The organism is Micromonospora echinofusca, from assembly GCF_900091445.1.
Taxonomy (GTDB): Bacteria; Actinomycetota; Actinomycetes; order Mycobacteriales; family Micromonosporaceae; genus Micromonospora; species Micromonospora echinofusca.
In genome coordinates, this window is record NZ_LT607733.1 from 391,940 (window position 1) to 449,610 (window position 57,671).

At 72.9% G+C, this 57,671-nt stretch carries 48 protein-coding genes and 3 pseudogenes (2 of these 51 running past the window's edge); 30 read left to right on the forward strand and 21 right to left on the reverse strand.

What is annotated here, in order from left to right; translation table 11 throughout:
- Positions 1-1,129, reverse strand: the 5' portion of a protein-coding gene (locus GA0070610_RS01930; RefSeq protein WP_088998426.1) for a class I SAM-dependent methyltransferase. The gene continues 122 nt to the left of window position 1, outside the view; only the first 1,129 of its 1,251 coding nucleotides appear in the window; it begins with the start codon at positions 1,127-1,129; the stop codon falls past the left edge of the window.
- A 249-nt stretch (positions 1,130-1,378) separates the two neighbouring features.
- Between GA0070610_RS01930 and groES the strand changes: the two genes are divergently transcribed.
- The 4 genes and pseudogenes from groES to GA0070610_RS31865 form a co-directional block, all read left to right on the forward strand.
- Positions 1,379-1,693, forward strand: coding sequence for a co-chaperone GroES (gene groES, locus GA0070610_RS01935; RefSeq protein WP_088998427.1), 315 nt, complete (start codon positions 1,379-1,381; stop codon positions 1,691-1,693).
- Between the two features lie 70 nt (positions 1,694-1,763).
- Complete coding sequence (gene groL / locus GA0070610_RS01940) at positions 1,764-3,410, forward strand: chaperonin GroEL (protein WP_088998428.1); 1,647 nt, start codon at positions 1,764-1,766, stop codon at positions 3,408-3,410.
- 112 nt (positions 3,411-3,522) lie between these two features.
- A pseudogene (locus GA0070610_RS31860) lies at positions 3,523-3,993 on the forward strand (molybdopterin-binding oxidoreductase); the annotation flags it as partial.
- Between the two features lie 105 nt (positions 3,994-4,098).
- Positions 4,099-5,166: pseudogene (locus GA0070610_RS31865) on the forward strand (molybdopterin-dependent oxidoreductase); the annotation flags it as partial.
- A 106-nt stretch (positions 5,167-5,272) separates the two neighbouring features.
- Here the strand turns inward: GA0070610_RS31865 and GA0070610_RS01950 are convergent.
- Positions 5,273-5,656 (reverse strand): WhiB family transcriptional regulator, encoded by a 384-nt coding sequence (locus GA0070610_RS01950; RefSeq protein WP_089003203.1) that lies wholly within the window; start codon positions 5,654-5,656, stop codon positions 5,273-5,275.
- 253 nt (positions 5,657-5,909) lie between these two features.
- On the opposite strand from GA0070610_RS01950, the gene GA0070610_RS01955 reads away from it, so the two are divergent.
- Complete coding sequence (locus GA0070610_RS01955) at positions 5,910-6,734, forward strand: helix-turn-helix transcriptional regulator (protein ID WP_088998429.1); 825 nt, start codon at positions 5,910-5,912, stop codon at positions 6,732-6,734.
- A gap of 146 nt (positions 6,735-6,880) precedes the next feature.
- On the opposite strand, the gene GA0070610_RS01960 is transcribed toward GA0070610_RS01955, so the two are convergent.
- Complete coding sequence (locus GA0070610_RS01960; RefSeq protein WP_089003204.1) at positions 6,881-7,291, reverse strand: DUF5319 domain-containing protein; 411 nt, start codon at positions 7,289-7,291, stop codon at positions 6,881-6,883.
- Positions 7,292-7,476: 185 nt separating this feature from the next.
- Here GA0070610_RS01960 and guaB point away from each other — a divergent pair, with 185 nt between their 5' ends.
- From guaB to GA0070610_RS01980, 4 genes are all read left to right on the forward strand, one after another.
- Complete coding sequence (gene guaB, locus GA0070610_RS01965; protein ID WP_088998430.1) at positions 7,477-9,039, forward strand: IMP dehydrogenase; 1,563 nt, start codon at positions 7,477-7,479, stop codon at positions 9,037-9,039.
- A gap of 29 nt (positions 9,040-9,068) precedes the next feature.
- Positions 9,069-10,187: a GuaB3 family IMP dehydrogenase-related protein gene (locus GA0070610_RS01970; protein WP_088998431.1), complete on the forward strand. Its 1,119-nt coding sequence runs from the start codon at positions 9,069-9,071 to the stop codon at positions 10,185-10,187.
- A 49-nt stretch (positions 10,188-10,236) separates the two neighbouring features.
- Positions 10,237-11,649 (forward strand): M1 family metallopeptidase, encoded by a 1,413-nt coding sequence (locus GA0070610_RS01975; protein ID WP_088998432.1) that lies wholly within the window; start codon positions 10,237-10,239, stop codon positions 11,647-11,649.
- A gap of 185 nt (positions 11,650-11,834) precedes the next feature.
- On the forward strand, positions 11,835-13,298 hold the full coding sequence (locus tag GA0070610_RS01980) for a M1 family metallopeptidase (RefSeq protein WP_088998433.1): 1,464 nt from the start codon (positions 11,835-11,837) through the stop codon (positions 13,296-13,298).
- 35 nt (positions 13,299-13,333) lie between these two features.
- On the opposite strand, the gene GA0070610_RS01985 is transcribed toward GA0070610_RS01980, so the two are convergent.
- The gene (locus GA0070610_RS01985; RefSeq protein ID WP_088998434.1) at positions 13,334-14,458 is read right to left on the reverse strand and encodes an LCP family protein; all 1,125 of its coding nucleotides are present in this window, start codon (positions 14,456-14,458) and stop codon (positions 13,334-13,336) included.
- A 135-nt stretch (positions 14,459-14,593) separates the two neighbouring features.
- Here GA0070610_RS01985 and GA0070610_RS01990 point away from each other — a divergent pair, with 135 nt between their 5' ends.
- On the forward strand, positions 14,594-16,291 hold the full coding sequence (locus GA0070610_RS01990; protein ID WP_088998435.1) for an FAD-dependent oxidoreductase: 1,698 nt from the start codon (positions 14,594-14,596) through the stop codon (positions 16,289-16,291).
- Positions 16,292-16,309: 18 nt separating this feature from the next.
- Here the strand turns inward: GA0070610_RS01990 and GA0070610_RS01995 are convergent, their stop codons facing one another.
- Positions 16,310-17,419 carry a Brp/Blh family beta-carotene 15,15'-dioxygenase gene (locus GA0070610_RS01995; RefSeq protein WP_157747019.1) on the reverse strand — a complete coding sequence of 370 codons (1,110 nt, stop codon included), beginning with the start codon at positions 17,417-17,419 and terminating at the stop codon, positions 16,310-16,312.
- A complete protein-coding gene (locus tag GA0070610_RS02000; protein WP_088998437.1) occupies positions 17,397-18,095 on the reverse strand; it encodes a bacteriorhodopsin in 699 nt (232 codons plus the stop codon). The genes GA0070610_RS01995 and GA0070610_RS02000 overlap by 23 nt, the downstream gene beginning before the upstream one ends.
- A gap of 210 nt (positions 18,096-18,305) precedes the next feature.
- Between GA0070610_RS02000 and GA0070610_RS02005 the strand changes: the two genes are divergently transcribed.
- Positions 18,306-19,130, forward strand: coding sequence for a bacteriorhodopsin (locus GA0070610_RS02005; protein ID WP_088998438.1), 825 nt, complete (start codon positions 18,306-18,308; stop codon positions 19,128-19,130).
- Between the two features lie 46 nt (positions 19,131-19,176).
- Complete coding sequence (guaA, locus tag GA0070610_RS02010) at positions 19,177-20,730, forward strand: glutamine-hydrolyzing GMP synthase (RefSeq protein WP_088998439.1); 1,554 nt, start codon at positions 19,177-19,179, stop codon at positions 20,728-20,730.
- Between the two features lie 7 nt (positions 20,731-20,737).
- Here the strand turns inward: guaA and GA0070610_RS02015 are convergent, their stop codons facing one another.
- On the reverse strand, positions 20,738-21,055 hold the full coding sequence (locus GA0070610_RS02015; protein WP_089003205.1) for a PspC domain-containing protein: 318 nt from the start codon (positions 21,053-21,055) through the stop codon (positions 20,738-20,740).
- A gap of 144 nt (positions 21,056-21,199) precedes the next feature.
- Here GA0070610_RS02015 and GA0070610_RS02020 point away from each other — a divergent pair, with 144 nt between their 5' ends.
- The 3 genes from GA0070610_RS02020 to GA0070610_RS02030 all read left to right on the forward strand — a co-directional run bounded on the left by GA0070610_RS02020 (position 21,200) and on the right by GA0070610_RS02030 (position 24,487).
- Entirely contained in the window at positions 21,200-22,147 is a 948-nt protein-coding gene (locus tag GA0070610_RS02020) for an NUDIX hydrolase (protein WP_088998440.1), read from the forward strand.
- Between the two features lie 130 nt (positions 22,148-22,277).
- Positions 22,278-23,204, forward strand: coding sequence for an NUDIX hydrolase (locus GA0070610_RS02025; RefSeq protein WP_088998441.1), 927 nt, complete (start codon positions 22,278-22,280; stop codon positions 23,202-23,204).
- 362 nt (positions 23,205-23,566) lie between these two features.
- Positions 23,567-24,487 carry a CDP-alcohol phosphatidyltransferase family protein gene (locus tag GA0070610_RS02030; RefSeq protein ID WP_088998442.1) on the forward strand — a complete coding sequence of 307 codons (921 nt, stop codon included), beginning with the start codon at positions 23,567-23,569 and terminating at the stop codon, positions 24,485-24,487.
- A gap of 66 nt (positions 24,488-24,553) precedes the next feature.
- On the opposite strand, the gene GA0070610_RS02035 is transcribed toward GA0070610_RS02030, so the two are convergent.
- The 3 genes and pseudogenes from GA0070610_RS02035 to GA0070610_RS02045 form a co-directional block, all read right to left on the reverse strand.
- Positions 24,554-25,807, reverse strand: coding sequence for a phosphatidylserine decarboxylase (locus GA0070610_RS02035; protein WP_088998443.1), 1,254 nt, complete (start codon positions 25,805-25,807; stop codon positions 24,554-24,556).
- A 732-nt stretch (positions 25,808-26,539) separates the two neighbouring features.
- A pseudogene (locus GA0070610_RS02040) lies at positions 26,540-26,723 on the reverse strand (hypothetical protein); the annotation flags it as partial.
- The gene (locus GA0070610_RS02045) at positions 26,720-28,390 is read right to left on the reverse strand and encodes a PspC domain-containing protein (RefSeq protein ID WP_231925878.1); all 1,671 of its coding nucleotides are present in this window, start codon (positions 28,388-28,390) and stop codon (positions 26,720-26,722) included. The pseudogene GA0070610_RS02040 and the gene GA0070610_RS02045, both read right to left, overlap by 4 nt.
- 171 nt (positions 28,391-28,561) lie before the next feature.
- On the opposite strand from GA0070610_RS02045, the gene GA0070610_RS02050 reads away from it, so the two are divergent.
- From GA0070610_RS02050 to GA0070610_RS02085, 8 genes are all read left to right on the forward strand, one after another.
- Positions 28,562-29,830 carry an ATP-binding protein gene (locus GA0070610_RS02050; protein ID WP_089003206.1) on the forward strand — a complete coding sequence of 423 codons (1,269 nt, stop codon included), beginning with the start codon at positions 28,562-28,564 and terminating at the stop codon, positions 29,828-29,830.
- Positions 29,827-30,513, forward strand: coding sequence for a response regulator (locus GA0070610_RS02055; RefSeq protein WP_088998445.1), 687 nt, complete (start codon positions 29,827-29,829; stop codon positions 30,511-30,513). The genes GA0070610_RS02050 and GA0070610_RS02055 overlap by 4 nt, the downstream gene beginning before the upstream one ends.
- A gap of 190 nt (positions 30,514-30,703) precedes the next feature.
- Positions 30,704-31,864 carry a thioester domain-containing protein gene (locus tag GA0070610_RS02060; RefSeq protein WP_172896350.1) on the forward strand — a complete coding sequence of 387 codons (1,161 nt, stop codon included), beginning with the start codon at positions 30,704-30,706 and terminating at the stop codon, positions 31,862-31,864.
- An 867-nt stretch (positions 31,865-32,731) separates the two neighbouring features.
- A complete protein-coding gene (locus GA0070610_RS02065; RefSeq protein ID WP_088998446.1) occupies positions 32,732-34,375 on the forward strand; it encodes a peptide ABC transporter substrate-binding protein in 1,644 nt (547 codons plus the stop codon).
- Positions 34,376-34,523: 148 nt separating this feature from the next.
- The gene (locus GA0070610_RS02070) at positions 34,524-35,450 is read left to right on the forward strand and encodes an ABC transporter permease (protein ID WP_088998447.1); all 927 of its coding nucleotides are present in this window, start codon (positions 34,524-34,526) and stop codon (positions 35,448-35,450) included.
- 72 nt (positions 35,451-35,522) lie between these two features.
- Positions 35,523-36,500, forward strand: a complete 978-nt coding sequence (locus GA0070610_RS02075; protein ID WP_088998448.1) for an ABC transporter permease — start codon at positions 35,523-35,525, stop codon at positions 36,498-36,500.
- Positions 36,501-36,526: 26 nt separating this feature from the next.
- Positions 36,527-37,549, forward strand: a complete 1,023-nt coding sequence (locus GA0070610_RS02080) for an ABC transporter ATP-binding protein (RefSeq protein ID WP_088998449.1) — start codon at positions 36,527-36,529, stop codon at positions 37,547-37,549.
- On the forward strand, positions 37,542-38,555 hold the full coding sequence (locus GA0070610_RS02085; protein ID WP_088998450.1) for an ABC transporter ATP-binding protein: 1,014 nt from the start codon (positions 37,542-37,544) through the stop codon (positions 38,553-38,555). The genes GA0070610_RS02080 and GA0070610_RS02085 overlap by 8 nt, the downstream gene beginning before the upstream one ends.
- Before the next feature lie 122 nt (positions 38,556-38,677).
- Here GA0070610_RS02085 and GA0070610_RS02090 read toward each other — a convergent pair whose 3' ends face one another.
- Positions 38,678-39,070 (reverse strand): chorismate mutase, encoded by a 393-nt coding sequence (locus GA0070610_RS02090; protein WP_088998451.1) that lies wholly within the window; start codon positions 39,068-39,070, stop codon positions 38,678-38,680.
- 269 nt (positions 39,071-39,339) lie between these two features.
- Positions 39,340-41,190, reverse strand: coding sequence for a bifunctional metallophosphatase/5'-nucleotidase (locus GA0070610_RS02095; RefSeq protein ID WP_088998452.1), 1,851 nt, complete (start codon positions 41,188-41,190; stop codon positions 39,340-39,342).
- A gap of 265 nt (positions 41,191-41,455) precedes the next feature.
- Here GA0070610_RS02095 and pcrA point away from each other — a divergent pair, with 265 nt between their 5' ends.
- Positions 41,456-43,897 carry a DNA helicase PcrA gene (pcrA, locus tag GA0070610_RS02100; protein WP_088998453.1) on the forward strand — a complete coding sequence of 814 codons (2,442 nt, stop codon included), beginning with the start codon at positions 41,456-41,458 and terminating at the stop codon, positions 43,895-43,897.
- 58 nt (positions 43,898-43,955) lie between these two features.
- Here the strand turns inward: pcrA and GA0070610_RS02105 are convergent, their stop codons facing one another.
- Entirely contained in the window at positions 43,956-44,714 is a 759-nt protein-coding gene (locus tag GA0070610_RS02105; protein ID WP_088998454.1) for a M23 family metallopeptidase, read from the reverse strand.
- 274 nt (positions 44,715-44,988) lie between these two features.
- A complete protein-coding gene (locus GA0070610_RS02110; protein WP_088998455.1) occupies positions 44,989-45,705 on the reverse strand; it encodes a M23 family metallopeptidase in 717 nt (238 codons plus the stop codon).
- 430 nt (positions 45,706-46,135) lie between these two features.
- On the opposite strand from GA0070610_RS02110, the gene GA0070610_RS02115 reads away from it, so the two are divergent.
- The 3 genes from GA0070610_RS02115 to sucD all read left to right on the forward strand — a co-directional run bounded on the left by GA0070610_RS02115 (position 46,136) and on the right by sucD (position 49,082).
- Entirely contained in the window at positions 46,136-46,540 is a 405-nt protein-coding gene (locus GA0070610_RS02115; protein ID WP_088998456.1) for a cobalamin B12-binding domain-containing protein, read from the forward strand.
- Between the two features lie 473 nt (positions 46,541-47,013).
- Positions 47,014-48,192, forward strand: coding sequence for an ADP-forming succinate--CoA ligase subunit beta (sucC, locus tag GA0070610_RS02120; protein ID WP_088998457.1), 1,179 nt, complete (start codon positions 47,014-47,016; stop codon positions 48,190-48,192).
- A 2-nt stretch (positions 48,193-48,194) separates the two neighbouring features.
- The gene (gene sucD / locus GA0070610_RS02125; protein ID WP_088998458.1) at positions 48,195-49,082 is read left to right on the forward strand and encodes a succinate--CoA ligase subunit alpha; all 888 of its coding nucleotides are present in this window, start codon (positions 48,195-48,197) and stop codon (positions 49,080-49,082) included.
- 71 nt (positions 49,083-49,153) lie between these two features.
- Here sucD and GA0070610_RS02130 read toward each other — a convergent pair whose 3' ends face one another.
- A complete protein-coding gene (locus GA0070610_RS02130) occupies positions 49,154-49,420 on the reverse strand; it encodes a hypothetical protein (RefSeq protein ID WP_088998459.1) in 267 nt (88 codons plus the stop codon).
- Between the two features lie 158 nt (positions 49,421-49,578).
- Here GA0070610_RS02130 and GA0070610_RS02135 point away from each other — a divergent pair, with 158 nt between their 5' ends.
- Positions 49,579-50,853 (forward strand): cell division protein PerM, encoded by a 1,275-nt coding sequence (locus GA0070610_RS02135; protein ID WP_088998460.1) that lies wholly within the window; start codon positions 49,579-49,581, stop codon positions 50,851-50,853.
- Positions 50,854-50,930: 77 nt separating this feature from the next.
- Here GA0070610_RS02135 and GA0070610_RS02140 read toward each other — a convergent pair whose 3' ends face one another.
- Positions 50,931-51,587: a DUF4190 domain-containing protein gene (locus GA0070610_RS02140; RefSeq protein ID WP_088998461.1), complete on the reverse strand. Its 657-nt coding sequence runs from the start codon at positions 51,585-51,587 to the stop codon at positions 50,931-50,933.
- A 20-nt stretch (positions 51,588-51,607) separates the two neighbouring features.
- Positions 51,608-51,907 (reverse strand): CD225/dispanin family protein, encoded by a 300-nt coding sequence (locus GA0070610_RS02145; protein WP_088998462.1) that lies wholly within the window; start codon positions 51,905-51,907, stop codon positions 51,608-51,610.
- A gap of 181 nt (positions 51,908-52,088) precedes the next feature.
- On the opposite strand from GA0070610_RS02145, the gene purN reads away from it, so the two are divergent.
- A complete protein-coding gene (gene purN, locus GA0070610_RS02150) occupies positions 52,089-52,709 on the forward strand; it encodes a phosphoribosylglycinamide formyltransferase (RefSeq protein ID WP_088998463.1) in 621 nt (206 codons plus the stop codon).
- Positions 52,706-54,277 (forward strand): bifunctional phosphoribosylaminoimidazolecarboxamide formyltransferase/IMP cyclohydrolase, encoded by a 1,572-nt coding sequence (gene purH, locus GA0070610_RS02155; protein WP_088998464.1) that lies wholly within the window; start codon positions 52,706-52,708, stop codon positions 54,275-54,277. The genes purN and purH overlap by 4 nt, the downstream gene beginning before the upstream one ends.
- Positions 54,278-54,386: 109 nt before the next feature.
- On the opposite strand, the gene GA0070610_RS02160 is transcribed toward purH, so the two are convergent.
- The 4 genes in view from GA0070610_RS02160 to GA0070610_RS02175 are tightly spaced (at most 37 nt apart) and all read right to left on the reverse strand, a layout consistent with a single transcriptional unit that may run on beyond the window.
- Positions 54,387-55,415, reverse strand: coding sequence for an ABC transporter ATP-binding protein (locus tag GA0070610_RS02160; protein WP_088998465.1), 1,029 nt, complete (start codon positions 55,413-55,415; stop codon positions 54,387-54,389).
- The gene (locus tag GA0070610_RS02165; protein ID WP_088998466.1) at positions 55,399-56,436 is read right to left on the reverse strand and encodes an ABC transporter ATP-binding protein; all 1,038 of its coding nucleotides are present in this window, start codon (positions 56,434-56,436) and stop codon (positions 55,399-55,401) included. Before GA0070610_RS02165 ends, GA0070610_RS02160 begins: the two co-directional genes overlap by 17 nt.
- Positions 56,437-56,473: 37 nt before the next feature.
- Positions 56,474-57,430 (reverse strand): ABC transporter permease, encoded by a 957-nt coding sequence (locus tag GA0070610_RS02170; RefSeq protein ID WP_088998467.1) that lies wholly within the window; start codon positions 57,428-57,430, stop codon positions 56,474-56,476.
- A gap of 20 nt (positions 57,431-57,450) precedes the next feature.
- A protein-coding gene (locus tag GA0070610_RS02175) for an ABC transporter permease (RefSeq protein WP_088998468.1) crosses the window boundary here: on the reverse strand, positions 57,451-57,671 show its 3' end. Its footprint extends 718 nt past the window's final position; 221 of the gene's 939 nt are visible here — the last part of the coding sequence; the start codon falls outside the window, past its right edge; it ends in the stop codon at positions 57,451-57,453.

Consider the following 57,671-nt stretch of genomic DNA (forward strand, 5'->3'; position numbering starts at 1 on the left):
ACCCGCGCTTGAGGATCTCCACCCGCCCGACCTGACGCTCCCGCAGCAGCGACCGCAGCCGCTTGAGCGAGAACGGCAGCACGTCGGTGACCTCCAGGCAGCGGGCGAACGGCGTCGGCGTCGGGGCGTCCGCGTAGAGGTAGGCGATGCTCGGGTCGGCCAGCGTCGCGCCCAGGACGTCCGCCAGTTCCGCGACCAGGTGCGCGCGGACGACCGCCGGGTCCGGGTCGTACAGGAAGCGGCGCGGCGGGCCGACGGCGGCCTCGGTGACGCCGGAGCCGGTCAGCTGGTGGCAGCCGTCGGGGCCGGTCGGTCGACCGGAGGCCTCCGCCGCCACGCCGGGGGCGTCGGCCGGAAGCCCTGCCCTGCCGCGCAGCACGGTGGCCCGGCGGGGGACCCGCGCCAGCTCGCCGCACCACAGGGCCGCCTCGACCAGGTCGCCGTCGACGCTCACCCACTCGGCCTCGGCGCCCGCCGGGACGAGCGCGTGGTCGATGCCGGGGGCCACCTTCACGACCGTGTACGGCACCCGCTCGGCCAGCCCGACCACGAAGTCCCAGGGCGGGGAGTAGGCGTTGGGGTCGAAGATCCGCCGTCCGGTGCCCGCCCTGCGGCGCGCCGGGTCGCAGAACACCCCGTCGACCCGGCCGACGTCGAACGCGGTGGCGTCGCCGCACTCCACGGTGAACAGCTCGGCCAGCCCGGTTGCCTCGGCGTTCGCGGCGGCCATCGCGGCGGTCACCGGGTCGGCCTCCACGCCGTACACCCGGATGCCGGCGCGGGCGGCGGCGAGCGCGTCCGTGCCGAGGCCGCAGCCGAGGTCGGCGAGGGTGCGCACCCCGGCGGCCCGCAACCGGTCGGCCCGCCGCGCCGCGACGACCCCCCGGGTCGCCTGCTCCAGCCCGGGCCGGGTGAGGAACATGCGCGCGGCGGCTGGCCCGAACTTGCCGACCGCCCGGCGCCGCAGCTCGGCCTGGGTGAGCGCGGCCGACGCCAGCCCGGCCGGCAGCCCGGCCGAGCGGAGCGCGGCCGCCGCGGTCAACGGGTCGCCGCCGGCCACCCGCGCGGCGGCGTCGAGCGCGGCCGACCCCTCGGGCGTACGCAGGGCGGCGAGCTGGTCGAGATCCACCCGGTCATTGTGGTCGTCGGACCCGACGCGCCGGTCGGCGGGTTGGCACTCTCCTTGACGGAGTGCTAGCCGAGGAATAACCTGCGATTAGCACTCTCGCCCTGAGGGTGCCAGCTTCCGGGCCTCGTGGCCCGGGCGCTGAACGCCAGGCGGACCGGCACCCGCGACGACGGCCCCGCCCGGTGGCATGTGGCAGATTGACGCCGGTCGGCTCGCCGACCGGTAACGAAACCAGTACCCCAGGAGGGTATGCCCGTGACTACCGCGACCAAGGTTGCGATCAAGCCGCTCGAGGACCGCATCGTGGTCCAGGCGAACGAGGCCGAGACCACCACCGCCTCCGGCATCGTGATCCCCGACACCGCCAAGGAGAAGCCGCAGGAGGGCACCGTCCTCGCTGTCGGCCCGGGCCGGATCGACGACAAGGGCAACCGCGTGCCGGTCGACGTGAAGGTCGGCGACACCGTCCTCTACTCGAAGTACGGCGGCACCGAGGTCAAGTACGCCGGCGAGGAGTACCTGGTGCTCTCCGCCCGCGACGTCCTCGCGGTCATCGAGAAGTAAGCAACCGATCAGTGTCGTCGCCCCGGTCCGGCTCGCCGGGCCGGGGCGACGTCGCTTCGAAGGGACATTCATGGCGAAGATCCTGAGCTTCTCGGACGACGCCCGGCACCTGCTCGAGCACGGTGTCAACGCCCTCGCGGACGCGGTCAAGGTCACCCTCGGCCCGCGCGGGCGCAACGTCGTCCTGGACAAGAAGTTCGGTGTGCCCACGATCACCAACGACGGCGTGACCATCGCCAAGGAGATCGAGCTCACCAACCCCTACGAGAACCTCGGTGCGCAGCTGGTCAAGGAGGTGGCGACCAAGACCAACGACGTCGCCGGCGACGGGACCACCACCGCCACCGTGCTGGCCCAGGCGATGGTCCGCGAGGGCCTGCGCAACGTCACGGCCGGCGCCAACCCGGCCGGCCTCAAGCGGGGCATCGACGCGGCGGCCGCCAAGGTCTCCGAGGCGCTGCTCGGCCGCGCGGTCGACGTCGCCGACAAGGAGTCGATCGCGCACGTCGCGACGATCTCCGCGCAGGACGCCACGATCGGCGAGCTGATCGCCGAGGCGATGGAGAAGGTCGGCCGCGACGGTGTCATCACCGTCGAGGAGGGCTCCGCCCTGCACACCGAGCTGGACGTGACCGAGGGTCTCCAGTTCGACAAGGGCTTCATCTCGCCGAACTTCGTCACCGACATGGAGTCGCAGGAGTCGGTCCTGGAGGACCCGTACATCCTGATCACGACCCAGAAGATCTCGGCGATCGAGGAGCTGCTGCCGCTGCTGGAGAAGGTCCTCCAGAACAGCAAGCCGCTGCTGATCGTCGCCGAGGACGTCGACGGCCAGGCGCTGTCGACGCTGGTGGTCAACTCGATCCGCAAGACCCTCAAGGTCTGCGCGGTCAAGGCCCCCGGCTTCGGTGACCGGCGCAAGGCGATGCTCCAGGACATGGCGATCCTCACCGGCGCCGAGCTGGTCGCGCCCGAGCTGGGCTACAAGCTCGACCAGGTGGGCCTGGAGGTGCTCGGCACCGCCCGGCGCGTCGTGGTCGACAAGGAGAACACGACGGTCGTCGACGGTGGCGGCAAGTCCAGCGAGGTCGCCGACCGGGTCGCGCAGATCCGCAAGGAGATCGAGGCCTCGGACTCCGACTGGGACCGCGAGAAGCTCGCCGAGCGGCTGGCCAAGCTCTCCGGCGGCATCGCGGTCATCAAGGTCGGCGCCGCGACCGAGGTCGAGATGAAGGAGCGCAAGCACCGCATCGAGGACGCGATCGCCGCCACCAAGGCCGCGGTCGAGGAGGGCACCGTCCCGGGCGGCGGCGCCGCCCTGGTGCAGATCCTGCCGGCGCTCGACGACGACCTCGGCTTCACCGGTGACGAGAAGGTCGGCGTCTCGATCGTGCGCAAGGCGCTGGTCGAGCCGCTGCGCTGGATCGCCCAGAACGCCGGCCACGACGGCTACGTCGTCGTGAACAAGGTCGCCGGCAAGGAGTGGGGCCACGGCCTCGACGCCGCCACCGGCGAGTACGTCGACCTGGCGAAGGCCGGCATCCTCGACCCGGTGAAGGTGACCCGCAACGCGGTCACCAACGCCGCGTCGATCGCCGGCCTGCTGCTCACCACGGAGAGCCTCGTGGTGGAGAAGCCGGAGAAGGCCGAGCCGGCCGCCGCCGGTGGGCACGGCCACGGCCACGGTCACGGCCACCAGCACGGCCCGGGCTTCTGACCCTCGCCGTACGCCTCGTCGGGGCGCACCGTCCACGTGACGGTGCGCCCCGACGCCTTTGCGGGCGTCGACGCGACTACCGGCCGGCCGGTGCATCGGAAACACTGGCCCGATGAGCAGCACGACGCGCGGCTACGCCGCCCTGGCCGGGGTCACCGCCGCCGCGGTGGCGATCGGCTCCGCCGAACTGGTGGCGGTGCTGACCGGCCCCCGTTCGGCGCCACTGGTCGCCGTCGGAGGGCTCGTGGTCGACACGGTGCCCGAGCCGCTCAAGCAGCTCGGCATCGCCCTCTTCGGCACGTACGACAAGATCGCCCTGCTGGTCGGGACGGGCCTGCTGCTCGCCGCCTTCGCCGCGCTGCTCGGCGTGCTGTCCCGGCGCCGGCTGGCGATCGGCCTCGCCGGCGTCGCCGCCTTCGCGGCCCTCGGCGTGGCCGCCGCCGTGACCCGGGCGGGCGTCGGCCCCGCCGACGCGCTGCCCTCGCTGCTCGGCGCGGGGCTCGGCGCGGCGGTGCTCTGGGCCTTCGTCGCCGGCCCGCTCGAACTCGACCCGTGGCCCTGGTCCCCGCCGACGCCGCCGGCCGCCGAGGACCCGCCGCCGTCCACCGCGCCGCCCACGAGCCCGTCCGTCGGGGCACCGCCGCCGACCTCCGCCGGGGCGTCCCCGCCGCCGTCGGAGCCCGGCGACCCGGCGTCGCGGCGGCGGTTCCTGACCGGGGCCGGGGCGCTGGTCGGCGCGGCCGGGGTGGCCGGTCTGGGCGGTCGCTGGCTCGCCGGCCGGCGGGGCGTGTCGGCGGCCCGGGAGGCCGTCGTGCTGCCGGCCCCGGTGGCGCCCGCCCCGGCGCTGCCGGCGGGGGCGGACCTGTCACTGACCCAGCTCGCGCCCTACGTCACGCCGAACCTCGGCTTCTACCGGATCGACACCGCGCTGGTGGTGCCGCAGGTGGACCCGGAGACGTGGCGGCTGCGCATCCACGGCCGGGTACGCAACGAGATCGAGCTGAGCTTCGCCGACCTGCTCGCCCGCCCGATGGTCGAGCGGTACGTCACCCTCGCCTGCGTCTCCAACGAGGTGGGTGGGGACCTCGTGGGCAACGCGCGCTGGCTGGGCGTGCCGATCCGGGAACTGCTCGACGAGGCGGAGCCGCAGGAGGGCGCCGACCAGGTCGTCGGCCGCTCGGTGGACGGCTGGACCTGCGGCACGCCGACCGCCGTGCTCCGGGACGGGCGCGACGCGCTGCTGGCGGTGGGGATGAACGGCGAGCCGCTGCCGGTGGAGCACGGCTTCCCGGCGCGGATGGTGGTGCCCGGCCTGTACGGGTACGTGTCGGCCTGCAAGTGGATCACCGAGCTGGAGCTGACCAGCTTCGCGGACTTCGACGCGTACTGGGTGCCGCGCGGCTGGTCGGCGCAGGGGCCCGTGAAGACCCAGTCGCGCATCGACACGCCCCGCCCGCGCAACCGGCTCACCGCCGGTGCCGTCACCGTGGCCGGGGTGGCCTGGGCGCAGCACCGTGGCATCAGCCGCGTCGAGGTACGCGTCGACGACGGGCCGTGGCGCTAGGCGGAGCTGGCACCCGTGGTCTCGGTGGACACCTGGGTCCAGTGGTCGTGGCGGTGGGACGCGACACCGGGGGAGCACACCCTCACCGTCCGGGCGACCGACGTCACCGGCGAGACGCAGACCGGGCGGCGGCAGGCGGTCGCCCCGGACGGCGCCACCGGCTGGCACACCGTCACCGTCACGGTGCGCTGAGCGCCCCGGAGGCCTGACGGGGCGGTGCCGGCCCGGCCGGGAACGCCGCGACGCCGCGCCCCCGGGTGGGGACGCGGCGTCGGTGTGGTCTTCGGAGGCCGGCGGCTCAGGCGATCTTGCGTTGGGCGGGGACGGTCGACCGGTGCGGCTGGCCCAGGCGGGCCTCCAGCCGGGCCACGTCCACCCTGCTCTGCCGGCGGTCGGCCAGGTCCTCCCAGCCCACGGCGAGCAGGCGCAGCCGCTCCGACTCGCTGAACCCGCCCCACACGCCGTACGGCTCGCGGACGGCGAGGGCGTGGGCGGCGCACTCGGCCCGTACGGGGCAGGCGCGGCAGACGGCCTTGGCGCCGGACTCCCGGCGCAGGCGGGACGAGCCGCGCTCCCCGTCCGGGTGGAAGAACTGCGCGCTGTCCCGGCCCCGGCAGGCACCGAGCCGCTGCCAGTCCCAGAGGTCGACGATGGGTCCGGGCAGTCTGCGTACGTTCGACATCAGCACCCCTCCTCCCGCGCGGCACCGCGCAGATCCTGGTGAATCGGCGTCCGGGCGACGGTCCGCGCAGGCGCGCCGTTTCCGGCCTGGAGCCTGGAGTACCCGGGCGGTCGCCGGCTCACACACCTGTGATCGAAAACTTCCGGCAACTGGTGGCATATGCCCCACTTGTCGGAAAAGTTCGGAGGATTGCCGGAACCCCCTCGCGACCCGACCCGGTCATGGTCTGCTCTTGGGCGGAGAGGAGACCACTGTGCGTACGGTTCTCGTGTGCGTTCGGACCCCGCTCGCGGCGCAGCATCTCGCGTCCGCGGCGGCACGGCTCGGTTTGTCCGCCGTGGTGCGGACGGCCGTCTCCGATCCCGAGGTGATGTTGCGGCTGGCCGAGCGCCCGGCCGACGTGGTGCTCGCGGACACCGCCCTCACCCGGCCGGACAGCGCGGGCTTCGTCCGGCGGGTGCTCGCCCGCGCGCCGCAGGCCTCCGTGCTGCTGCTCGGCACGGAGGAGTCCGAGGCGGCCGCGGCCACGATCAGCGCGGGCGCCCGGGGCCTGATCCAGGGCGTCGACCACGACCTGACCAGCGCGGTCGCCAAGGCCCTGCTGCTGCTCTCCGCACCCGGACGGCCGGCCCGGCGCGCGGTCACCGACCCGGCCCGGGACACCGCCGCGGTCGGCGGTCCCGCCCGGACCGCGACGGCCAAGCGCGCGCCGGCCGAGCCCGGCCCCACCTGGTCGGCGACGTCCCCCGACGGCTCCGGCGGCGCGCCGACCGTGGTGCCGGCGCAGCGCGGCGACGACCCCGCCGAGGCCGCCGACGAGCCGGCCGAGGCCGCGCCCGCGGGACGGCGGGGCGGGCCCGGTCAGCGCGGCGGCCGGTCCCAGGTCGGGCTGACCGAACGCGAGCTCCAGGTGCTGCTGGGCATGGCGGAGGGCAAGAGCAACGCCGAGATCGGCCGCGAGCTGTTCGTCTCGGAGGACACCGTGAAGACCCACGCCCGGCGGCTGTTCCGCAAGCTCGGCGCCCGCGACCGCGCCCACGCCGTGGCGGCCGGCTTCCGCGCCGGCCTGGTGGCCTGAGCCGTACGGCCCGCCGCAAGGCCCCCGGCGCGCGAAACGGGGCGAGTGGCCCGAGCCGTACCGCCGGAAGGCCCCGGCGCGCGGAGCCGGGCGGCGGGCTGAGCCGGGCGGCGGGCTGAGCCCACCCGACGCGGCCCCGGCCCGCCTCAGCGTTCGGCGTCGGGCTCCTCGTCGGTGCCCTCGGTCAGCGTGTCGTGCACCCCGTCGGCGTAGCCGCGCGCGTAGTCCCAGGTGACGTAGTGGTCCGGGTCGGGGTCGTAGGCCGGCTCGTGCACCCGGGGACGCCCCGAGCTGAGCAGGTGGCGCAGGTTGCCCCGCAGCAGGTCCCAGTCGAAGTAGTGCGGCTCCCGGCAGTCCTCGCACTCGATGACCAGCCCGCGCACCCCGATCGGCGCCAACAGCGCCTGGTAGATCTCCAGGTCGGCGAGATCCTCCAGCACGTCCTGTCGCTCGACGTCGGTCAGCGGGTCGAGTGGGGCGTCGTCGCCCGGATCGTGCAGGCCGGCTGCCGGATCGGCCGGGTCGCCGTTGAAGGGGTCGATGGGCTCGTCGTGCACCCCCTCACCGTAGACCCAACGCCGGGGCCGCGTCCGCCCCCGGCTACCGGTGACCTGGGCCGCCACCGGCCGGGGACGGCCCGGGCCGGTGGGTACGATGGGACGACGCGCCGTCACCCGGCGTGTGCCGGTGCCCGCCCGCGCCACCTCGCTGAAGCCCGTCCGAGCAGCTCAGGGGAGCAATCGTGGAATTTTCGCCCAGCACCGATCTTCCGGCCGGCGCCGACAACGGCGAGCTGGGCGGCCACCTGCCGGAGCTGCCCGCCGGCTCCGCCCGGGTGGTTCCGCTCGGGTTGACCTTCGACGACGTGCTGCTCCAGCCGGGCGAGTCGGACGTGGTGCCCAGCCGGGTCAACACCGTGACGAAGCTGACCCGCAACATCGACCTGTCGATCCCGCTGCTCTCCAGCGCGATGGACACGGTGACCGAGGCCCGGATGGCGATCGCCATGGCCCGCCAGGGCGGCATCGGCGTGCTGCACCGCAACCTCTCCCTGGAGGACCAGGCGCTCCAGGTCGACCTGGTGAAGCGCTCCGAGTCCGGCATGATCACCAACCCGGTGACCGCCAGCCCCGACGACACGCTGCGCGACGTCGACTCCCTCTGCGGGCGTTACCGCATCTCCGGCGTGCCCGTCGTGGACGGCGAGGGTCAGCTGGTCGGCATCGTCACCAACCGCGACATGCGGTTCGTCTCCGACCCGGCCACCCCGGTCCACCAGATCATGACCCACACCCCGCTGGTCACCGCCCCGGTCGGGGTGAGCAAGGACGACGCCCTCGACCTGCTGCGCCGCCACAAGGTCGAGAAGCTGCCGATCGTCGACGACTCGGGCCGGCTGCGCGGGCTGATCACGGTCAAGGACTTCACCAAGAGCGAGCAGTACCCGAACGCCACCAAGGACGACGCCGGCCGGCTGCGGGTCGCCGCCGCCGTGGGGGTGGGCGACGACGCGTACAAGCGGGCCCGGGCGCTGGTCGACGCGGGCGTCGACGTGCTGATCGTGGACACCGCCCACGGCCACCAGCGGGCCGTGCTGGACATGGTGCGCCAGCTCAAGAAGGACGTGACGATCGACATCGTCGGCGGCAACGTCGCCACCTACGCCGGCGCGAAGGCGCTGGTCGAGGCGGGCGCCGACGGCGTGAAGGTCGGCGTCGGCCCGGGCGCGATCTGCACCACGCGGATCGTCGCCGGGGTGGGCGTACCGCAGATCACCGCGATCATGGAGGCCGCGCGGGCCGCGCGGCCGGCCGGCGTCCCGGTGATCGGCGACGGCGGCATCCAGTACTCGGGCGACATCGCCAAGGCGCTCGTCGCGGGTGCCGACACGGTGATGCTGGGCAGCCTGCTGGCCGGCTGCGAGGAGAGCCCCGGCGAGCTGATCTTCATCAACGGCAAGCAGTACAAGGCCTACCGGGGCATGGGCTCGCTCGGCGCGATGCAGTCCCGGGGCCAGGGCAAGTCCTACTCCAAGGACCGCTACTTCCAGCAGGACGTGCTGGCCGAGGACAAGCTGGTCCCCGAGGGCGTGGAGGGCCAGGTGCCCTACCGGGGCCCGCTGTCCGCGGTCGCCCACCAGCTCACCGGCGGGCTGCGCGCGGCGATGGGCTACGTCGGCGCGGAGAGCATCCCCGAGCTGCACCGCCGCGGTCAGCTCATCCGGATCACGGCGGCCGGGCTCAAGGAGAGCCACCCGCACGACATCCAGATGACGGTCGAGGCGCCCAACTACCACTCCCGCTGACCATCCCCCTGCGACAACTGGAGTCCCCCATGCGTGACGTGGTCGAGATCGGGCTGGGCAAGACCGCGCAGCGCGGTTACCACCTGGACGACATCGCCATCGTGCCGAGCCGCCGGACCCGGGACGTCGACGACGTCTCCACCGCCTGGCAGCTCGACGCGTACCAGTTCGGCATCCCCTGCGTCGGGCACCCCTCGGACGCGACGATGAGCCCGGCCTCCGCCGTCCGGCTCGGCCAGCTCGGCGGTCTCGGCGTGCTCAACGTCGAGGGCCTGTGGACCCGCTACGAGAACCCGACCAAGGTCCTGGAGGAGCTGTCCGGGCTCGACGAGGACGCCCGCACCACCAAGCGGCTCCAGGAGGTGTACGCGGAGCCGATCCGCCCCGACCTGATCGCCGAGCGGGTGCGCGAGCTGCGCGCCGGCGGCGGCACGGTGGCGGTGCGGGTCTCCCCGCAGCACACCCTGGCGCTGGCCCCGGTGATCCTCGACGCCGGCGTGGACATCCTGGTCATCCAGGGCACCATCGTCTCCGCCGAGCACGTCTCGACCACCGACGAGCCGCTCAACCTGAAGGAGTTCATCGCCGACCTGGACCTCCCGGTCGTCGTGGGCGGCTGCACCGACTACAAGACCGCCCTGCACCTGATGCGTACGGGCGCGGCCGGCGTGATCGTCGGCATCGGCGGCGACGAGTGGTCCACCACCGAGTCGGTGCTGGGCATCCGGGTGCCGATGGCGACCGCCATCGCCGACGCGGCGGCCGCCCGCCGGGACTACCTCGACGAGACCGGTGGCCGGTACGTGCACCTGATCGCCGACGGCGACATCCAGACCTCGGGCGACATCGCCAAGGCCCTCGGCTGCGGCGCCGACGCGGTGATGCTCGGCGAGCCGCTGTCGCTCTGTGCCGAGGCGCCGGCCGGTGGCGCCTGGTGGCACTCCGCCGCCAGCCACCCGTCGCTGCCCCGGGGCGCGTTCGAGACCGCCGGCGACCCGCTCGGCTCGATGGAGCAGCTGCTCTTCGGCCCGGCCGACGAGCCGGACGGCCAGCTCAACCTCTTCGGCGGCCTGCGCCGCGCGATGGCCAAGTGCGGCTACCGCGACCTCAAGGAGTTCCAGAAGGTCGGCCTGGTCCTCGACCGCTGACCTGCGCAAGCAGCACCACCCGCACCGGCCGCGCCGATAGGCTCGGCCGGTGCGTCGTACCCGCCGTCGGATCCGTCCCGCGCTCGCCGTCGCCGTCGTCGCGGCGCTGGTGTTCGCGGCCTGCACCGACGGCGGCGACGAGCGGGGCGACTTCCGGCCGGGAGCGGCCGACCTCGCCGACCCGTACGTGCCGGGGGCCGGCAACGGCGGCTACGACGTCGCGGGCTACCGCCTCGCCGTGCGCTACGACCCGGCGACCGACCGGCTCTCCGGGCGGGCCACGCTCACGGCCACCGCGACCGCGGCGCTGTCCCGGTTCAACCTGGACCTCGCCGGGCTGGACGTGTCGCGGGTGGCCGTCGACGGCCGGCCGGCCGGGTCCGCCCGCGACGGCGACGAGCTGGTGGTCACCCCGCGCGACGGGCTCTCCCGGGGCGCCCGGTTCACCGTCGAGGTGGACTACTCCGGCGTGCCGGCGGCGAAGACCGACGGGCAGCTCGGCAGCGGCGGCTTCCTGCACTCCGCCGACGGGGCGATCGCGCTCGGCCAGCCCTGGTCGGCGGCCACCTGGTTCCCGGTCAACGACCACCCGTCCGACAAGGCCACGTACGACATCGAGGTGACCGTCCCGGAGGGGCTGGCCGCGCTGAGCAACGGGGTGCCGGGGCAACGGACGAGCGCCGACGGCTGGACGACCTGGCGCTGGGCCGAGCGGGCGCCGATGGCCAGCTACCTGACGACCCTGGTGATCGGCGACTACCGGGTGCAGAGCGGCACGCACGCCGGCAGGCCGATGGTCACGGCGGTGCCGGCGAGCCTGCCGGCGACCGGGCCGGAGGCCGCCTCGCTGGCCCGCACCGGCGAGATCGCCGACTTCCTGGCCACCCGGTTCGGGCCGTACCCGTTCGACTCCTACGGCGGCGTGGTGGTCACCGACGGCCGGGTCGGCTACGCGCTGGAGACCCAGTCGCGGCCGGTCTACGGGCCGGGCTTCTTCCGCGGCGGCCGGCCCAACCTGGGCGTGGTCGCGCACGAGCTGGCCCACCAGTGGTTCGGCAACAGCGTGGCGCTGAGCCGGTGGAGCGACATCTGGCTCAACGAGGGCTTCGCCAGCTACGCGGAGTGGCTGTGGGAGGAGCACGACGGCGGTCGCACCGCGCAGCGCACCTTCGAGCTGGAGTACGCCGGCACCGACTGGTCCCGGCCGTCCGTCGACCCCGGACGGTCCCGGTTGTTCGGTGCGGCCGTCTACAAGCGCGGCGCGCTGGCCGTGCACGCCCTGCGCCGTACGGTCGGCGACGACACGTTCTTCCGCATCCTGCGGACCTGGACCGCCGAGCGACGCGACGGCAACGCCACCACCGACGACCTGGTCGCGCTGGCCGAGCGGGTCGCCGGGAGGCCCCTGCGTCCGGTCTTCGACGCCTGGCTCGTCGGCGGCACCGCCCCCGCGTTGCCCTGAGCCGGGCGGGCAGGGTCCGGGCCCCCGGCGACGCTCGGTAGGCTGCCGCCGGACCCCGGCGCCGCACCGCCCGGTTCGCGCCGGCCGCCTCCGCGCCGCCGGCCCGGGCGAGCGGCACCCGCCGGGCGCGGGTCCGCTAGGGCGTGGCCGGTGGGGCAGCCGGCGGCGCAGGGAGGGGCGAGGCGATGACGCTGTCGCGGCGGACGCTGTGTGCGGGCACCGGCCTGCTGCTGGCCGGGACGCTCGGGCTGACCGCGTGCGGGTCGGCCGACGAGCCGACCCCGGCACCGACCCCGGCCGCCGCCTCGCCGGGCGCGTCGCGTCAGTTCAGCCCAGGGGCGGCCGGCTCCGGCGACGAGTACTTCCCGACCTACGGCAACGGCGGGTACGACGTCAGCCGCTACACCGTCAAGGTGCGCTACGACCCGGCGGAGGACCGCCTGAGCGGAACCACCACCGTGCAGGCGGCGGCGACCAGTGACCTGTCCGCGTTCAACCTGGACCTGGCCGGGCTGACCGTGCGGTCCGTGACGGTGGACGGGGCCCCGGCGAAGCACGGCCGCAAGGGCGACGAGCTGGTCGTCACGCCGGCCCGCGGCCTGATCGCCGGCAACGGCTTCGTCGCCGAGATCGTGTACGAGGGCGAGCCGGAGCCGCTGCGCAACGAGGCACTCGGCGTCGGTGGCTTCCTGCACACCGAGGACGGGGCCATCGCCCTCGGGCAGCCCGAGTCGGCGAGCACGTGGTTCCCGGTCAACGACCACCCCTCGGACAAGGCCACGTACGACATCGAGATCACCGTGCCGGAGGGGTTGACGGCGGTCAGCAACGGCGTGCCGGCGGGGAAGAGCACGACCGGCGGCTGGACCACCTGGAAGTGGGCCGAGCGCAGCCCGATGGCGAGCTACCTGAGCACCGTGGTCATCGGCAGGTTCCGGATCACCGAGGGCGAGCACAAGGGACGGCCGGTGTTCCACGCGGTCACCACGGACCTGCCGAAGGGCGCGGCGGACCGGTCGATCGCCGGCACGGTCGAGGTGGCCGACTACCTGGAGAGCGTGTTCGGGCCGTACCCGGTCGGGGCGTACGGCGGCGTCGTGGTCGCCGACGACCGGATCCGGTACGCGCTGGAGACGCAGAGCCGCCCGGTCTACGGCGCGAGCTTCTTCTCCCGGGGCGAGAACACCGGCGTGGTGGCCCACGAGCTGGCGCACCAGTGGTTCGGCAACAGCGTGTCGCTGGCGAAGTGGCAGGACATCTGGCTCAACGAGGGCCTGGCCACGTACGCGGAGTGGCTGTGGGCCGAGCACGACGGCGGGCGTACCGCCCAGCAGGCGTTCGACGTCCGCTACGCCGGCTCGTCCGGCCAGGTGTGGCGTACGCCGCCGGGCGAGCCGGGGGCGGAGAACCTGTTCAGCGAGTCGGTCTACCAGCGCGGCGGGATGACCGTGCACGCGCTGCGGGTGGCCGTCGGCGACAAGGCGTTCTTCGAGATCCTGAAGACCTGGGCGGCGCAGAAGCGCGACGCGAACGCGACCACGGCCGAGTTCGTCGCGTTGGCCGAGCGGGTCTCGGGTGAGCAGCTCGACGACCTCTTCGAGGCGTGGCTGTACGGCACCCAGCGCCCCGCGCGCCCCGAGCGCCGGTGACGGTGCCCGTGCGCCCCGAGCGCCGGTGACGGTGGTCAGCGCGTGATGCGCAGCTTCGGGTTGGCGGCCAGGTAGGCGTCCGCCCGGCCGGCGCGCAGCTCGGTGAGGAACTTCCGCCCCGTCGACGTGAGTTCCTCGCCCCGGTAGGCGCTGCCCCGGCCCACGCCCGCGCCGGGCAGGTCGACCAGCACGAACCTCTCCGGCGTGAGCCCGCCGAGGGCGTACGCCACGTCGACGACGCGCGGCCCGCCCGCGTAGACCAGGGTGTCGCCGAGCGCGTCGACCACCTGCTGGACGCGTTCCGGCTGCCGGGCCAGGTTCTCGTCGAGGATCTTCGTGGCCATTGCCTTGATCAGTTGCTGCTGGTGGCGCTGCCGGGCGTAGCCGCCGCCGGTGACGTAGCGCTGCCGCGCGTAGTCCAGCGCCTGCCAGCCGGTGAGGTGCCGCTCGCCCTTCTCGTACACCATCTGCGGACCGACGTAGCCGCCGCCGCCCGGCGCGGGCTCCCGGTGCCGGCCGTCGGGGCGGCGGTGCAGCGAGACCACCCGCTGGTCGACGTAGAGGTCCACCCCGCCGAGGCTGTCCACGAGCCGGTCGAAGCCGTTGAAGGTGAGCACCGCACCGGCGTCGAAGCGCAGCCCGGTGTAGCCGCTGACCGTGCTCCGCAGCAGCTCGTACCCCTGGGCGGTGCTCGGCTGCTTGGGCTTGCCGGGCACCCGGCTGCCGTAGCTCATCGCGTGGGTGAGCTTGGTCTTCCCGCCGCGGTAGCCGGCCTTCGGGAAGGCCGGGATGTCGACCAGCAGGTCGCGGGGGAGGGAGAAGAGGTACGCGCGGTCGAGACCCTTCGGCACGTGCAGCACCAGTACGGCGTCGCCGTGCGGCTCCCAGCCCGGCACGCTGACCCGGGTGTCCACCCCGACGAGCAGGAGGTTGAGCGGGCCGGTGATGCCGGCGCCCGGCGGCACGGTCGGGCTCGGGCTGGGCGTGGGGCTCGCCTGCGGTGTCCCGGTGGCAGCCGTCGGCCCGCCGCCGCGCTGCGGCCCGTCGTCGCGGACGAGCCGGGTCACCACCAGCGTGCCCACGGCCACCAGGACCACGGCCGCGAGGACGGCCAGCCCCAGCATCCAGCGCGGGCGTGGTGCCCCTGTCCGCTCCGTCATGCGACACCCCCGTGTTGACAACGTCCGGACGGGGGCACCGAGTTGCGGGCGGGCGCCTCCGGATCGCGGACCGCGTGCATGATCCCGCGAAAACGGGCGCTGGCGCGATGGCTACTGAGCGGTAATGATGCGGTCATGCGGTACGACGTGCTCGTCATCGGGTCCGGCTTCGGCGGCAGCGTCACCGCGCTGCGGCTGGCGGAGAAGGGCTATTCCGTCGGGGTGCTGGAGGCGGGCCGGCGCTTCGCCGACGACGAGTTCCCGCAGACCTCCTGGCGGCTGCGGCGGTTCCTGTGGGCGCCCCGCCTCGGCTGCTACGGCCTCCAGCGGCTCACCCTGCTGCGCCCGGCCGACCGGAAGGCCGGCGGCGGCGTGCTGGTGCTCTCCGGCGCCGGGGTCGGCGGCGGCTCGCTGGTCTACGCCAACACGCTCTACGAGCCGCTGGACGCCTTCTACGACGACCCGCAGTGGCGGGACGTCACCGACTGGCGCGACGAGCTGGCCCGCCACTACGACCAGGCGAAGCGGATGCTCGGCGCCACCACGTACCCGCTGGTCACCCGCGCGGACCGGGCGATGCGGGCGGTGGCCGACCGGATGGGGGTGGGGCACACCTACCACGCCACCCCGGTCGGCGTGTTCATCGGCAGTCCCGGCCGGCGGGCCGCCGACCCGTACTTCGGCGGCGCGGGGCCGGAGCGCACCGGCTGCACGCACTGCGGGGGGTGCATGACCGGCTGCCGGCAGGGGGCGAAGAACACGCTGGTCAAGAACTACCTGTGGCTGGCCGAGCGGCTGGGCGCGCGGGTGCACCCGCTGACCACGGTCACCGCCGTGCGCCCGGCCGAGGGCGGCGGGTACGCGGTGCACACCGTGCGTACCGGGGCCTGGCTGCGTACGCGGCGGCAGGTGATCCACGCCGACCAGGTGGTCTTCGCCGCAGGCGCGCTCGGCACCCAGCGGCTGCTGCACTCGATGCGGGCGGAGGGTGCGCTGCCCGCGCTCTCGCCCCGCCTCGGCGAGCTGACCCGGACCAACTCGGAGGCGATCCTCGGCGCCTCGGTACCCCGCCGGCGGGCCCGCGAGCAGGGGCTGGACTTCACCGAGGGGGTGGCGATCACCAGCTCGTTCCACCCCGACCCGCAGACCCACATCGAGCCGGTCCGCTACGGGCGGGGCTCCAACGCGATGGGGCTGCTCCAGTCGCTGCTGGTCGACGGCGGGCCGCACCGGGTACGCCGCTGGCTGGGGACCCTGCTGCGTCAGCCCGGCACGGCGGCCCGGCTGGCCTCGGTGCGCGGCTGGTCGGAGCGTACGGTGATCGCCCTGGTCATGCAGTCGGCGGACAACTCGCTGACCACCCGGCTGCGGCGGGGCCTGCTCGGCCGGCGCCTGGTCTCCGGGCCGGGGCACGGCGCGCCCAACCCGACCTGGATCCCGGCCGGCAACGAGGCGGCGCGCCTACTGGCCGAGGAGATCGGCGGTACGCCCGGCGGCGCGCTGACCGAGCCGTTCGACATCCCGCTGACCGCGCACATCCTCGGCGGGGCCGTGATCGGCGCCACCCCGGCCGACGGCGTCATCGACCCGTGGCACCGGGTCTTCGGCCACCCGGGGCTGCACGTGGTCGACGGGGCGGCGGTGTCGGCGAACCTCGGGGTGAACCCGTCGCTGACCATCACCGCCCAGGCGGAGCGGGCGATGTCGTTCTGGCCCAACAAGGGCGAGCAGGACCCGAGACCGCCCGTGGGCTCGCCGTACCGTCGCCTTCCCCCGGTGCCGCCGCGCCACCCCGCCGTCCCCCCGGACGCCCCGGGCGCCCTGCGGACGTGACCAGGGCCCGGCGCCCGGTCAACTGCGGCGCCGGGTGCCCCGGTGGGGGAGCAGCCCGCCACCCGCCCGGCCCGGGGGCCCGGACCCGCGTCGGTCCGTCCAGGCGACCAGCGCCGCGTGCGGGAGGGTCAGCGCGGCCAGCACGGCGAACGTCGCGGGCAGCGGGTCCGCCCGGTGGCCGGGCCAGGTGACCAGGGCGATCAGGGCGACGACGGCGAGCACCGTGGGAACCGCGGCCTGTCGGGCGAAGCGACGCAGCGGCGGTCCGACCCGTCCGGTCGCCAGGTCTGCCGTGTTGCGCGGGTCGTGCCGCAGCAACCGGGCGACGTGGCGGCAGGAGTGCCAGAGCGCGAAGTACGCACCGATGGCCAGGGCCGGCGGCACGGTGCCGAACAGTGCGACGAGGAGGACGGGTTCGGCCGCGTCGCGGGTGCGTCCGGCACGCAGGTCCCGGCTCACGGTGAGCACGACCGCGTACAGCACGGTGGCCAACGCCAGTGCCCGCACCTCGACGGCGATCAGGCCCGGGACCCGAGGGGAGACAGCGGCCAGCACCGGGTCGACCTGGTCCCGCCAGAGCGCCAACGGAACGACCACCGGCGGTCCGCCGTATGCGAGCGTGGCGGCCACCGTCACGCGGGTGGGCCGCCGGTCCCGCTCGGCGTGGAACGCCACGTCGGCGGTGCCGAAGTGGACGACCGACACGACGAGGAACCCGACCAGCGCCACGTCCGGCGCGGCCTGGAAGGCCACCAGCCCGGCACCGGCCACGGCGGTGTAGACCACCAGCAGCGCCACGCGCGCCGGCATCGGCCGGACGCGTGCCGACAGCCAGGCGGGCACGAGGTGGTCGACCGCGCCGTGCGGGAGCCCGAGGAGCAGCCCGGCGACCAGGAAGGCCGGCGAGCCGCCCAGCCCGGCGGCGCCGATCAGCGGCGCCAGCGCCAGCAGCCCGCCGAGCGCGAACTGCGAGGCGGTCCCGGCACCTCGCAGCAGCCGGTCCGGCTGCGCCGGCGCCCCGGTTCCGTACGCGGACGACGGTCGGCGTCGGGGACGGGCCCCTTCCTGGGCCACCGGCACCGGAGGGGCGACGCCCCTGGCCGGGTCAGACGACGGTGAGGTGACCACGGTCGGACAGGGTGCGTAGCCGGCTGAGATCGACGATGCTCCAGCCCACCTTCGACAGGATGGACAGCCCGACGAAGAGCATGCTCGTGGTGGTGGAACCGAGCAGGCCCACCCCGGACGGGCCGAGGAGCCAGAACAGCGGGTAACCGACCCAGAGCACGCTGAGCAGAAGGGCAGCCTCCGTGTAGACGGCCGCGATCCGTTCCGGCTGGCGGTGGGCGTGGGCGCGCAGCGGTCCCCAGACCAGAGCGAAGACCGCGAGCAGGGACAGCATCCCGATCGCGTACAGGCCGTAGCGGGATGTGGCGTTCGCGGTGAGATCGGCTGCCAGGCCGCTGAGGATCACCACCACGTTCGCCCCGACGAGGGCGGTCATCAACCGCCAGCGGCGTCCGGGCAGGGAATGCGTGCCGGTCAGCATCAGGGCCACCAGCAACAGCGGGGCGGTGACCACCCAGTCGACGTAGCGCGCCCAGTAGACCGTGTGGCCGGCCACCTCCGCCCGTCCGCCGCCGAGCGCCATGACGAGATACCAGAAGCCGGACCAGAGCGGGATCGCGATCGCCACCCGGTATTCGCTGCGCGGAACTCCCCGTGGGTCCGCGCGCCACCGGTTGAACAGCAGGACCCCGCCCGCCATGGCGGCCACGTACGTCCACAGCCACCACTCGGTCATGTCCGCTCCTCGGCCGGTTCTGGGCGGCGCCGCGCCCGTCGGGCGGCGCTTGTGGCGGCCCGGAGGTGAGCGGGGCGCCGCTGCCGGCACGCCGGTGGAGATCTCGTTCGGGAGTCCGGTGCCGGCTGGCACAGATAACCTATACGCGTCAAAAGCCACTAAGTGGGCAATGGCGGCGGTTCGTGCCGCGAAGAAAGCCGTGAGGTCGCCGTGAACGTCGAGAACCTGTTCGGTTACAACGTGATCCAGTACACGCTGGTGTCCCACGTGCTCACCCTGGGCTTCGCGGTGATGGCTGCCGGGCTCGTCTACTTCCTCGCGACCCGCGGCTCCGCCGCACCGCGTTACCAGCTCGCCTCGGTGCTCTCCGCCGTGGTGATGGTGTCGGCCTTCTTCGAGCTGTGGGTGCTCTCGGAACGCTGGCGCCAGGCGTTCACCTGGAACGGGACGGCCTACGTCCAGACGGACGTGCTCTTCTCCAACGGCTACCGGTACATGAACTGGTCCATCGACGTCCCCGTCCTGCTGATCCAGTTGCTCATCGTGCTGGGGATCACCGGTCGGGCGTTCCACCTCAACTGGGCGATGTTCGTGGTCGGCGGCCTCGGGATGATCTACACCGGCTACGCCGGGCAGTTCTACGAGGTGGACCGCTCGGCCCCGTACTGGATCTGGGGCCTGGTCAGCACGGCGTTCTTCCTGTTCCTGCTCGTCCTGGTCGCCCGGGTCATCTTCGGCAGCCTGGCCCGGCTGCCGGAGTCCGCCCGGGGCCCCGCGCGCGCCGTCTGGTGGCTGGTGCTCGTCTCCTGGCTGCTCTACCCGGGTGCCTATCTGATGCCGGCGATGTGGGACTCCGCCGACGGGGTGGTGGCGAGGCAGATCACCTACACCGTGGCCGACATCACCTCCAAGGTGATCTACGGCGTGCTGCTCAGCGTCATCGCGCGCAAGGTCAGCGCCGCCGAGGGGTACGCCCCGGCGGTCGAGGACGACGTCGCCCGCCCTCGCGGGGGGATCACCGCGGCGGCGCGGTGACGGACCGGCGGGGGTGGCGCGGGTGCCGTCGGTAGGATCTGCTGCCATGAGCACGCCTCGCCCCGTCCTCGTGGTGGACTTCGGAGCCCAGTACGCCCAGCTCATCGCGCGTCGGGTGCGTGAGGCCAACGTCTATTCCGAGATCGTGCCGCACTCGATGCCGGTCGCCGAGATGCTCGCGAAGGACCCGGCCGCGATCATCCTGTCCGGCGGCCCGTCGAGCGTCTACGCGCCGGGCGCCCCGCAGATCGACGCCGGCATGTTCGACGCCGGGGTGCCGGTCTTCGGCATCTGCTACGGCTTCCAGGCGATGGCCCAGGCCCTCGGTGGCACGGTGGCCCGCACCGGCAACCGCGAGTACGGCGGCACCCCGCTGCGCGCCCGTCCCGAGGCCGGGGTGCTGCTGCGCGAGCTGCCCGGCGACCTGCCGGTCTGGATGAGCCACGGCGACTGCGTGACCGAGGCCCCGGCGGGCTTCACGGTGACCGCCGAGTCGGCGGGCGCGCCGGTCGCCGCGTTCGAGGACGTGGCCGGCCGCCGCGCCGGCGTGCAGTTCCACCCGGAGGTCGGGCACACCGCGCACGGCCAGGAGATGCTGCGCCGCTTCCTGCACGACATCGCCGGGATCGAGCCGACCTGGACGCCCGAGAACATCATCGACGAGCAGGTCGCGCGCATCCGCGAGCAGGTCGGCGACAAGGAGGTCATCTGCGGCCTGAGCGGCGGGGTCGACTCGGCCGTCGCCGCCGCGCTGGTGCACCGGGCCGTCGGCGACCAGCTCACCTGCGTCTTCGTCGACCACGGCCTGCTGCGCGCCGGTGAGGCCGAGCAGGTGGAGAAGGACTACGTTGCCGCCACCGGCATCAAGCTCAAGGTGGTCGACGCGGCCGACCGGTTCCTGGGGGCCCTGGCCGGGGTCACCGACCCGGAGCAGAAGCGGAAGATCATCGGCCGCGAGTTCATCCGGGTCTTCGAGGCCGCCGCGCGGGAGGTCGCCGCCCACGGCGACGTCGAGTTCCTCGTGCAGGGCACCCTCTACCCGGACGTCGTCGAGTCCGGCGGCGGCACCGGCACCGCCAACATCAAGAGCCACCACAACGTCGGCGGCCTGCCGGAGGACCTGAAGTTCGCCCTGGTCGAGCCGCTGCGCACGCTGTTCAAGGACGAGGTCCGCGCGCTCGGCCTCCAGCTCGGCCTGCCCGAGGCGATGGTCTGGCGGCACCCGTTCCCGGGCCCGGGCCTGGCGATCCGCATCATCGGCGCGGTCGACCGGGAGCGGCTCGACCTGCTGCGCAGGGCCGACCTGATCGCCCGGGAGGAGCTGACCGCCGCCGGCCTGGACCGGGGCGTCTGGCAGTTCCCGGTCGTGCTCCTGGCCGACGTGCGCAGCGTCGGGGTGCAGGGCGACGGCCGCAGCTACGGGCACCCCGTGGTGCTGCGGCCGGTCTCCAGCGAGGACGCCATGACCGCCGACTGGTCCCGGCTGCCCTACGAGGTGGTCGCCCGGATCTCCACCCGGATCACCAACGAGGTCGCCGAGGTCAACCGCGTCGTGCTGGACGTGACGAGCAAGCCGCCGGGCACGATCGAGTGGGAGTGATCCCGCCTCACGCCGCCGGCGGGTAGGCCGGCGGTGCCGGCTGCGCGCCGTCGGCCGGCGGCACGGTGGTCGACGCGGCCTGCGCCGGGTGCGGCCAGGCCGGCGCGCCGGCCGGCTCCTCGGGCATCAGGAACCACATGATCGGGTACGCGAGCAGCGCGAGCCCGCCGGTGAGCAGGCCGACGACGGCGAACACCACCCGGACCAGGGTGGGGTCGACGGCGAAGTACCGGCCGAGGCCGCTGGCCACGCCGGCGACCATCCGGTCCGTGACGGGCCGGCGCAGCTGCTTGTACGGGGGCTGGGGCGGGGTGGTGTAGGTCATGTCTCCACGGTCCGCGCCGGTCGTCGGGTCGGCCTCGGTGACCGCCCGGATCCCTACCCTGAGCCGGCCCTGAGGCGCGAGCATTCAGTCAGGAATCTGACTCTTATCGATGGAGACAACCTGGGCCGAGGAGAATTTGGCCCCGTGACCACCATGCTGGAGCCGCTCCGCAGGATCGCGGCATACGCAGTTTGTGCTGATTCAGTCGGCCGGGTGTTGCTGGTCCGCGCATCGGAGCGCTCCGGCACCCCCGGCACGTGGTCGCTGCCCGGCGGGGCGGTCGACCACGGTGAGGACCCCCACCACACCGTCGTCCGGGAGACCGCCGCCGAGACCGGCCTCTCCGTCACCGTCGCCGGCCTGCACGACGTGCTCGCCGACATGCGGGCGCTGCCGGAGCGGGGCATCACCATCCACACCGACCGCCTGATCTACCAGGTCTCGGTGCGGGGCGGGACGCTCGCCGACCGGGTCGACCGGCCCACCGACCTGGCCCGCTGGTTCACCCCGGCGGAGGCGCGCGAGCTGCCGCTGCGCTCGTTCACCGCCCGGGCGCTGGGCCTGCCCGCCTCGTCGGCCGACATCGTGCCGGACGAGGCGCCGGAGTTCCCCTCGTTCTACGCCGTGCCCGGCCCCGACGGGCTGCACCGCGCCCAGCGCTTCGCCGCGTACGCCGTGGTGACCGACCCGGACGGGCGGGTGCTGCTCACCCGCGTCTCCGACGGCTACCCGGGCGCGGGCTGCTGGCACCTGCCCGGCGGCGGCACCGACTACGGCGAGCAGCCCGGCGCCGCCCTGATCCGGGAGCTGGTCGAGGAGACCGGGCAGAACGGCCGCCTCGTCGAGCTGCTCGGCGTGGCCAGCCACCGCGATGCCGCCTCCCTCGGCCCTGAGGGCTACCCGATCGACTGGCACGGCGTACGCGCCTTCTACCGGGTCGTCGTCGACAAGCCCGCTCCGCCCACCGTCGCCGACGTCGGCGGTTCCACCTGTGAGGCCCGCTGGTTCGCCCGCGACGAGCTGGGGGCCCTGCCGACCGACCGGCTGACCGAGGTGACGGCGGAGGCCGTCCAGGCCGCCCGCCTGGCCTGACTCTCCCACCCCCTGCCTCCCGTTCGCCGATCATGAGGTTGACCGGGCGGCGCGCGAGCTGCGCTGCGACTAGCCTCATGATCGACGGGGCAACCCGGGAGCGGCTGGGCAGGCGGGGGAGTGCGAGCGGGTGGAGCAGCGGCGGCGGGTCGGCGCGTACGGGGTGTGTCGGCGTTCGGACGGGCGGGTGTTGTTGGCCCGCGGCTCGGGCTCGTGCCCGTTCCCGGGCGTCTGGCAGCTTCCCGGGCGCGGGGTCGAGCACGCCGAGCATCCGGCGCACGCGGTGGTCCGTGGGTTCGCCGAGGAGACCGGCCTCACGGTGGAGGTGACGGGGCTGCGGGCCGCGCTCGCCGACGTGACGACCTTCCGGGACGCCGGCGTCGAGGTGCACACCGACCGCCTGGTATTCGACGTCGTCGCGCGCGGCGGCGAGCAGCGACCGGCGCAGGCCGGCGGCAGCGACGAGCTGGGCTGGTTCACGACCGACGAGGCGGCGGCGGTGCCGCTGATGCCGTTCACCGCCGAGCTGCTCGACCTGCCCGTGACGCCCCTGCCGTCCGATCTGCCCCGTTCGTCGGCGACCGAGCCCGCCGCCGCGCTCCCGCCCGACCGGCGGCAGCGCTTCGGGGCGTACGGCCTGGTCACGGACCCCGCCGGCCGGGTGCTGCTCACCATGATCGCCGACGGCTATCCGGGCGCGGGCCGGTGGCACCTGCCCGGCGGCGGGACCGACCACGGCGAGCAGCCCGTGTCCGCCCTGCTGCGCGAGCTGGTCGAGGAGTCCGGTCAGCTCGGTCGGGTGGTCGAGCTGGTCGGCGTCGACAACCTGCACAATCCGGCCGCGCTGGGCCCGGAGGGACGCCCGCTCGACTGGCACGGCGTCCGGGTGGTCTACCGGGTGGCGGTCGACGTGCCCACCGAGCCACGGGTGACCGAACTCGCCGGCGGCTCCACCGCCCGGGCGGCCTGGTTCACGCCCGGGCAGCTCCTCGGGCTGCCGCTGACCGAGATCGCCGTACTGGCGCTGGCCGGGGGCCCCGCCGCCGGCCGTCCGTAACCGGACATCGGCGTCCCTGACGCCCGCTCACCGAGCCGGTGGAGACGGGGTCCGGTACATTCGATGTGGGGTTGGTGGAGGAAACGGGCGATGGAGCCCGAGATGGGAATAAGAGCGCGGTTCGAGCGGTTAGACCAGATATAAGTACCGCCGGCAGCTATCGCCAACCCCCGTTCCCCTATGCGATGGTGTACTCCGCAAAACGGCTGCCGGGCCAGAAAGGTCCGGCACGAGACAGCCGGACACCCGCCCTCGCGGCGGTAAGCCGATCCGGTGATGGAGGAAACGTGCCGAGAGCCCCATGGCGCCGGCGTCGTACCACTGACAGTCCGCGTCCCGCAGGGCGTCGTTGGGCGGGCCCGTTGCGCCGCAGCAGCACGCTCGCCCGGCAGGTGCTGCTGGTCCGGGTGGGGCGCCGCGACGGTGACCTGCACGGAGGCAGCGACCTGTCGATGCCCGAGCACCGCTACGCCGACCGGCCGCGCCGCCGCAACGGGTTGACCCGCGTCGAGCGCGCCGAGGTCGCCTCGATCGTCCCGGTCAGCCCCGCCCTCGGCCCCACGACACCGGTCGACGACGATGCCGCGATGTCGATCCCGCTGCTTCCGGGCGAGCGGACGGTCGCCCGCCGGATGAAGTTCGCGGTGGTCAACGCCTGCACCCTCAGCAGCCTGATGCTCGGCATGCTGGCCATCTTCCTGGCGATGCAGGGCGAGGTGCGCGTCGCCGCGCTCTTCCTGATCGCCTGCGTCATCTTCGACGGCCTCGACGGCGCGCTCGCCCGCAAGTTCGGCGTGGCCAGCCCGTTCGGCGCGCAGATGGACTCGCTGGCCGACATGTGCTCGTTCGGCCTCGCCGCCCCGGTGGTCGTCTACGCCTCGCTGGCCGGCTCGGTCTCGACACCGGCCGCCGCGGTGGCCTGCGCCCTCGTGGCGGCGTGCGCGGCGATCCGGCTCGCCCGGTTCAACGTCTCGCCGAAGGACGGCAGGTTCTTCTGCGGCGTGCCCACCACCATGGCGGCCGCCGTGCTCGCCCTGACCGTCGCCATCGGGCTGCCCGTGCCGGGCATCGTCCTGGTCGCCGGCGTGGCGCTGCTGGCCTTCGCCATGGTCTCCAGCTTCCCCTACGCGAAGCTCGCCCGGCTGGTGAAGCTGCCGCCGTGGCTGTGGCTGGCCCCGGTGATCGGCGCGCTGATCGACATCCGGCTCACCTTCGCCCTGATCGTGGTCGGTTACCTGGTCAGCGGCCCGGTGCTCTGGCTGCGTCAGCGTCGCACCGCCTGAGGCACGTACGCGAGAAGGGGCGCCGCGATCCGCGGCGCCCCTTCTTCGTGTCGTCCGTCCGGTCCGTCAGCGCCAGCGGGCGATGACGCTCGAACCCCCGACGACCTTGTCCCCGGGGCCGACCAGCGGCTCCGCGGCGTCGGCCGGCAGGTAGACGTCGGTGCGCGAGCCGAACCGGATCAGGCCGAAGCGCTCGCCCCGGGCCAGCAGCGCGCCGATCGGCGCCCGCTGCACGATCCGCCGGGCGATGAGGCCGGTGCGCTGCGCCACGACCACCGTGCCGTGCGCGGTGTCCAGCACCGTATACGCGGCCACGTTGTGCTCCGCCGCCGGCTTCATGGCGTTGGCGAAGCCACCGTCGGCGACGAAGTAGTCGACCACCTTGCCGGCCACCGGGGCACGGTTGACGTGCACGTCCAGCACCGACAGGAAGACCGCGATCCGCAGCCACTCACCCTCGCCGAAGCGCTCGTCGTGCAGCCGCTGCACCGACAGCACCCGACCGTCGGCCGAGGCGACCACCGCCGACGCGTCCTCCGGTACGTCGCGCTCCGGGTCCCGGAAGAAGGCGGCCACCGGGGCGGCGGCCAGGGCCGGGAGCAGCCAGAGCTTCGACTTCGGCCGGGTGGCCCGGGCCACCGCGGCCAGGCCCAGCGCGATGCCGGCTGCGGCCACCCCGTTGGAGTCGATGTGCATGCCGCGGGTCAGCGGGACGCTGGACGGGCGGTACGCCGGGGCCAGCCCGACCGCCGACGCGGCGTCGGCCGGGGTGTAGCGGAGCCGGTACACCCGCAGCGGCGGCGTGTTGCGCAGCACCAGGTCGACGCCGACGCCGTACAGCGCACCCTGCCGGTCCAACTCGGCGGCCGCGCCCGCGGTGCGCCCCGGCGTGGCGGTCGTGGCCACGCTCAGCACCGCGCCGTCGGTGAGGTACTTCGTCAGGCCCTCGACGGTGGCGCGGGTCTCGTCGGCCGTGCCGGTGAGCGGCTCCGCGGCGACGACCACCGCGGCGGGCTCGGCCTCGGCGAGGGTGTCGACCACTCGGACCCGGTCGGCCACCCAGCGGCCCTGGGCGGTGACGTGCTCGCGCAGGGCCGCCGCGGACGCCGACCCGGCGGGCACCAGGGTGAGGGTGTCGCCGGGCAGCAGCGCGTCGATCGCCGCGGCCAGCACCGCGGACTCGGGCGTCGCGCCGACCAGCAGCGCGGCCTTCGGGTCGTTGATCCGGGCGAGCTCGGAGACGAGGGTACGGGCGGCTCGCTCGCCGATGCGGACCGGACCGGAGCGGCCGGAGGTGCGCACGGCGGGGGACTGCGTCATGTCGGACGGACTCCTGACGGGGTAGAGACGGGAATCGCGGCGGGACCGCCACGGCGGCGCGGTCCGGCCGGCGCGGCGGCCAGGTCGGCGCGGGCCGGCCGGCGGAGGGCGAGTTCTCCACGGCCAGCATAGGCCGCCGCCGACAGCGTCCGCACCGCTGTGGTCAGCCGCGCGGGCGTTCCTCGTCGGCCAGCGACCGGTCGGTGTGCCGCTGCGGCGCGCCCTCGTCGGCGGCGCGGTCCTCCACCGCCTCGGGCCGGACGTCGGTGACGGCCTCCGTCGGCCACTCGTCGGCCTCGCCCCCGGCCCGGAGTCCGCCTGCCGTCGGCCCGTCCGTCGTCTGCCCGGTGGCCGTCGGCTCCTCCGTCGTCGGTCCGGCGGTGGCCGGCTCCTCCGTCGTCGGTCCGGCGGTGGCCGGCTCCTCCGTCGTCGGTCCGCTCGGCGGCCATCCGGCCGTCGTCGGTGCGCCGGTCGTCGGCGCGGAGACGTCCCACTCGGACCGCGTGCCCCAGTCGGTCGGTTCGCCCCAGTCGGAGCGCCGGCCGCCCCACGCCGTCGGCTCGTCGGCCGGCGCGGGCCGGTCGAGGTCCCAGCGGGTCGGGTCGACCTCGGCGGGCTGGTCCGTCCCCACGCGGCCCGACGGCTCGGGCGGGGCCGAGGCGGAGCCGACCGGTTCCGAGGCCCCGGGGCCGTCGTCGGGGGCGGCGGCGTCGCGGGGTGGGGCCGTGTCGGCGCGCCCGTAGCGCAGCGCGCCCACCAGGCCCAGCAGGCCGATCAGGATCAGCGCGCCGGCCAGGAACCAACCCACCGCCGGGAGGGCGAGCCCGAGCAGCTGCGCGAGCAGCCACCACGCGGCGAGGCCGAGGAAGATCAGCCCGAAGGCGAACGACACGATGTCGGTGCGGTGGGCCTTCACCGGGTCACCTCCAGGTTGCCGGCGTTGACGTGGATGTAGAGCCGCAGCGCGCCGCCGCCGGCGCCGTCCGGGCCGAGGTCGGTGGTCTCCCGCAGCTCGCCGGCGAGCCCGCCGGAGCGCTTGCCGAAGACGAGCGCGTCGCCGGCGTTGACGTCGGCCACGGTGGTGACGTCGACGTTGGGCGGCACGACCACCGTGCACTCGCCGAAGTTGACGGCGACGGTGATCTCGGTGTTCTTCTTGTCGAAGTCGACCGCGCGCAGGTCCAGCACGGTGTCACCGAAGCTGTTCTCGTACCGCAGGGCCAGGTCGCGGTGGTCGGTGGGCGCCCAGGTGACGTTGCCGTCGACGCCCCGGATCCGGTCGTAGGACTCGGCGACGGTGGCCACCCCGAGCGCGGCGGCGGCCACCACGCCGAGCGCGATCAGCCAGCGGGCCCGCCCGAACCAGGTGCCGACCAGCAGCCCGAACCCGATGGTGGCCACCGTGGCGGCGAAGTACGCCGACGCCCCGACGTCGAAGACGTCCAGCAGGTCGACGACGGCGACCACGCCCAGGGCGAGGAAGATCAGCGAGAACGTCACCGCGCCGAGCGGGGAGCGCTCGCGGGGTCGCTTCGGCGGCTTCACCCGCGGCTTGGGCGGCGCCGGCGGCACGGGGGTCTGCGCGGCGTACGGGCCGTGCGGGGCGAACGGGGGCCGGTAGCCCGGTGGCCGCGGCGAGGCGACGGGGTGGGCCGGTGCCCCCGACGTCGCGGCCGGCCAGCCCGAGGTCGGGGCGGGCCAGCCCGAGGTGGGCGGGGCCGGCGGCCAGCCGGCGGTCGGCGTACCCGGCGAGGGGCGGACGGGCGCGACCGGGACGGCCGGCGGCCAGGCGGGCAGCTCGGCGGTCTGCCCGGCCGGCGGGGTCGCGACCGGGGCGTTCCAGGCGGCCTGGGTGGCGGTCCCCGGCGGGGACGGGGCCGTGACGGGGGGCACGATCACGGTCGGCGGGGCCGCGTACGCGACCGGAGCGGGGTGGGCGACCGGCGGCACCGGCCCGGGCGGAGCACCGGGCGGCCCGGGCACGACGGGGCCGGCCGGAGCCTGCTGGGCGCCCCTGTTGTCGCGGTTGAGCAGCAGCGCGCCGCCGACCAGGATGGTGGCGCCGAGCAGCACCGCCCGGAACGCGTCCGTGACGATGTAGCCGAAGCTGATCGCGACCAGGATGCTCAGCACGATAACGGTGACCGGGGACATGCTGGACCGGCCCCGGCCCAGCATGGACTCGACGGGGGAGGCGCTGTCGCCCTCGCCCGGGATGATCAGCCACGCGGTGACGTAGACCAGGATGCCGATGCCGCCGAAGAAGCCGAGCACCGCCAGCAGCACCCGCCAGAGGACGGGGTCCGTGTTCGTGGCCCGGCCGATCGCCGCGCAGACGCCGGCCAGGTAGCGGCCGTCGCGGGGGCGCACCAACCCGTACCGCGAGGTGAAGCCGGCGCCGCCGAACGACGGCTGCGGTCCGGGGCCGGGCCCGGGCGGTGGCGGCGCACCCGTGCCCCCGGCGGCGGCCGGTGCGGCCACGGGCGGCGGTGTCGCGGAGCCGCCGGGTGGTGTCGCGGCGGCCGGTGGCCCACCCGGCTGTGCCGCCCCGGGACCGGCGGACTGGGCAGCTTCCTCGCTCATGCCTCGATCCTGCTGCCCCGACCCGCCGGACGGCCTCAGGAGCCGACCCTGACCCCACCCTGAGATCCCGGTGGCCCGAATGTCGGGGGCGTCCCCGTGGTCGGGCGACGGCGCGCCGTGTGACGATCGATCCGGCGCCGGCGACGGACCGTCGCCCGCCGCGTGCCCGTCGTGACCAGGGAGTCTCCGATCAGTGCCGTGACCCAGCCACCGCGCCTCTACCGCGCCCCCGAGCACCGGATGGCCGCGGGGGTGGCCGCCGGCATCGCCGACCACCTCGGCATCTCGGTGCTGCGGGTACGCGTCGCCTTCATGGTGCTGCTCGGGCTGAGCGGTCTCGGCCTGCTGCTCTACGCGGCCTTCTGGGCGGTCGTGCCGCTGCGCCCGGGCGACACCGCCGTACCGCCCCGCAGGGACGTCGCCCAGCTGCTGCCGTTCGTGGTCATCGGCCTCGGCGTGCTGCTGGTGCAGGTGATGGTCTTCGACTCGATCGGTGCGGCGGGCACCGCCGGCTGGCTGGTTGCGATCATCGCGGTCGGCGCCGGCGTGATCTGGCACCAGTCGGCCCCGGAGCGGCGGCGGCAGTGGGGCGACTCCATGCCGGTGCCCTGGCTGGGCGCGGTCGTGGAGGAGAGCGACCGGCGGGCCTTCGTGCTCCGGTTCATCGGCGGTGGGGTGCTGGTCGCGGTCGGCATCATCGGTGTCGCCGCGGTCTACTCCCCGGCGCAGAACTTCGACGCCGTGCTCAACGGCGTGATCTTCGCTCTGGTGGGGCTCGCCGGGGTCGGCGTGGTGGCCGCGCCGGTGCTGTGGCGGACGTACAACCAGCTCCGCTCGGAGCGCGAGGGGCGCATCCGCGAGCAGGAGCGGGCCGAGCTGGCCGCCATGGTGCACGACCAGGTGCTGCACACCCTGGCCCTGATCCAGCGCAACGCGAGCGACGTGAAGACCGTCCAGCGGCTCGCCCGGGGGCAGGAACGCTCGCTGCGCAACTGGCTCTACAAGCCCACCGGCTCGCCCACCGAGCGGTTCGCCGCCGCCCTGGAGCAGGCCGCCGCCGAGGTCGAGGACACGTTCGCGATCACCGTGGAGGCGGTGGTGGTCGGCGACCGGGAGACCGACGAACGGGTCGGCGCCCTGGTGGCGGCGGCGCGCGAGGCGCTGGTGAACGCCGCCCGGCACGCGGGGGTGCAGACCGTCTCGCTCTATGCCGAGGTCGAGCCCGAACAGGTCAGCGTCTTCGTCCGGGACCGGGGGAAGGGCTTCGACCCGGATACGGTGGAGGATCACCGGCACGGGGTCCGGGGTTCGATCATCGGGCGGATGAAGCGGCACGGCGGCCGGGCGGAGATCCGCTCCGGGCCGGGGGAAGGGACCGAGGTCCGGTTGATCCTGCCGATCAGCCGGGACTCGGCAACGGCGGAAAGGGACAAGGGATGACCGAGCAGTCGATGGAACCGGTCGAGGGGGCGGCTGCCCGTACCGAGCGGCTGCGGGTCTTCCTCGTCGACGACCACGCCATGTTCCGGGCGGGGGTCCGCGCCGAGCTGGGCGCGCACGTCGAGGTGGTGGGCGAGGCGAGCACCGTCGGCGAGGCGGTCACCCGGATCGCCGTCACGCTGCCCGACGTGGTGCTGCTCGACGTGCACATGCCCGACGGCGGCGGCCGCGCGGTGCTGGAGGCGATGCGGCGTACCCACCCGCAGGTCAAGTTCCTGGCGCTGAGCGTCTCGGATGCGGCGGAGGACGTGATCGGGCTGATCCGGGCCGGCGCGCGGGGCTACGTCACCAAGACGATCTCCCCGGAGGAGCTGGCCGCCGCGGTCCGGCGGGTGGCCGACGGCGACGCGGTGTTCAGCCCCCGGTTGGCGGGGTTCGTGCTCGACGCGTTCGCGGCCCGTCCGGACGCCCCGGTGGCCGACCCCGAGCTGGACCAGCTCACCAACCGCGAGCGCGAGGTGCTGCGGCTGCTCGCCCGGGGGTACGCGTACAAGGAGATCGCCAAGGAGCTCTACATCTCCATCAAGACCGTGGAGACGCACGTGTCGAACGTGCTGCGCAAGCTCCAGATGTCCAACAGGTACGAGCTGTCCCGCTGGGCGGCCGACCGTCGGCTCGTGTGATCCATTTCTTTTCCCCGTCATTTGGGACGGAAGCGACGAATGTGGCCCACAGGGGCTGACAAACGATCAACTGCCGTCACATAATGCCCCGTCGCGTTCTCGCGTGCGGGTGGTGCGCATCCCGCGGGAATGGCGGCTTCACGCAACCCGCCGTACGCGGGTCACCCCTGGGGAGAGGTGCACGAATCTGATGTTCGGACAACGAGGACGGCGCTGGGCGCGGATCGCCCTGGCGACCGTCGCCGGTGGCGCGCTGGCACTCGGCGCGGTGGCGCCGGCCGCCGCCGCCGACAAGACCGGCGTGGCCAAGTCGGTCAAGGGCAGCAACGTCACGCTCATGCTCAACGGGCAGCCGAAGAGCACCGGTGCGCTGGCGCTCAAGATCGATGGCAAGCTCGTCCCCGCCTTCTGCATCGACTACCACACCAACGTGGCGATCGACGGCAAGTACAAGGAGGGCACCTGGGACGAGTCCCAGGTGAAGAACCTCGGCAAGGTGCAGTGGGTGCTCACCCACGGCTACCCGAACGCCGACGCCGCCAAGCTGCTGGCCGCCGCCGGCGCCACCGCCCCGGCGCAGGCCGACGCCGACAAGCTGCTCTACTTCGGCACCCAGACCGCCATCTGGAACTTCAGCGACGGCATCAAGCTGGGTGACTGGGTCGACAACTCGAAGCTGCTCGGCAAGAAGCAGTACGACGTGGTCAAGAAGGTCCACGACTACCTGGTCGCCAACGCCACCGACCAGCCCGAGCCGAAGGCCGAGCTGAGCGTCGACCCGGCCAGCGCCAAGGCCACCGTCGGCGAGAAGGCCGGTCCCTTCACCGTCAAGGGTCCGGCGGGCGAGATCACCGTCGCGGTCGACGGCGGCTCGGCGGTCGACGCCGAGGGCAAGCCGGTAACCACGACCACCAACGGCGGGCAGTTCTGGCTGGTCGCCGACGGCGCCGGCGAGGTGAAGGTGACCGTTTCCGCCCAGGACTCGGTCTCCTTCGGCCGGGTGTTCCTCTTCACCGGCGAGCGCGCCGCGCAGAAGCTGATCCTCGGTGGCAGCACCGGCGCCACCGTGACCGCCAAGGCCGAGGCCGCGTTCGCCGCCGCCCCGTCCGAGTCGCCGTCGCCGAGCGCGCCGGCGGAGTCGCCGTCGCCCAGCGCCCCGGCGGAGTCGCCGTCGCCGAGCGCCCCGGTCGACAGCCCGGCCCCGTCGACCTCGCCCGCGAGCAGCGGCGGGGACCTGCCGCTGACCGGCTCGCCGATCGCCGCCTCGATCGCCGCCGGTGTGGCGCTGCTGGCCGCCGGCGCGGTCGCCGTGCTGCTGTTCCGCCGTCGCAAGCTGCGCTTCACGGCCTGATCGACGCCCGCTCCACGGCCCCGGCCCCGGCACCGCCCGCGCGGTGTCGGGGCCGTCCGCTGTCCGGCCTGCCCGGCGTGTCGGATCGCCCGGACCACCCATGGCACCAGCCCCCCGAAGGCGACCGCACCACCCTGGCCGACGCCACCATCGACCGACTCCTGAGCGGCGACCGCGCCACGGCCCTCGGCCAGCAGTCCCGGGGGCGGCCGCCGCCCCCGGCTCCTGTCGTCGCAGCCGCCGCCCCCTCGACGCGCGGGGTGCCGCGTCGCAACCGTCGGGTCACCCTGGGTGGCGAGCGGGTGCGTGACGTCTCTGACCTCGTCCACCCGGATGGCGATGATGCCCGCACAGCCGGGGTCGGCATCCTCCGGATGGGCAAAAACGGCCAACGCCCGGACGGCGTCCGTAACGCCGGAGCAGGCGCGGGGAAGGTCACAGCCGCAGCGCCCGCACCTGGGGTGGCGCCCCCGCTGAACCATGTCTTTCCTGCTCAGAGCGGTACGACCGGCGTAGATCATGATCTTTTTTCAAGTATCGGCAACGTGGCGACCAACTAACGGCTTGATAACGGCACCTTCACGGAACGGGCCGGTGGGTGTCACAGTGGCAGCACCTCACCCCTCATGTGAGGCACTCCGTACGGCCTGACGACCATGGGCCCGCCTGTTGACGGTGCTCCGTGGTGGTCTCGTGTGCGCGGTGCCGAGCGTCAAGGGCGGGGCGGCCCGGCGGATTCGTACAACATCTTGTCCCGAATTCTCTGCGGTGAAACCGGCTCCCGCGGTGCGGGCGCCGGACGTGTCACCCCCCAACGTGCGTGATACCCACGACGGAACCAGGTTCAGAAAGAGGAGGCCCCTCGGAATGAGAGTCTCGAAGCGGGCAAGCAGCGCGGTCGCGCTGGGCGCGGCGTTCGCGCTCGTCGCGTCCGGTTGCTCGAGCAGTGACGGCGACGGCGGCGACGCCGGCGCGAGCTCGGACGGCGCGATCACCATCGACGGCACGCAGCCGGAGGTCGGCCTGGTCCCGTCGAACACCACCGAGACCGGTGGTGGGGCGATCATCGACTGGATCTGGACCGGTCTGGTCGAGTACCCGAACGACGGCAGCGCCCCGCGCAACGCGGTCGCCGAGTCGATCGAGACGACCGACTCCAAGGTCTACACGATCAAGATCAAGAAGGACACGAAGTTCCACGACGGCACCGTCGTCAAGGCCAAGAACTTCGTGGACGCCTGGAACTGGGGCGCCTACTCGCCGAACGGCGCGCAGAACGGCAGCTTCTTCGGCGACATCCAGGGCTTCGCGGACGTCCACACCGAGGACCCGGACGGCGCCGACGGCCCGCAGAAGGCCCCGGAGCCGAAGGCCAAGGAGATGTCCGGCCTGAAGGTCGTCGACGACTTCACCTTCGAGGTCACCCTCGCGGCGCCGACCGCCGTGTTCCCGACCAAGCTCGGCTACAGCACCTTCATGCCGCTGCCGGACGCGTTCTTCACCCAGGGCGCCGAGGCGTTCGGCAAGAAGCCGATCGGCAACGGCCCGATCAAGTTCGTGTCGTGGGAAGACGACGTCCAGATCAAGCTGACGCGCTTCGATGACTACTCCTTGAACGACAAGATGAAGATCAAGGACGTCAACATCAAGCTCTACCAGGACGACACGGCGGCGTACAACGACCTGCTCGCCGGCAACCTGGACTTCCAGCAGCAGGTTCCGGTCTCCGCGATCGCGGGCGACAAGTGGAAGACCGACCTGGCTGACCGGGCCATCGCCTCCACCACGCCGTCGACCGGCATCATCGCCTTCCCGATCTACGACAAGCGCTTCCAGAACCCGAAGCTGCGTCGGGCGATCTCGATGTCGATCAACCGCCAGGAGATCAGCGACAAGATCTTCTTCGGTTCGCGCAAGCCGGCCGACAGCTGGGCCAACCCGCTGACCCCGGGCGCCAAGGCGGGCAACTGCACCGCGTGCCAGTTCAACGTCGAGGAGGCCAAGAAGCTCTACGCCGAGTCCGGTGGCTTCTCCGGCGAGCTGGTCATGTACTACAACGCCGACGCCAGCCACAAGGAGTGGATGGAGGCCGTCGCGCAGCAGGTCAAGACGAACCTCGGCATCAACGCCCGCGCCGAGGGTGTGCCGACCTTCGCGGTGTTCCGCCAGAACATCAACGCCGGCAAGATGACCGGTATGTACCGCGCCGGCTGGCAGCAGGACTACCCGGACGTCGAGAACTGGGTCGGCCCGCTCTACGTGACCGGCGGTTCCTCGAACGACGGCAAGTACAGCAACCCGCAGGTCGACGCGCTGGCCAAGGAAGCCGCCTCCGCGCCGAGCCTGGAGGCCTCGCACGCCAAGTACGCCGAGGCGGTCGCCCTGATCGACCAGGACGTTCCCTCGATCCCGGTCTACTTCGGTGGTCAGCAGTCCGGCCACTCGGAGAAGATCAAGAAGCTCGAGCTCTCCAACGTCGGCGAACTCGACCTCACCTCGGTCGAGCTCTGATCCGAACGGTCTGACCCCGGGTCGGGCTCACCTACCGGTGAGCCCGACCCGGGCCGTTCCGTGAGGAAGTGTCACCACACTTCCTCGCCACGTCTGTCATCCCCGTGTCGGCCGTCCGACGCGCGCCCCCTGTCTGGAGGACCACCCCATGGGCCGTTATCTGTTGAGACGGCTACTCCAACTCGTTCCGGTCTTCATCGGGACGACGTTCCTGATCTACTGGCTCGTGTGGTCGGTGCCAGGCGATCCCTTCGCCGGCAAGTGTGGCGAGCGACGCTGCCCCGATGCCTTCGTCAACAAGATGACCGAGCAGTTCAAGCTCGACGAGCCGCTGATCGTGCAGTACGGCAACTACATGAAGAACCTGTTCCAGGGTGACTTCGGGCAGACGTTCAACAACCGGGACATCGGCGAGATCATCGCCACGGCGTACCCGAACACCCTGAAGCTGGCGCTGGTGGCGCTGGCCATCGAGGCGGTCATCGGCCTCACCGCCGGTGTGCTCACCGGCCTGCGCCGCAACGGCTTCCTGGACAACCTGGTCCTGGTCTCCAGCCTCTTCCTGATCGCGCTGCCGATCTTCGTCATCGGCTTCGTGGCCCAGTGGCTGCTCGGCGTGCAGTGGGGCATCGTCAAGCCGACGGTCTCCAGCGAGATGCGGCTCTCCGAGCTGATCGTGCCCGGCTTCGTGCTGGGCAGCGCCTCGATGGCGTACATCGCCCGGTTGGCCCGCACGAGCATCGCGGAGAACCGCCGCGCCGACTACGTGCGCACCGCGATCGCCAAGGGTCTGCCGATGCGCCGGGTGGTCGGAATCCACCTGCTGCGCAACTCGCTCATCCCGGTGGTGACGCTGCTCGGCACCGACCTCGGCGCCCTGATGGGCGGCGCGATCGTCACCGAGGGCATCTTCCAGATCAACGGGATCGGCCGCCAGGTCTACCGCGCGATCGTCACCAAGGAGAGCGCTACCGTTGTCTCCATCGTGGTGGTCCTGGTGCTCGTCTACCTGGTGATGAACCTGCTGGTCGACCTGCTCTACGCCGCCCTGGACCCGAGGATCCGCTATGAGTGAGCGCAGCGAACGAACCATGATTGCAGCGTCCGCGGGTACGAGCGCCCGCGCCGAGCGGAGTGAGGTGCGGGCATGAGCGACCCGAGTTCCGCCTCGATCGTCAGCACGCCGCCCGCGCAGGCCCCCGACGAGATCGGGGCGCCGACCAACGCCGGCCTGCCGGAGAACGCCCGCAAGGAGAAGCCGCGCGGCCTGCTCGGCGACGCGTGGCGCGACCTGCGGCGCAAGCCGCTGTTCTGGATCTCCGCGACGTTCATCCTCATCTTCATGCTGATGACCGCGTTCCCCTCGCTGTTCAGCTCCGGCGACCCGGAGAACGGCAACCTGCAGAACAGCCTGGTCGGCCCGTCGTCGGAGGCGTGGTTCGGCTACGACTTCCAGGGCCGCGACGTCTTCGCCCGGGTGATCTACGGCGCCCGCGCGTCCATCGTGGTGTCTCTGCTCTCCGTGCTCGGCGTGCTGCTCTTCGGTGGCGCGATGGGCATCGTCGCGGGCTACCGGGGCGGCTGGGTGGACGCGCTGCTCTCCCGCATCGCCGACGTCTTCTTCGGTCTGCCGTTCGTGCTGGGCGCCATCGTCATCCTGACCACCTTCAACGGGTCGGGCACGAGCAACAGCAAGGCCGAGATCATGGCCCTGGTGAGCATCTCGCTGATCGTGCTGGGCTGGCCGGTCGTGATGCGGCTGATGCGCTCCTCGGTGCTGGCCACCAAGGAGGCGGACTACATCGTCGCCGCCCGCGCGCTGGGCGCCGGCACCGGCCGGATCATCCTCAAGCACCTGCTGCCGAACTGCCTCGCGCCGCTGCTTGTCTACGGGACGATCCTGGTCGGCTCGTACATCGGCGCCGAGGCGACGCTGTCCTTCCTGGGCGTCGGCCTGAAGAGCCCGGTGGTCTCCTGGGGCATCATGATCAACGAGGCGCAGAACCTCCTGCGCGTGGCGCCCTACCTGCTCTTCTTCCCCGCCGGGTTCCTCGTCGCCGCCGTCCTGAGCTTCGTGATGCTCGGTGAGGCGGTCCGCGAGGCCCTCGATCCGAAACTCCGCTAGGGGAGATTCAGTTGTCCGACATTCTGGTGTCCGAGCAGTCCGCGGCCGGTGCGTCCGGCCGCCCCTCGGGCAGGTTGCTCGAGGTCGAAGACCTCCGGGTGGAGTTCCGCACCCGGGACGGCATCGCCAAGGTCATCAACGGGGTCACGTACCACGTCGACGCGGGGGAGACCCTCGCCGTGCTCGGCGAATCCGGCTCCGGTAAGAGCGTCACCGCGCAGACCATCATGGGCATCCTCGACACGCCGCCCGGCTACGTCACCGGCGGCCAGGTCCGCTTCCACGGCAAGGACATGCTCGCCATGTCCTTCGAGGAGCGGCGCCGCATCCGCGGCGAGGGCATCGCGATGATCTTCCAGGACGCGCTCTCGGCGCTGAACCCGGTCTTCACCGTCGGGTTCCAGATCGCCGAGCAGTTCCGGGTGCGGCGCGGCATGAGCCGGGCCGACGCGAAGAAGCGCGCGATCGAGATGCTCGACCAGGTCAAGATCCCGAACGCCAAGGGGCGGTTCAGCAGCTACCCGCACCAGTTCTCGGGCGGTATGCGGCAGCGCGCGATGATCGCGATGTCGCTCGCCCTGGACCCGGAGGTGCTGATCGCGGACGAGCCGACCACCGCGCTCGACGTGACGGTGCAGGCGCAGATCATGGACCTGCTCGCCGAACTCCAGCGGGAGCGGCAGATGGGCCTGATCCTGATCACCCACGACCTCGGCGTGGTCGCCGACGTCGCGGACCGGATCGCGGTGATGTACGCGGGCCGGATCGTCGAGGAAGCCGACGTCTACGACCTGTACGCCAAGCCGGCGCACCCGTACACGATCGGCCTGATCAACTCGATCCCGCGGCTCGACGAGAAGGGGCAGCAGCTCCGGACGATCAAGGGTCTCCCGCCGAACCTGATGAACATCCCGCCGGGCTGCCCGTTCAACCCGCGCTGCCCCATGGCGCAGCCGGTCTGCCGGGAGAAGGTCCCGCCGCTGCTGCAGGTCGGCTCCGGCCGGGCCAGCGCCTGCCACTTCGCCGAGGAGCTGGTGAACCGTGACTGAGAACATCCTCGAGGTCCGTGACCTGGTCAAGCACTATCCCGTGACCCGGGGCGTGGTGTTCAAGAAGACCATCGGTCACGTCAAGGCGGTCGACGGGGTCTCCTTCGAGCTCAAGGCCGGCGAGACCCTGGGTGTGGTCGGCGAGTCGGGCTGCGGCAAGTCGACGCTGGCCCGGGTCCTGATGAACCTGGAGAAGCCGACGGGTGGCAGCGTCCACTACAAGGGCCAGGACATCTCGAAGTTCTCCGGCCCGGCGCTGCGCCGGTTGCGGCGGCAGATCCAGCTGGTGATGCAGGACCCGTACACCTCGCTGAACCCGCGGATGACGGTCGGCGACCTGATCGGCGAGCCGTTCGAGATCCACCCGGAGGTGGCGCCGAAGGCCAGCCGCCGGGACAAGGTCAAGGAACTGCTCGACCTGGTGGGTCTGAACCCGGAGCACATCAACCGGTACCCGCACCAGTTCTCCGGCGGTCAGCGCCAGCGCATCGGCATCGCCCGCGCACTCGCCCTGCGGCCGGAGATCATCGTCTGCGACGAGCCGGTGTCCGCGCTGGACGTGTCGATCCAGGCCCAGGTGATGAACCTGCTGGAGAAGCTCCAGGGCGAGTTCGGCCTGTCGTACGTGTTCATCGCGCACGATCTGTCGGTGGTCCGGCACCTGTCGGACCGGGTGGCGGTCATGTACCTCGGCAAGATCGCCGAGATCGGCACCGAGGACGAGATCTACGAGCGGCCGACCCACCCGTACACCCAGGCGCTGCTCTCGGCCGTGCCGGTGCCGGACCCGACCGTGCGGGACAACAAGGCGATCATCCGGCTCACCGGTGACGTGCCCTCGCCGGTGAGCCCGCCGTCGGGCTGCCGGTTCCGGACCCGCTGCTGGAAGGCGCAGGACATCTGCGCCGAGCAGGTCCCGCTGTTGGAGATCCGCCCGAGCTCGGACCACCCGAGCGCCTGCCACTTCGCGGAGAAGCGCGAGATCGTGCAGACGCACGAGGTGTGAGCCCCACGGAACCGCCCGCCGACGTCACCGCGACGACGGCGGGCGGTTCCGTCGTTTCCGGGGACGGGCGACCCGCCCGGGCCCCCACGGGGGCGCGGGGCGGGCCGCTGCCGGCGTACGCCTCACAGGGGGCCGCGGCCGGCGCGGAGCAGCAGCAACGCGAGCTGCGTGCCGTCGGCGCCGAGGGCGGCCCGGAAGCGCTCCAGGATCTCCCGCTCCCGGGACAGCACCAGCCGGGTGCCGCCGGAGGCCATCCGCGTCACCCCGACCTCCTGGGAGAGCCGGGCCCGCTCCTGCCAGAGCTCGATCAACGCCCGGTCGATCTCGTCGATCCGCTCCCGGATCTCGACGATCCGGGCGGCCGCGGCCGGCTCCGGGGTGCCGGTGCCCGCCTCCGGCCTGGCGTCGTCGGCGCCGCTCGGGCCGTCGACCGGGGACCCGGGGGCACCCGGGCCGGGCCGGCCCGCCTCGGGTCGCGTCAGGCTGCCGTTGGACTCCACCACGTCTGTCATCATCGGGTACCCCTCGCCGTCAGGTGCCCGGTGCCCGGATCCCGGGACGGAGAAAGCCCCGGGCTTCCAGGAGCCCGGGGCTTTCTCGTAGGTCTTGTCGATCAGGCGCGACCTACGGCTGCCGGACTCCCGGTGCCGTAGTAAAAGTAGAAGCGCTGACCGAACACGTCGTCGAGTATGCCGACCCCGGCCCGGCCGGCGCAAGGATTCGGCGCAACCCGTGCCCGGACGGGCGGCCCCGGCGCCGTTGCGACGCCGGGGCCGTCCGCGCCTCAGCCGAGGCGGGTGATCCGGTCGGCCGGCCCGGGGGCGACCGGGGCGCCGGCGCCCAGGTAGGCGATCAGGGCGTCGACGTCGAAGCCGGGGGCGGTGGTCCGCGCCGTGCCGGCCTGCAACTCGGTGAACCCGTCCCCGCCGTTGGCCAGGAAGTCGTTCGTGGTGACCCGGTAGCTGGCGGCGGGGTCGACCGGCGCGCCGTCGAACGCCAGGGCGCTGACCCGCGAGCCCGCCGGGGCGGTGCTGTCGTACGAGTAGGTCAGCCCGGCCGAGACCTGGAGGATGCGCTGGGTGGTCTGCCCCTTGAAGCCCACGAACTGCTGCTCCAGCACGTTGCGCAGTTGCGCGCCGGTGAGGGTCTGGGTGACCACCAGGTTGTTGAACGGCTGGACGGTGAACGCCTCGCCGTAGGTGACCTCACCCGGCGCCTCGCCCCCGGCCGAGGCCGCGTACGGCAGGGACGCCCGGATGCCGCCCGGGTTCATCAGCGCGATCTGCGCCCCGTTCGAGCGGGTGTACGCGAGCTGGGCGTCGGCGATGACGTCACCGAGCGGGCTCTCCCCGCTGGGGCGGGCGTCGCGGACGATGTCGGCCGAGATCCGGCCCACCACGCGGTTGGCGATGGGCGCGACGGCCGCCCGGTACTTGTCGGCCAGGGCCTTGGCGCCCGGGTCCACCAGGTCGGGGTTGCGCACGTACGTGCCCGGGGCGCTCTGCTGCCAGGTGCCGTCCGGGTTGCGGACGCCGTTCTCGACGACCACGTTGCGGGCGGTGATCCCGGTGAACCGGCCCGTACGCCGGTCCAGCGAGTAGTCGACGTCGGTGATCAGCTGACCGTTGTTGCCGGCGCTGGTGACCACGCTCGGGGCACCCGAGGAGTTCGGCAGCGAGCAGGAGTAGAAGCGGTGGGTGTGGCCGGAGACGACCAGCCCGAACTCCGGCCGCAGGCCGCGGACGATGTCCACGATCGGGCCGGAGAAGTTGGCGCAGTCCGAGACGCCCGGGGTGGCCGGCGGCGGCGACTGGGCGCCGCCCTCGTGCACCAGCAGCACCATCGCCTTGACGCCGAAGAGCTTGAGCAGGCCGCCCCACTTGTTGGCGGTCGCCACCTCGTCGGTGAAGCGTACGGAGGCGATGCCGGCCGGGTTGACGATGCCCGGGGTGCCCTCCAGGGTCACGCCGACGAAGCCGACCGGCACGCCGCCGACGAACCGCACGTCCACCGGGGGCAGGATCGGCAGGCCGGTCTTCCTGCTCACGGTGTTGGCGGCCAGGTACGTGAACTTCGCGCCGGCGAAACCGTCGCCGTCCTGGCAGCCGTCGACCGGGTGGCAGCCGCCCTTGTTGATCCGGATCAGCTCGTCGACGCCCTCGTCGAACTCGTGGTTGCCGACGCTGCTGACGTCCAGGCCGATCTCGTCCATCAGCTCGATGGTCGGCTCGTCGTGGAAGGCGGCGCTGACGAGCGGGGTGGCGCCGATCAGGTCGCCGGCCCCGACGGTGGTGGTGCTCCGCCCCTCGGCCTTGGCCTCGGCGCGCAGCTTCCTCAGCCAGGTGGCGAGGTACTCCACGCCTCCGGCGGGGGTGCCGTTGACCGCCGCGCCGCTGCCGCCGGGCGGGTCGATGGCGCCGTGGAAGTCGTTGTAGCTCAGGAAGTTGCCCTTGACCTCGCCGCCGCTCGGGGCGGCGTAGGAGACCGAGACGGGGGTGAGGCCGGCCGTCTGGTCGCCGGCGGGACCCGGCGCGGGCCGGGAAGCGGGGGACAGCGTGGCGACGACGGCCAACGCGAGGGTGGGCGCGGCGAGGTGGCGCAGCGCCGCCCGACCGCGCGAACGCGGCTGAGTCATGGTCGTTCTCCCAGTCGTGTACGGGGGAGGAGCCGGATTTTCACCGTCATCGTTCTGCACGGGGGACGGCGGCACCAGACACGACAGGGTGACATCTTCGTCTCGACCGGTTGAGTCGGGGCACGATTCCCTCCACCACGCGCCCGCGGCGGGCAGCCGGCGTCGACGCGGACCGGGCGGATCGACCGGCCCGGGAACGGCTCGGGCGAGCCGGGGTACGCGTGGCGGGGGAACTGTCCGCCCGGCGGCATAGACTCGCCGTGCGATGCATCCTCTCTTCGACATCCCCGCGTCCCCGCCCGCGCCGATGCCTGCCCCGACCTCGCCGCACCGGCCCAGGTCGTCGGCCGTCCACCTCGACCCGCAGGCCCTGGTCGAGGGCCTGAACGGCCCGCAGCGCGACGCCGTCACCCATGCCGGCTCGCCGCTGCTGATCGTGGCCGGTGCGGGCTCGGGCAAGACCCGGGTCCTCACCCACCGGATCGCCTACCTGCTGGCCGCCCGGGACGTGCACCCCGGCGAGATCATCGCGATCACCTTCACCAACAAGGCCGCCGGTGAGATGAAGGAGCGCGTCGCCCACCTGGTGGGTCCCCGCGCCCGCCTGATGTGGGTGTCGACGTTCCATTCGGCGTGCGTACGCATCCTGCGCGCCGAGCACGAGCACGCCGGGCTGAAGTCGACCTTCTCGATCTACGACGCGGACGACTCCCGCCGACTGATGCAGATGGTCGCCAGGGAGCTGGACCTCGACCCGAAGCGCTACCCGGCGCGCGGGCTGGCCGCCCAGGTCTCCAACCTGAAGAACGAGCTGGTCGACCCCGAGGAGTTCGCGGGCCGCGCCAAGGGGCCCAACGAGCGGGCGCTGGCGGAGGCCTACACGCTCTACCAGCGGCGGCTGCGCGAGGCGCACGCGCTGGACTTCGACGACCTGATCATGACGACGGTGCACCTGCTCCAGTCCCACCCGCACGTCGCGGAGAGCTACCGCCGACGGTTCCGGCACGTCCTGGTCGACGAATACCAGGACACCAACCACGCCCAGTACGTGCTGATCAAGGAGCTGGTCGCCGGCACGGAGGGGATCGAGCCGGCGGAACTCTGCGTGGTCGGTGACGCCGACCAGTCGATCTACGCGTTCCGGGGCGCCACGATCCGCAACATCTTGGAGTTCGAGCGCGACTTCAGCGACGCCCGGACGATCCTGCTGGAGCAGAACTACCGCTCCACCCAGACCATCCTCAACGCGGCCAACGCGGTGATCGACCGCAACACGTCGCGCAAGCCGAAGCGGCTGTGGAGCGAGGCGGGCGCCGGCGAGCCGATCGTCGGCTACGTGGCCGACACCGAGCACGCCGAGGCCGACTGGGTGGCCCGCGAGATCGACCGGCTGGTCGACGCCGACGAGACCCGCCCCGGCGACGTGGCCGTCTTCTACCGCACCAACGCCCAGTCCCGGGTCTTCGAGGAGGTGTTCATCCGCGTCGGCCTGCCCTACAAGGTGGTCGGCGGGGTGCGCTTCTACGAGCGCAAGGAGGTCCGCGACGCGCTGGCCTACCTGCGCGCGGTGGTCAACGACGACGACACGGTCAGCCTGCGCCGGATCCTCAACACGCCGCGCCGCGGCATCGGCGACCGGGCCGAGGCGTGCGTGGAGGCGCTGTCCAGCCGCGACCGGGTCTCCTTCGGGGCGGCGCTGCGGCGGGCCAAGGACGCCCCGGGCATCTCCACGCGGGCGGCCAACGGCATCGCCGACTTCGTGGCCCTGCTCGACGGCGCCCGCGAGCTGGCCGAGACGGGCACCCCGGAGGAGGTGCTGGAGGCGCTGCTGACCCGCTCGGGCTACCTCACCGAGCTGGAGGAGAGCCTCGACCCGCAGGACGCGGGGCGGGTCGACAACCTCCAGGAGCTGGTCAGCGTCGCCCGGGAGTACACCGAGCGGATCGAGGCCCTCGGCGAGGAGGGGGAGCGGGCCACCCTGGCCGGCTTCCTGGAGCAGGTCGCGCTGGTCGCCGACGCCGACCAGGTGCCCGCGCCACCCGGCTCGTCGCCTGACGGCGCCGAGGCGGACGACGCCGCGCCTCAACAGGGCGTGGTCACGCTGATGACGCTGCACACCGCCAAGGGGCTGGAGTTCCCGGTGGTCTTCCTGACGGGCCTGGAGGACGGCGTCTTCCCGCACCTGCGCTCGCTGGGCGACAGCCGGGAGTTGGAGGAGGAGCGCCGGCTGGCGTACGTCGGCATCACCCGGGCCCGCCAGCGTCTCTACCTCTCCCGGGCGGTCACCCGCTCGGCGTGGGGGCAGCCGGCCTACAACCCGCCGTCGCGCTTCCTGGAGGAGCTGCCGCCGGAGCTGGTGCGCTGGGAGCGCACCGAGGGGTCGTACACCTCGTGGGCCGGCGGGGGCGGCGGCGTGGGTGGCCGCGCGGACCGGGTGCCCGGCGGCCGCGTGGGCTTCAACGGCGGCACGCCCAAGGCCGCGCAGTTGGCGAAGCGGCTGGGGGTCGACGCCAGCCGCCTCACCACGGCGAGCGAGCTGCCGCAGGGGCCGAAGGTCTCCGTCGGCGACCGGGTCAACCACCAGCGCTACGGCCTGGGCCGGGTGCTCGCCGTCGAGGGGCACGGCCCGGGCGCGCGGGCGCAGATCGACTTCGGCGACCAGACGATGTGGCTGGTGCTCCGGCACGCCCCGATCGACAAGCTCTGAGATCGGCCCGGCCCGGCCCGGCAGCGCGCCGGACCGGGCCGTTTCCGGTGGTCGGGGGTCAGCAGGCCACGTCGATGCCCCGGGCGCGCAGGAACGGCGCGGGGTCGATCTGGTTCCACATCTGGCCCTGGTGCACCTCGAAGTGCAGGTGCGGGCCGGTGGAGTCGCCGGTGGACCCCTCCAGGCCGATGGTCTGCCCGGCGGCGACCTTCTCGCCCACGCCCACCTTGGCGGTGCTCAGGTGCGCGTAGTGGGTCAGGTAGCCGTTGCCGTGGTCGACGAAGACGGAGATGCCGTACCCGTCGCCGACGTCGCCGGCCTTGGTGACGGTGCCGCCGAAGGCCGCGCGGACCGGGGTGCCGGCGGGCAACGCGAAGTCGATGCCGGCGTGCTGCGTGCCCCAGCGCGGGCCGTAGCAGGAGGTGATCGCCGCGCCCTTCATCGGGATCACCCAACTGGGCTTCGGCTTGGTGGTCGCCTTGGGCTTGGGCTTGGCGGTGGTGGCCTTGGGGCGGGGCTTCGCCGAAGGGCTGGCCTTCGTGGCGCTGGGCGTCGGGCTCGCCGAGGGGGTGGCCGGGGCGGTGGTCTCCCGGGCGGAGCGGTCGGCGCGGTCGGCGGCCTGCGCGCGTGCCTGCGGCTCCGCGGCGGCGGCCGGCACGGAGGGCTCGTCGTCCCCGGTGGCCGCGAAGGCGGCTCCGCCGAGACCGAGGCCGGCCAGGGCCGCCGCTGCGATGATCACGCGGGTTCGGCTGCCGATCCGCCGCCGGTGCCGGACGGGGGCGTCGGGGGTGTTCTCGTTCCGAATGTCTTCCTGCACGGCGGACCTTCACTGATCGAGGGGGCACTTGACCTCGAAATACTGGTGTCGCCACGCCGCGTGACGGGTAGGGATACGGAGTCGGGGCGGGCCATGGCGGCCGTCGCCGTCCGTTGCGTACCCGTTAGGTGGTATTCGCGGGCAAAAGTGATCATGCCGGCGGGTGGCACCTGTCACAGTCGTGGGTGTGACGCGGCTTACTTCGGCTGACCGTCGCCTAACGAAGAACCGCCCGGATCGACAGATCCGGGCGGTCATCGTGCGATGCGCAGCGTCAGGGCGCGGCTACCTCGCTGTAGTAAGCCTCGACTTGTAGCTGGATGTCCACTCCGCGCTCCTTGAGCCACGGCACCGGGTCGAGCGGCTCGCCCTTGACATGCACCTCGAGGTGCAGGTGGGAGCCGTAGGAGTGGCCGGTGTTGCCGACGAGGCCGAGCTGGTCGCCCGCCTTCACCTGCTGCCCCTCCTTCACGCTCAGCGCGGAGGAGTGGCCGTAGATCGCCTCGCTGCCGTCGGCGTGCTGGACGATCACCGTGTAGCCGTAGCCGCCGAACCAGCCGGCCTTGGTGACGGTGCCGCTGTGGATGGCGACGTAGGGCGTGCCCTCGGCGGCGACCAGGTCGACGCCGGTGTGCAGCTTGCCCCAGCGCATGCCGTAGGGCGAGTTGAACTCGTAGCCCTGGAGGGGGAGTAACCAGACCTCGGGCTCGGCGGACTCGTCGGCACCGGCCCGGTCGCTGTCGCGGCTGGCGCGGTTGGCGGAATCGGCGCGGGCCGCGGTGTCCTGGTTGACGGTCGAGGCGGCCTTGAGCTCGTCGAGGACCGACGGGCTGACGCTCTTGGCGTCCGGCAGGGCGCCCGCACCGATCGCGACGATGCCGGCGCCGACGAACGCGGTGGTGACGACGGCCGCGTAGCGGCTACGCGGGGGGGTGGGTACGCGGCGACGACCGCGATATCGATCGGGCTCAGACGACAGGCGCTGGCGCACGCACACCCTCCGTTGTCGGGGATCCGATGCGGCTTCCTCGACGCCCGTGAAACTCGGGTGAACGTCGCCTGGCCGCGTCGTCACCCGTCCGTGGACCTGATGACAACCGTGGACACGTTAGCCAACCACCAGTCCCGTCACAAGCCGAAGCGCCGAATTGCTACCGCGTTCTGTCCCTTTGCGTCCGTGATTGTCATGGCTCGTACCCCTCGAACGGTGCCCCCCTAACTGCCCGTTCGTCGCGCAGGGTGACCGAACGGCGGAGGTGTCCGGCTTGACGCCGGCCGTCGGCCCGGTCCGTCGCGCCCGCTCCGCGGGGCTGCGGCCGCGCCCGGTTGCCGTACGGTTCGCCGCCCGGATTTCCCGGGCAGGGCCGGGCGGGTTACCGTTCGTTCAGTGAAGCCGCGGAGCCGGTGAAAGGGATGCGCTGATGAGCTCTCGTGTTCGGGTCGTCGTCGCCAAGCCGGGCCTGGACGGCCACGACCGTGGTGCAAAGGTCGTCGCGCGTGCCCTGCGGGACGCCGGCATGGAGGTCATCTACACCGGCCTGCACCAGACCCCGGAACAGATCGTGGAGACCGCGATCCAGGAGGACGCCGACGCGGTCGGGCTCTCCGTGCTGTCCGGGGCGCACATGACGCTGTTCCGGCGGGTCGTGGAGCTGCTCGGTGAGCGCGACGCCCGCGACATCGTCGTGTTCGGCGGCGGCATCATCCCCGACGCCGACATCCCGGAGCTTCAGCGGATCGGGGTCGCCAAGATCTTCACGCCGGGCGCGACCACCCAGTCGATCGTCGAGTGGGTCCGGGAGAACGTCGCGCAGCCGGTCGCCTGACGGCAGGCGCGGGTTCCTGACGACAGTCGCGCAGCACGCCGTCCGACGGCGGTCGCGGGGCCGGTCGGCCGGAGCCGGACAGGGGGAGGGGCCGGACGCACCCCTCACACGTCCGGCCCCTCTATGCACGATGCCCCGCCGCCACCCCTCGACCGACAGGGCATCGGCCGCTCCCGTCGCCGCGCTGTCTCAGCGCTCCGACACCTGACTCAACGACGCCCCCACGGCGGGGTTACGCACCCCCGGCAACATCGCCCGGACGGCTGAGATCGGGCCGAAGTCGCGAAAAGGCCACGTGACGCCGCCGAATGTGCATTACCACACAACGCGCACCCGCTCGGTTGCCGGCGGTGTCCACCTCGCTAGGCTGCGCCCAATGGCCTGTGTCAAGTGATGACAGGCGTCAAACTGTTTTCCATAACGCTGGTGGCGGCGCGACGGCGCGCCGCGGAGACGGGACGGGACGCGCAAACGTGGACCTGTACGAGTACCAGGGGCGGGACCTGTTCGAGCGGCACGGCTTGCCCGTGCTCGCCGGCGGCGTCGCCACGACCCCGGAGGAGGCCCGCGCGATCGCCGAACGCCTCGGCGGTCGGGTGGTCGTCAAGGCGCAGGTGAAGGTCGGTGGCCGAGGCAAGGCCGGCGGCGTGAAGCTGGCCGAGGGCGCCGAGGAGACGGTGGCCCGCGCCACCGACATCCTGGGCATGGACATCAAGGGCCACACCGTCCACAAGGTCATGATCACCGTGACCGCGGACGTGGCCGAGGAGTACTACTTCTCCTACCTGCTCGACCGGGCGAACCGCACCTTCCTCTGCATCGCCAGCGTCGCGGGTGGAATGGACATCGAGCAGGTCGCCGCCGAGACCCCGGAGAAGGTCGTCAAGGCTCCGATCGACGCCAACACCGGCGTCGACGAGGCGAAGGCGCGCGAGATCGTCACCGCCGCCAACTTCCCGGCCGAGGTCGCCGACCAGGTCGTCAAGGTCGCCGTGGGGCTGTGGAAGGCCTTCGTCGCCGAGGACGCCACGCTGGTCGAGGTGAACCCGCTGGCCAAGACCGGCGAGGGCAAGCTGCTGCTGCTCGACGCCAAGGTCACCCTCGACGAGAACGCCGCGTTCCGGCACCCGGACCACGAGGCGCTGGTCGACCAGGCCGCCGTGGACCCGCTGGAGCAGGCCGCCAAGGAGAAGGACCTCAACTACGTCAAGCTCGACGGCGAGGTCGGCATCATCGGCAACGGCGCCGGTCTGGTCATGTCGACCCTCGACGTGGTCGCGTACGCCGGTGAGCGGCACGGCGGCGTCAAGCCGGCCAACTTCCTCGACATCGGCGGCGGCGCGAGCGCCGCCGTGATGGCGAACGGGCTGGAGATCGTCCTGTCCGACCCGTCGGTGAAGAGCGTCTTCGTCAACGTCTTCGGCGGCATCACCGCCTGCGACGAGGTCGCCAACGGCATCGTGCAGGCGCTGGCCCTGCTCGAGCAGCGCGGCGAGCAGGTCACCAAGCCGCTGGTCGTCCGCCTCGACGGCAACAACGCCGAGGCCGGCCGGGCGATCCTCGACGGCGCGAACAACCCGCTGGTCCAGCGGGTCGACACGATGGATGGCGCGGCCGAGCGGGCCGCCGAGCTGGCGGCTGCGGGGGTCTGACAATGGCTATCTGGCTGACCAAGGACTCGAAGGTCATCGTCCAGGGGATGACCGGTTCCGAGGGTTCCAAGCACACCCGGCGGATGCTCGCCGCGGGCACCAACGTCGTCGGCGGCGTCAACCCGCGCAAGGCGGGCCAGACGGTCGACTTCGACGGCACCGAGCTGCCGGTCTTCGCCAGCGTCGCGGACGCGATGGCGCAGACCGGTGCCGACGTGACCGTGATCTTCGTACCGCCGCAGTTCACCAAGGGCGCGGTCGTCGAGGCGATCGACGCCGGGATCGACCTGGCCGTGGTGATCACCGAGGGCGTGCCGGTGCACGACACCGCCGCGTTCTGGGCGTACAACGTCGCCAAGGGGGAGCGGACCCGGATCATCGGCCCGAACTGCCCGGGCATCGCCTCGCCGGGCGCGTCCAACGCCGGCATCATCCCGGCCGACATCACCGGCACCGGCCGCATCGGCCTGGTCAGCAAGAGCGGCACGCTGACCTACCAGATGATGTACGAGCTGCGCGACATCGGCTTCTCGACCTGCGTCGGCATCGGCGGTGACCCGATCATCGGCACCACCCACATCGACGCGCTCGCCGCGTTCGAGGCCGACCCCGACACCGACGCGATCGTCATGATCGGTGAGATCGGTGGCGACGCCGAGGAGCGGGCCGCCGAGTTCATCAAGGCGAACGTGACCAAGCCGGTGGTCGGCTACATCGCCGGCTTCACCGCGCCGCCCGGCAAGACCATGGGCCACGCCGGTGCGATCATCTCCGGCTCGGCGGGCACCGCCGACGCCAAGAAGAGCGCGCTGGAGGCCGTCGGCGTCAAGGTCGGCAAGACCCCGACCGAGACCGCCAAGCTCATGCGGGAGATCATGTCCGCGGGCTGAGCCCGACTGACGTACGACCGGAGGGCCGACCGTTCGCGGTCGGCCCTCCGGTCGTCGTGGGCCGGTCGGCCTCAGTCGTTGTAGAGCGGGTAGTTGCCGCCGGCCCAGAGGATGCCGCTGCCGACGATGTTCAGTACGCCGAACGCGATCGCCAGGTAGCCGAGCACGGGCGACTGGCCGTAGCGCTTGGCGTCCCGGATCGACAGGTAACCGAAGACGATCCCCAGGATGCCGCAGCACAGCAGGCCGAGGATGATGCCGAGCACGCCCCAGAGCACCGTGCGGTCGCTGCCGGCTGCAGCCGGTGGTGGTGGGGGCGGCGGATACGGAGTGTTCACGACTCTCCTCCGGGCGTCGGTGCCGCGACTCTCGATCGCGTCCCTGCGCCTGACGCTAGACCGGAACGAGGGCTGAAGACGGTGGATCACGGAACTCGTTGCCCCTGCGGGGCGGTATCGGACTGCCACCATCGACCCGGCATGCCAGAGTAGACGCGATGTCCTCCGTCACCCCTGATCAGCCCAGCCGTCCCGGCGTCGACGCCGGCCCCGGCGCCCGCCCGGCCGCGCCCGTCGGGCGGGGTCGACGGGTGCCCGCGCCGCGCGCCGGCGAGCCGCGCCGCAGCCGTGCGCCGCTCGTCGTCGCCGCCGGGGTCGCCGCCGGGTGGGCGGCGCTCACCTCGTGGCTGCCGGTCGCGCTCGTGCTCTGGCTGTTCCAGCTCAGCGAGGGCGCCGCCTCCGTGCCGGGCGCGCTGCGCGCCGGGCTGGCCGGCTGGCTGCTCGGGCACGGCGTCCCGCTGGACACCCCCGCCGGCCCGCTCGGGCTGGCCCCGCTGGCGCTGACCGCGCTGGTGCTCTGGCGGCTGACCAGGGCGGGCGTGCACGCGAGCCGGGCCATCGGCGCGCGGGGCGGGCGGTCGCCCCGGCAGGCGCTCCTCGCCGCCGTCGCGGTCGGCGTCGCGTACGCGTTGCTCGGGGTGCTCGGCGCGGTCCTGGCCGGCGCGTCACCGGTGCGCGCCGGACTGACCCTCGTGGTGCTCGGCACGCTCGGGGCCCTCGTCGGCTCGGCCCGGACGACGCACGTGGCCGGCCTGCTCGCCGTGCGGTCCCCGGTGCCGCTGCGCGACGGGATCCGCACCGGGCTGGTGGCCGCGCTGCTGCTCCTCGGCGCGGGGGCCGGTGCGGCGGGGCTCGCCGTGGCCATTGGGGGCGGCGACGCCGCCGACCTGATCGGGGCCTACCGCACCGGGGTCGCCGGCCAGGCCGGGATCACGCTGGTCAGCCTCGCCTACGCGCCCAACGCCGCGATCTGGGCGGTCAGCTACCTGCTCGGTCCGGGGTTCGCCGTCGGCACCGACACGGCGGTACGCACCAGCGAGGTCTCCGTCGGGGCGCTGCCGGCCGTACCGCTGCTGGCCGGGCTGCCGCGCGGGCCGGTCGACGGGCTCGGGGCCGGGCTGCTCGCGGTGCCGGTCCTCGCCGGGATGGCCGCGGGTTGGCTGCTCGCCCGCCGGCTGCTCCGGCTCGCCGCCGACGAGCGGACACCGCTGCGCTGGGGGCCGCTGCTCGGGCCGGCGGCGATCGCCGGCCCGGTGGCCGGTCTGCTGCTGGGCGCCGCCGCAGCCGGCTCCGCCGGATCGCTCGGCGGTGGCCGGCTGGCCGAGGTGGGGCCCGTCGCCTGGCAGGTGGCGGCGGTGGCCACCGCGGTCGTCGCCGCCGGGGCGCTGCTCGGTGCCGCCGCGACCCGGGTGCTGTCCCGCGCGTCCCGCTGAGGGCCGGCAGACGCGGAGACCCGGCAGACGCCGAAGGGGCGCCCCGGACGAGCCGGGACGCCCCTGTCGCATGCCGGTCAGGGCTGGTTGGGCAGTGTCAGGCTGAAGCCCAGGAAGACGATCTGGAGCAGGCCGAGCACGACGCCGATGGCGCCGCAGATCATGCCGGCGAGGGCCTGACCGTTGTTGTCGGCCAGCCCCTGGGCGGCCTTCTGCTTGCCCAGCCACCCGGTCACCAGCGCACCGAGGCCCAGCGGGATGCCGAGGTAGCAGCAGACCAGCGGGATCGACGCGATGCCGAGGATCATGGACACCAGGCCGAGGGTGTTCTGCTGCTGCCCCGGCCCCTTCGCGGCGAACCCCGCGTTGGGATACATGGGCGGCGGCGGGTACGCCTGCTGGCCGTAGGGGTCCTGGTACGGCTGTTGCCCGTAGGGGTCCTGGTACGGCTGTTGCCCGTAGGGCTGGCCGGACGCCGGCTGGCCGGAGATCGGCTGCTGCCCGTAGGGCTGACCCGACGTGGGCGGCTGCCCGTAGGGGTCCTGCTGGCCGTACGGGTTCTGCTGGCCGTACGGATCCTGCGGTGCGGCGTACGGGTCGTTCGGCTGCCCGGAGGTGGGCTGCTGACCGTACGGCGCCGCCGGGGGCGGGGCGTACGGATCGTGGTGCGGCGCGGTCGGATCCTGGTGCGGCTGCTGGCCGTACGGATCCTGTCCGGGGTAACCGGGCTGCATGCGACTCCTCGTCCGATCTGTCAGTAGCTGCTGGTGGACGTGTCGCCGCCCATGACGCCGGCGAGCCCACCCAGCAGGCAGCAGATGAGCACGATCACGTACCAGCTGATGCCGACGATGAGGGCCCACTTGGACCACTTCTTCGACTCGGCGGCGGCGGCCTGAGCCCCGGCGTAGTCACCCTGCTGGAGCAGCGGGTTCACCTTGGAGGCGTTGATGATCGCCGGGATGGCCAGCGGCCAGAAGAGGAAGATGGCGACGATCGACATCGTCATGTTGTTGTTGATCTGCGGCTGCTGCGGCTGGTATCCGGGCTGCATCTCGGCGTACTCCTCATTCCACTCGACACCCTGCGGGGCGTCGGATCACTGACGGGTGCGGGCCGGACGCGCGCCGGGCCCGAGCGACCGGCAGCGTACCTGGTCCGGGCCATTCGCGTCGTCGGTGAATGTCGCAATGCCCAGCGGATGGACCCGACGGCAGGCCCGATAGGGTGGCCCGGTGACCGAGCCCGCGTCCGTCGCCCGCATCGTCGTCCTCGTCTCCGGCTCCGGAAGCAACCTCCAGGCACTGCTCGACGCCGGCGCCGATCCGGCGTACGGGGCCCGGGTGGTGGCCGTCGGCGCCGACCGGGACGGCATCGCGGGCCTGGACCGGGCCGCCGCAGCCGGGGTGCCGACCTTCGTCGAGCGGGTCGCCGACCACCCCACCCGCGAGGACTGGGACGCGGCGCTGACCGCCCGCGTCGCCGGACACCGGCCCGACCTGGTCGTCTCCGCCGGCTTCCTCAAGCTGGTCGGCCCGCGCTTCCTGGCCGCCTTCGGCGACCGCTACCTGAACACGCACAACACGCTGCTGCCGGCGTTCCCCGGCATCCACGGCCCGCGCGACGCCCTCGCCTACGGCGTGAAGGTCACCGGGGCCACCCTCTTCTTCGTCGACGCCGGCATGGACACCGGCCCGATCGTCGCGCAGGTCGCGGTGCCGGTGCACGACGACGACGACGTCGAGACGCTCACCGAGCGCATCAAGGAAGCCGAGCGGCGCCAGCTCGTCGAGCAGGTGGGCCGCCTGGTCCGCGAAGGTTGGACGATCACCGGAAGAAAGGTCACGGTTCCGTGAGTTCCACTCAGGACGAACGCCGCCCGATCAGGCGGGCGCTGGTCAGCGTCTACGACAAGACCGGCCTGGTCGAGCTGGCCCGGGCGCTGCACGCGGCCGGGGTGGAGATCGTCTCGACCGGCAGCACGGCCTCGGCGATCGCGGGCGCGGACGTGCCGGTGACCCCGGTGGAGACGGTGACCGGCTTCCCGGAGATCCTCGACGGGCGGGTCAAGACGCTGCACCCGAAGGTGCACGGCGGGCTCCTCGCCGACCTGCGCAAGGACACCCACGTCGCCCAGCTCGACGAGCACGGCATCGCCGGTATCGACCTGCTGGTGTCCAACCTCTACCCGTTCCAGGCCACGGTCGCCTCCGGCGCGGGCGTCGAGGAGTGCGTCGAGCAGATCGACATCGGTGGGCCGGCCATGGTCCGGGCCGCCGCAAAGAACCACGCCTCGGTCGCCGTGGTCACCGACCCTGCCGCGTACCCGGCGCTGCTCGCCGCGCTCGACGGGGGCGGCTTCACGCTGGCCCAGCGGCGGGTGCTGGCCGCCCGCGCCTTCGCCGTCATCGCCGAGTACGACGTCGCGGTGGCCGAGTGGTGCGCCACCACGCTCGCGCCCGAGGAGAACGGCTGGCCGGACTTCGCCGGGCTGTCGCTGCGCCGGCAGGCGGTGCTGCGCTACGGCGAGAACCCGCACCAGCCGGCCGCGCTCTACGTCGACCCGGCCAGCCCGGCCGGGCTCGCCCAGGCCGAGCAGCTGCACGGCAAGGAGATGTCCTACAACAACTACGTCGACGCCGACGCGGCGTGGCGGGCGGCCAACGACTTCGCCGACCAGCCGGCCGTGGCGATCATCAAGCACGCCAACCCGTGCGGCATCGCCGTCGGCGCCGACGTGGCCGAGGCGCACCGCAAGGCGCACGCCTGCGACCCGGTGTCCGCGTACGGCGGGGTGATCGCGGTCAACCGGCCGGTCTCGGTCGAGCTGGCCCGGCAGGTCTCGGAGATCTTCACCGAGGTGCTGGTGGCGCCGGGCTTCGACGAGGGCGCGGTGGAGGTCCTCCAGGCGAAGAAGAACATCCGGCTGCTGCACGCACCGGCCTTCGACCCGCTGCCGGCGGAGTGGCGGCAGGTCACCGGCGGCGTACTGGTGCAGGTGGCCGACCGGATCGACGCCGAGGGCGACGACCCGGCCAGCTGGCGACTGGCCACGGGTGAGGCCGCCGACGAGGCGACCCTGCGCGACCTGGCCTTCGCCTGGCGGGCCGTGCGCGCGGTGAAGAGCAACGCGATCCTGCTCGCCAAGGACGGCGCGACCGTCGGCGTCGGCATGGGCCAGGTCAACCGGGTCGACTCGGCGCAGCTCGCGGTCGCCCGCGCCGGCGCGGACCGGGCCCGTGGGGCCGTCTGCGCCTCGGACGCGTTCTTCCCGTTCGCCGACGGCCCGAAGATCCTCATCGACGCCGGCGTACGCGCGATCGTGCAGCCGGGCGGCTCGATCCGCGACGAGGAGGTGATCGCCGCCGCCAAGGAGGCCGGCGTCACCATGTACCTCACCTCCACCCGCCACTTCTTCCACTGATCCGACCTCCCTTCTTGTGGATCATGCAGTTGTGGTGCCCCGCGAAAGGGGTGAAGGCGGCGATCCGCCCACCACGACTGCATGATCCACGGGGACGGGGCGGGGTGGGTCAGGGCGCGGGGCGGAGTTCGGCGAAGTGGCAGGCCGAGGGGTGCGGGTCCGCCGCGCGGGGGACCGCGTGGGGCTCCTGGGTCGCGCAGACCTCCTGGGCCTTCCAGCAGCGGGTGCGGAAGTGGCAGCCGCTGGGCGGGTCCGCCGGGCTCGGCACGTCGCCGGTGAGCCTGATCATGGTGCGCTGGTCGCGGGCCTCCGGGTCGGGCACCGGCACGGCCGAGAGCAGCGCCTGCGTGTACGGGTGGGTGGCCCGCTCGTAGATCTCGTCCTCGGTGCCGATCTCCACGATCTTGCCGAGGTACATGACCGCGACCCGGTCCGAGATGTGCCGGACCACCGACAGGTCGTGCGCGATGAAGATGTACGACAGGCCGAACTCGTCCTGGAGCTTCTCCAGCAGGTTGATCACCTGGGCCTGGATCGACACGTCCAGGGCGCTGACCGGCTCGTCGCAGACGATGATCTCGGGCCGCAGGGCGAGGGCGCGGGCGATGCCGATGCGCTGGCGCTGACCGCCGGAGAACTGGTGCGGGTACCGGTTCATGTGCTCCGGGTTCAGGCCGACCACGTCGAGCAGCTCCCGCACCCGGGTCTGCCGGCTGCCCTTCGGCGCGGCGTCCGGGTGGATCTCGAACGGCTCGCCGATGATGTCGCCGACCGTCATCCGCGGGTTCAGCGAGGTGTACGGGTCCTGCATGACCATCTGCATGTTGCGCCGCAGCCGCCGCAGCTCGGCCCCGGAGGCGGAGAACAGGTCCCTGCCCTCCAGGGTGGCCCGGCCCGCGGTCGGCGTCTCCAGCCGCATGAGCAGCCGGGCCAGCGTCGACTTGCCGCAGCCCGACTCGCCGACCACCCCGAGGGTCTCGCCCCGGCGCAGCTCGAAGCTGACGCCGTCGACGGCCTTCACGGCGCCGACCTGCCGCTGGAACAGCACGCCCTGCCGGATGGGGAAGTGCTTGACCAGGTTGTCGACGGCGAGGATCGTCTCGCCGCGTACCTTGGTCGGGCTAGCGGGCGCTGTCATCACGGACCTCCTGGGCGAAGTGGCACGCGCTGGTCCGGCCGTCGCCCAGCACCAGGTCGTGCGGCACCACGTCGACGCAGACCTGCTGGGCGTACGGGCACCGGGGGTGGAACGGGCAGCCGGACGGGATCCGCATGAGGTTCGGCGGCAGCCCCCTGATCGTGGAGAGCTCCTGACCCCGTACGTCGAGGCGCGGGATCGACTCCAGCAACCCCTTCGTGTACGGGTGGGCCGGCGCCCGGTACAGCGAGTGGACGTCGGCGTGCTCGACGATCCGGCCGGCGTACATGACGGCGATCCGGTCCGCGACGCCGGCGACCACGCCGAGGTCGTGCGTGATCAGGATCATCGCCATGTCGAGGTCGCGGCGCAGGTCGGCCAGCAGGTCCATGATCTGGGCCTGCACGGTGACGTCCAGGGCCGTGGTCGGCTCGTCGGCGATCAGCACCTTCGGGTTCATGGCCAGCGCCATCGCGATCATGACGCGCTGCCGCATGCCGCCGGAGAACTGGTGCGGGTAGTCGCCGAGCCGGCTGGCGGCGCCGGGGATCCGTACCAGGTCCATCAGCTCCACGACCCGCGCGCGGGCGGCGGCCTTCGACATCCCCTCGCGCTGGCGCAGCGTCTCGCCGATCTGCCAACCCACTCCGAAGACCGGGTTCAGCGCGGAGAGGGCGTCCTGGAAGATCATGGCGATCTCCTTGCCGCGCACCTGCCGGCGCTGCTCCTCCGGCAGTTTCAGCAGGTCACGGCCCTGGTAGCGGATCTCGCCGGAGCGGATCACGGCCGGGGGAGTGTCGAGGATGCCCATGATCGCCTGGGCGGTGACCGACTTGCCCGAGCCCGACTCGCCGAGCACGGCGAGTGTCTCGCCGGGATCCAGGTGGTACGACACCCCGTTGATCACCTTGGCCACACCCTCGCCGGTGCGGAACTCGACGTGCAGGTCCCGTACGTCCAGCAGGTGGCCGCCCTCGGGCGTGGGGGAGGCCGGCGTGGGGCGGACGGCGGACTGGCTCACGGTTCGCGCCTTTCGCTCTTGACGGTGGTGGGCGGGGTCAGCGCAGCTTCGGGTCGAAGGCGTCGCGGATCGCGTCGCCGAGCATGATGAACGCCAGCACGGTCAGCGCCAGGAAGACCGAGGGAACCAGCAGCGGGATGGCCGACTCGCGCATGTGCACCCGGCCGGCGTCGATGTCGATGCCCCAGGAGATGGTCGGCGCCTTGAGTCCGATGCCCAGGAAGCTGAGCGTGGCCTCGGCGGCGATGAAGGAGCCGAGGGCGATGGTCAGCACCACGATCGCCGGGGCGAGCGCGTTCGGCAGGATGTGCCGCAGCATGATCCGGCCGTCGCCGGCACCGAGCATCCGTGCCGCCGCGACGTAGTCCTGCTCCTTGGCCGTGATCACCGAGGAGCGGACGACGCGGGCGGCCGTGGTCCAGCCGAGGATCGACAGCACGAAGATCACCGCACCGATCCGGACCGCCGAGCTGTCGCTGTTGACCCGCTTGAGCAGCACGATCGCGGCGAGCAGGAGCGGGATGCCGAGGACGATGTCGATCACCCGGGAGAGCACCGCGTCGACCCAGCGGCCGAAGTAGCCGGCCAGCATCCCCACGGCGAGCGCGATCAGGCCGGTGAGCAGCGCGGAGAGCGCGCCGACCAGCAGCGACGCGCGGGCGCCGTACACCGCCCGGGAGTACGTGTCGCAGCCCTGGAAGTCGTACCCGAAGATCGCCCCGCCGGACGGACCGGCGTGCTGGCGGGCCAGCACGCAGTCGCGCGGGTCGTTCGCGGTGAACAGGCCGGGCACGGCGGCCATGGCGGCGACCAGCACCACCAGGGCGAGGCTGATCCAGAAGATCGGCTTGCGGCGCAGGTCGCGCCAGGCGTCGCCGGCCAGGCTGCGGGGCTTCTGCGGTACGCCCACCTGGTTCGGCGCGCCGGGCTCACCCGACGGCCCCCGCCGCGCGGCCTGGTTCTCGCTCGCGGCGACGGTCTCGAAGTCACTCATGCCCGGTTCCTCCGGTGCACTCACTCATAGCGGATCCTCGGGTCGAGTACGGCGTACAGGACGTCCACCACCAGGTTGGAGACGAGGTAGACCACGACGAGCACGCTGACGATGCCGACCACCAGCGGGCCGTCCTCGGTGCGGATGCCGCGGAAGAGGTTGAAGCCGACCCCGGGGATGTTGAACACGCCCTCGGTGATGATCGCGCCGCTCATCAGGTTTCCCAGCTCGACGCCGAGGA

Coding starts and splice junctions, on each gene's coding strand:
- GA0070610_RS02045 (WP_231925878.1), bottom strand. CDS start 28,390: ATGAGCGAGGAAGCTGCCCAGTCCGCCGGTCCCGGGGCGGCACAGCCG.
- GA0070610_RS02075 (WP_088998448.1), top strand. CDS start 35,523: ATGAGCGACCCGAGTTCCGCCTCGATCGTCAGCACGCCGCCCGCGCAG.
- GA0070610_RS01950 (WP_089003203.1), bottom strand. CDS start 5,656: ATGTCGAACGTACGCAGACTGCCCGGACCCATCGTCGACCTCTGGGAC.
- GA0070610_RS01970 (WP_088998431.1), top strand. CDS start 9,069: ATGCGTGACGTGGTCGAGATCGGGCTGGGCAAGACCGCGCAGCGCGGT.
- GA0070610_RS02095 (WP_088998452.1), bottom strand. CDS start 41,190: ATGACTCAGCCGCGTTCGCGCGGTCGGGCGGCGCTGCGCCACCTCGCC.
- sucD (WP_088998458.1), top strand. CDS start 48,195: ATGGCTATCTGGCTGACCAAGGACTCGAAGGTCATCGTCCAGGGGATG.
- GA0070610_RS02065 (WP_088998446.1), top strand. CDS start 32,732: ATGAGAGTCTCGAAGCGGGCAAGCAGCGCGGTCGCGCTGGGCGCGGCG.
- GA0070610_RS02140 (WP_088998461.1), bottom strand. CDS start 51,587: ATGCAGCCCGGTTACCCCGGACAGGATCCGTACGGCCAGCAGCCGCAC.
- groES (WP_088998427.1), top strand. CDS start 1,379: ATGCCCGTGACTACCGCGACCAAGGTTGCGATCAAGCCGCTCGAGGAC.
- GA0070610_RS02060 (WP_172896350.1), top strand. CDS start 30,704: ATGTTCGGACAACGAGGACGGCGCTGGGCGCGGATCGCCCTGGCGACC.
- GA0070610_RS02070 (WP_088998447.1), top strand. CDS start 34,524: ATGGGCCGTTATCTGTTGAGACGGCTACTCCAACTCGTTCCGGTCTTC.
- guaA (WP_088998439.1), top strand. CDS start 19,177: ATGAGCACGCCTCGCCCCGTCCTCGTGGTGGACTTCGGAGCCCAGTAC.
- GA0070610_RS02115 (WP_088998456.1), top strand. CDS start 46,136: ATGAGCTCTCGTGTTCGGGTCGTCGTCGCCAAGCCGGGCCTGGACGGC.
- GA0070610_RS01980 (WP_088998433.1), top strand. CDS start 11,835: ATGACGCTGTCGCGGCGGACGCTGTGTGCGGGCACCGGCCTGCTGCTG.
- GA0070610_RS02170 (WP_088998467.1), bottom strand. CDS start 57,430: ATGAGTGACTTCGAGACCGTCGCCGCGAGCGAGAACCAGGCCGCGCGG.
- GA0070610_RS02035 (WP_088998443.1), bottom strand. CDS start 25,807: ATGACGCAGTCCCCCGCCGTGCGCACCTCCGGCCGCTCCGGTCCGGTC.
- GA0070610_RS02135 (WP_088998460.1), top strand. CDS start 49,579: ATGTCCTCCGTCACCCCTGATCAGCCCAGCCGTCCCGGCGTCGACGCC.
- pcrA (WP_088998453.1), top strand. CDS start 41,456: ATGCATCCTCTCTTCGACATCCCCGCGTCCCCGCCCGCGCCGATGCCT.
- GA0070610_RS02000 (WP_088998437.1), bottom strand. CDS start 18,095: ATGACCGAGTGGTGGCTGTGGACGTACGTGGCCGCCATGGCGGGCGGG.
- GA0070610_RS02015 (WP_089003205.1), bottom strand. CDS start 21,055: ATGACCTACACCACCCCGCCCCAGCCCCCGTACAAGCAGCTGCGCCGG.
- GA0070610_RS02090 (WP_088998451.1), bottom strand. CDS start 39,070: ATGATGACAGACGTGGTGGAGTCCAACGGCAGCCTGACGCGACCCGAG.
- GA0070610_RS02160 (WP_088998465.1), bottom strand. CDS start 55,415: ATGACAGCGCCCGCTAGCCCGACCAAGGTACGCGGCGAGACGATCCTC.
- GA0070610_RS02145 (WP_088998462.1), bottom strand. CDS start 51,907: ATGCAGCCCGGATACCAGCCGCAGCAGCCGCAGATCAACAACAACATG.
- GA0070610_RS01990 (WP_088998435.1), top strand. CDS start 14,594: ATGCGGTACGACGTGCTCGTCATCGGGTCCGGCTTCGGCGGCAGCGTC.
- GA0070610_RS01985 (WP_088998434.1), bottom strand. CDS start 14,458: ATGACGGAGCGGACAGGGGCACCACGCCCGCGCTGGATGCTGGGGCTG.
- groL (WP_088998428.1), top strand. CDS start 1,764: ATGGCGAAGATCCTGAGCTTCTCGGACGACGCCCGGCACCTGCTCGAG.
- GA0070610_RS02055 (WP_088998445.1), top strand. CDS start 29,827: ATGACCGAGCAGTCGATGGAACCGGTCGAGGGGGCGGCTGCCCGTACC.